The sequence below is a fragment of the Nocardia pneumoniae NBRC 100136 genome, from assembly GCF_000308755.1.
Taxonomy (GTDB): Bacteria; Actinomycetota; Actinomycetes; order Mycobacteriales; family Mycobacteriaceae; genus Nocardia; species Nocardia pneumoniae.
The window spans coordinates 171,054-228,223 of record NZ_BAGF01000084.1; the positions used below are offsets into that span (position 1 = coordinate 171,054).

At 67.8% G+C, this 57,170-nt stretch carries 54 protein-coding genes (2 of these 54 cut by a window edge); 34 read left to right on the top strand and 20 right to left on the bottom strand.

The window, feature by feature from the left end:
• On the bottom strand, positions 1 to 423 hold the start of the coding sequence (locus ON34_RS27610; RefSeq protein WP_040784865.1) for a DUF2786 domain-containing protein. The gene continues 423 nt to the left of window position 1, outside the view; only the first 423 of its 846 coding nucleotides appear in the window; its start codon is at positions 421 to 423; the stop codon falls past the left edge of the window.
• A 122-nt stretch (positions 424 to 545) separates the two neighbouring features.
• Between ON34_RS27610 and ON34_RS27615 the strand changes: the two genes are divergently transcribed.
• The 7 genes from ON34_RS27615 to ON34_RS27645 all read left to right on the top strand — a co-directional run bounded on the left by ON34_RS27615 (position 546) and on the right by ON34_RS27645 (position 7,868).
• On the top strand, positions 546 to 1,847 hold the full coding sequence (locus ON34_RS27615; RefSeq protein ID WP_040785010.1) for an ABC transporter substrate-binding protein: 1,302 nt from the start codon (positions 546 to 548) through the stop codon (positions 1,845 to 1,847).
• 45 nt (positions 1,848 to 1,892) lie between these two features.
• Positions 1,893 to 2,921, top strand: coding sequence for a carbohydrate ABC transporter permease (locus ON34_RS27620; protein WP_083889827.1), 1,029 nt, complete (start codon positions 1,893 to 1,895; stop codon positions 2,919 to 2,921).
• A 106-nt stretch (positions 2,922 to 3,027) separates the two neighbouring features.
• Positions 3,028 to 3,927 carry a carbohydrate ABC transporter permease gene (locus ON34_RS27625; RefSeq protein WP_174372081.1) on the top strand — a complete coding sequence of 300 codons (900 nt, stop codon included), beginning with the start codon at positions 3,028 to 3,030 and terminating at the stop codon, positions 3,925 to 3,927.
• 272 nt (positions 3,928 to 4,199) lie between these two features.
• The gene (locus ON34_RS27630) at positions 4,200 to 6,461 is read left to right on the top strand and encodes a transglycosylase domain-containing protein (RefSeq protein WP_083889828.1); all 2,262 of its coding nucleotides are present in this window, start codon (positions 4,200 to 4,202) and stop codon (positions 6,459 to 6,461) included.
• A gap of 248 nt (positions 6,462 to 6,709) precedes the next feature.
• Entirely contained in the window at positions 6,710 to 7,168 is a 459-nt protein-coding gene (locus ON34_RS27635; RefSeq protein WP_040784867.1) for a GyrI-like domain-containing protein, read from the top strand.
• Positions 7,169 to 7,177: 9 nt separating this feature from the next.
• On the top strand, positions 7,178 to 7,603 hold the full coding sequence (locus tag ON34_RS27640; protein ID WP_040784869.1) for a GyrI-like domain-containing protein: 426 nt from the start codon (positions 7,178 to 7,180) through the stop codon (positions 7,601 to 7,603).
• 64 nt (positions 7,604 to 7,667) lie between these two features.
• Positions 7,668 to 7,868 (top strand): type II toxin-antitoxin system RelE family toxin, encoded by a 201-nt coding sequence (locus ON34_RS27645; RefSeq protein WP_157172445.1) that lies wholly within the window; start codon positions 7,668 to 7,670, stop codon positions 7,866 to 7,868.
• A 61-nt stretch (positions 7,869 to 7,929) separates the two neighbouring features.
• Here the strand turns inward: ON34_RS27645 and ON34_RS27650 are convergent, their stop codons facing one another.
• From ON34_RS27650 to ON34_RS35005, 4 genes are all read right to left on the bottom strand, one after another.
• Positions 7,930 to 9,030 (bottom strand): inositol-3-phosphate synthase, encoded by a 1,101-nt coding sequence (locus ON34_RS27650; RefSeq protein WP_040784871.1) that lies wholly within the window; start codon positions 9,028 to 9,030, stop codon positions 7,930 to 7,932.
• Positions 9,023 to 9,580 (bottom strand): PadR family transcriptional regulator, encoded by a 558-nt coding sequence (locus ON34_RS27655; protein WP_040784872.1) that lies wholly within the window; start codon positions 9,578 to 9,580, stop codon positions 9,023 to 9,025. Before ON34_RS27655 ends, ON34_RS27650 begins: the two co-directional genes overlap by 8 nt.
• 112 nt (positions 9,581 to 9,692) lie before the next feature.
• Positions 9,693 to 10,490 carry a DUF1707 SHOCT-like domain-containing protein gene (locus tag ON34_RS27660; RefSeq protein WP_040784874.1) on the bottom strand — a complete coding sequence of 266 codons (798 nt, stop codon included), beginning with the start codon at positions 10,488 to 10,490 and terminating at the stop codon, positions 9,693 to 9,695.
• Positions 10,491 to 10,494: 4 nt separating this feature from the next.
• Positions 10,495 to 11,598, bottom strand: coding sequence for a DUF1707 SHOCT-like domain-containing protein (locus tag ON34_RS35005; RefSeq protein ID WP_051023195.1), 1,104 nt, complete (start codon positions 11,596 to 11,598; stop codon positions 10,495 to 10,497).
• A gap of 114 nt (positions 11,599 to 11,712) precedes the next feature.
• Here ON34_RS35005 and ON34_RS27670 point away from each other — a divergent pair, with 114 nt between their 5' ends.
• From ON34_RS27670 to ON34_RS27680, 3 genes are all read left to right on the top strand, one after another.
• Positions 11,713 to 12,132 (top strand): DUF5318 domain-containing protein, encoded by a 420-nt coding sequence (locus ON34_RS27670; RefSeq protein WP_169333903.1) that lies wholly within the window; start codon positions 11,713 to 11,715, stop codon positions 12,130 to 12,132.
• Positions 12,133 to 12,520: 388 nt separating this feature from the next.
• Positions 12,521 to 15,019, top strand: coding sequence for a transglycosylase domain-containing protein (locus ON34_RS27675; RefSeq protein WP_245548223.1), 2,499 nt, complete (start codon positions 12,521 to 12,523; stop codon positions 15,017 to 15,019).
• A gap of 11 nt (positions 15,020 to 15,030) precedes the next feature.
• Positions 15,031 to 16,764 carry a glycosyltransferase family 87 protein gene (locus ON34_RS27680; RefSeq protein WP_040784878.1) on the top strand — a complete coding sequence of 578 codons (1,734 nt, stop codon included), beginning with the start codon at positions 15,031 to 15,033 and terminating at the stop codon, positions 16,762 to 16,764.
• Between the two features lie 29 nt (positions 16,765 to 16,793).
• Here the strand turns inward: ON34_RS27680 and ON34_RS27685 are convergent, their stop codons facing one another.
• Positions 16,794 to 18,365, bottom strand: coding sequence for a TerD family protein (locus ON34_RS27685; protein ID WP_040784880.1), 1,572 nt, complete (start codon positions 18,363 to 18,365; stop codon positions 16,794 to 16,796).
• Positions 18,366 to 18,392: 27 nt separating this feature from the next.
• Entirely contained in the window at positions 18,393 to 19,787 is a 1,395-nt protein-coding gene (locus ON34_RS27690; protein ID WP_040784882.1) for a TerD family protein, read from the bottom strand.
• Positions 19,788 to 19,968: 181 nt separating this feature from the next.
• On the opposite strand from ON34_RS27690, the gene ON34_RS27695 reads away from it, so the two are divergent.
• The 5 genes from ON34_RS27695 to ON34_RS27715 all read left to right on the top strand — a co-directional run bounded on the left by ON34_RS27695 (position 19,969) and on the right by ON34_RS27715 (position 24,699).
• Positions 19,969 to 20,592 carry an AIM24 family protein gene (locus tag ON34_RS27695; protein ID WP_040785024.1) on the top strand — a complete coding sequence of 208 codons (624 nt, stop codon included), beginning with the start codon at positions 19,969 to 19,971 and terminating at the stop codon, positions 20,590 to 20,592.
• 8 nt (positions 20,593 to 20,600) lie between these two features.
• A complete protein-coding gene (locus ON34_RS27700) occupies positions 20,601 to 21,299 on the top strand; it encodes an AIM24 family protein (RefSeq protein WP_040784884.1) in 699 nt (232 codons plus the stop codon).
• A gap of 2 nt (positions 21,300 to 21,301) precedes the next feature.
• Positions 21,302 to 22,066 carry an AIM24 family protein gene (locus ON34_RS27705; protein WP_040784886.1) on the top strand — a complete coding sequence of 255 codons (765 nt, stop codon included), beginning with the start codon at positions 21,302 to 21,304 and terminating at the stop codon, positions 22,064 to 22,066.
• Positions 22,067 to 22,148: 82 nt separating this feature from the next.
• Positions 22,149 to 23,648, top strand: a complete 1,500-nt coding sequence (locus ON34_RS27710; RefSeq protein ID WP_040784888.1) for a hypothetical protein — start codon at positions 22,149 to 22,151, stop codon at positions 23,646 to 23,648.
• Positions 23,649 to 23,853: 205 nt separating this feature from the next.
• The gene (locus tag ON34_RS27715) at positions 23,854 to 24,699 is read left to right on the top strand and encodes a hypothetical protein (protein WP_040784890.1); all 846 of its coding nucleotides are present in this window, start codon (positions 23,854 to 23,856) and stop codon (positions 24,697 to 24,699) included.
• Between the two features lie 16 nt (positions 24,700 to 24,715).
• Here the strand turns inward: ON34_RS27715 and ON34_RS27720 are convergent, their stop codons facing one another.
• On the bottom strand, positions 24,716 to 25,513 hold the full coding sequence (locus ON34_RS27720) for an MBL fold metallo-hydrolase (protein WP_040784891.1): 798 nt from the start codon (positions 25,511 to 25,513) through the stop codon (positions 24,716 to 24,718).
• Positions 25,514 to 25,560: 47 nt separating this feature from the next.
• On the opposite strand from ON34_RS27720, the gene ON34_RS27725 reads away from it, so the two are divergent.
• Positions 25,561 to 25,947: a MerR family transcriptional regulator gene (locus ON34_RS27725; RefSeq protein WP_040784892.1), complete on the top strand. Its 387-nt coding sequence runs from the start codon at positions 25,561 to 25,563 to the stop codon at positions 25,945 to 25,947.
• 58 nt (positions 25,948 to 26,005) lie between these two features.
• Here the strand turns inward: ON34_RS27725 and ON34_RS27730 are convergent, their stop codons facing one another.
• The 5 genes from ON34_RS27730 to ON34_RS27750 all read right to left on the bottom strand — a co-directional run bounded on the left by ON34_RS27730 (position 26,006) and on the right by ON34_RS27750 (position 31,901).
• Positions 26,006 to 26,797, bottom strand: a complete 792-nt coding sequence (locus tag ON34_RS27730) for an HAD family hydrolase (RefSeq protein WP_051023198.1) — start codon at positions 26,795 to 26,797, stop codon at positions 26,006 to 26,008.
• Positions 26,798 to 26,859: 62 nt separating this feature from the next.
• Complete coding sequence (locus tag ON34_RS27735) at positions 26,860 to 27,972, bottom strand: cysteine protease StiP family protein (protein ID WP_085997155.1); 1,113 nt, start codon at positions 27,970 to 27,972, stop codon at positions 26,860 to 26,862.
• A gap of 20 nt (positions 27,973 to 27,992) precedes the next feature.
• Positions 27,993 to 29,462, bottom strand: coding sequence for a phosphoribosyltransferase domain-containing protein (locus ON34_RS27740; RefSeq protein WP_051023200.1), 1,470 nt, complete (start codon positions 29,460 to 29,462; stop codon positions 27,993 to 27,995).
• Positions 29,459 to 30,673, bottom strand: a complete 1,215-nt coding sequence (locus ON34_RS27745) for an HpcH/HpaI aldolase/citrate lyase family protein (RefSeq protein WP_083889831.1) — start codon at positions 30,671 to 30,673, stop codon at positions 29,459 to 29,461. Before ON34_RS27745 ends, ON34_RS27740 begins: the two co-directional genes overlap by 4 nt.
• Before the next feature lie 13 nt (positions 30,674 to 30,686).
• Entirely contained in the window at positions 30,687 to 31,901 is a 1,215-nt protein-coding gene (locus ON34_RS27750) for a hypothetical protein (RefSeq protein WP_040784894.1), read from the bottom strand.
• Between the two features lie 145 nt (positions 31,902 to 32,046).
• Here ON34_RS27750 and ON34_RS27755 point away from each other — a divergent pair, with 145 nt between their 5' ends.
• The 3 genes from ON34_RS27755 to ON34_RS27765 all read left to right on the top strand — a co-directional run bounded on the left by ON34_RS27755 (position 32,047) and on the right by ON34_RS27765 (position 34,603).
• On the top strand, positions 32,047 to 32,622 hold the full coding sequence (locus ON34_RS27755; protein WP_040784896.1) for a TerD family protein: 576 nt from the start codon (positions 32,047 to 32,049) through the stop codon (positions 32,620 to 32,622).
• A gap of 162 nt (positions 32,623 to 32,784) precedes the next feature.
• Positions 32,785 to 33,885: a DUF475 domain-containing protein gene (locus ON34_RS27760; protein ID WP_040784897.1), complete on the top strand. Its 1,101-nt coding sequence runs from the start codon at positions 32,785 to 32,787 to the stop codon at positions 33,883 to 33,885.
• A 94-nt stretch (positions 33,886 to 33,979) separates the two neighbouring features.
• On the top strand, positions 33,980 to 34,603 hold the full coding sequence (locus ON34_RS27765) for a TerD family protein (protein ID WP_040784899.1): 624 nt from the start codon (positions 33,980 to 33,982) through the stop codon (positions 34,601 to 34,603).
• A 2-nt stretch (positions 34,604 to 34,605) separates the two neighbouring features.
• On the opposite strand, the gene ON34_RS27770 is transcribed toward ON34_RS27765, so the two are convergent.
• Entirely contained in the window at positions 34,606 to 35,997 is a 1,392-nt protein-coding gene (locus ON34_RS27770; protein WP_051023240.1) for a glycosyltransferase family 87 protein, read from the bottom strand.
• Positions 35,998 to 36,166: 169 nt separating this feature from the next.
• Between ON34_RS27770 and rpsF the strand changes: the two genes are divergently transcribed.
• From rpsF to dnaB, 5 genes are all read left to right on the top strand, one after another.
• Positions 36,167 to 36,454 carry a 30S ribosomal protein S6 gene (gene rpsF / locus ON34_RS27775; RefSeq protein WP_039803204.1) on the top strand — a complete coding sequence of 96 codons (288 nt, stop codon included), beginning with the start codon at positions 36,167 to 36,169 and terminating at the stop codon, positions 36,452 to 36,454.
• 89 nt (positions 36,455 to 36,543) lie between these two features.
• Complete coding sequence (locus ON34_RS27780) at positions 36,544 to 37,074, top strand: single-stranded DNA-binding protein (RefSeq protein WP_040784902.1); 531 nt, start codon at positions 36,544 to 36,546, stop codon at positions 37,072 to 37,074.
• Positions 37,075 to 37,131: 57 nt separating this feature from the next.
• Entirely contained in the window at positions 37,132 to 37,383 is a 252-nt protein-coding gene (rpsR, locus tag ON34_RS27785; protein WP_040784904.1) for a 30S ribosomal protein S18, read from the top strand.
• A gap of 17 nt (positions 37,384 to 37,400) precedes the next feature.
• Positions 37,401 to 37,853, top strand: coding sequence for a 50S ribosomal protein L9 (rplI, locus tag ON34_RS27790; RefSeq protein WP_040784906.1), 453 nt, complete (start codon positions 37,401 to 37,403; stop codon positions 37,851 to 37,853).
• 615 nt (positions 37,854 to 38,468) lie between these two features.
• A complete protein-coding gene (dnaB, locus tag ON34_RS27795) occupies positions 38,469 to 39,851 on the top strand; it encodes a replicative DNA helicase (protein WP_083889832.1) in 1,383 nt (460 codons plus the stop codon).
• Between the two features lie 37 nt (positions 39,852 to 39,888).
• Here dnaB and ON34_RS27800 read toward each other — a convergent pair whose 3' ends face one another.
• Positions 39,889 to 41,124 carry a phthiocerol/phthiodiolone dimycocerosyl transferase family protein gene (locus ON34_RS27800; protein WP_051023203.1) on the bottom strand — a complete coding sequence of 412 codons (1,236 nt, stop codon included), beginning with the start codon at positions 41,122 to 41,124 and terminating at the stop codon, positions 39,889 to 39,891.
• A 234-nt stretch (positions 41,125 to 41,358) separates the two neighbouring features.
• On the opposite strand from ON34_RS27800, the gene ON34_RS27805 reads away from it, so the two are divergent.
• The 5 genes from ON34_RS27805 (at position 41,359) to ON34_RS27825 (ending at position 46,286) form a co-directional block, all read left to right on the top strand.
• Entirely contained in the window at positions 41,359 to 42,276 is a 918-nt protein-coding gene (locus ON34_RS27805; RefSeq protein ID WP_051023205.1) for a DMT family transporter, read from the top strand.
• A 77-nt stretch (positions 42,277 to 42,353) separates the two neighbouring features.
• The gene (locus ON34_RS27810; RefSeq protein WP_040784911.1) at positions 42,354 to 42,791 is read left to right on the top strand and encodes a nuclear transport factor 2 family protein; all 438 of its coding nucleotides are present in this window, start codon (positions 42,354 to 42,356) and stop codon (positions 42,789 to 42,791) included.
• Positions 42,792 to 42,804: 13 nt separating this feature from the next.
• Complete coding sequence (locus tag ON34_RS27815) at positions 42,805 to 43,470, top strand: class I SAM-dependent DNA methyltransferase (protein WP_040784912.1); 666 nt, start codon at positions 42,805 to 42,807, stop codon at positions 43,468 to 43,470.
• A 136-nt stretch (positions 43,471 to 43,606) separates the two neighbouring features.
• Entirely contained in the window at positions 43,607 to 44,944 is a 1,338-nt protein-coding gene (locus ON34_RS27820; RefSeq protein WP_040784913.1) for a WS/DGAT/MGAT family O-acyltransferase, read from the top strand.
• A gap of 217 nt (positions 44,945 to 45,161) precedes the next feature.
• Positions 45,162 to 46,286, top strand: coding sequence for an NAD(P)H-dependent flavin oxidoreductase (locus ON34_RS27825; RefSeq protein ID WP_040784914.1), 1,125 nt, complete (start codon positions 45,162 to 45,164; stop codon positions 46,284 to 46,286).
• Positions 46,287 to 46,597: 311 nt separating this feature from the next.
• On the opposite strand, the gene ON34_RS27830 is transcribed toward ON34_RS27825, so the two are convergent.
• Positions 46,598 to 47,374 (bottom strand): GntR family transcriptional regulator, encoded by a 777-nt coding sequence (locus ON34_RS27830; protein ID WP_040784915.1) that lies wholly within the window; start codon positions 47,372 to 47,374, stop codon positions 46,598 to 46,600.
• A 240-nt stretch (positions 47,375 to 47,614) separates the two neighbouring features.
• Here ON34_RS27830 and ON34_RS27835 point away from each other — a divergent pair, with 240 nt between their 5' ends.
• On the top strand, positions 47,615 to 48,955 hold the full coding sequence (locus ON34_RS27835; protein ID WP_051023241.1) for an ABC1 kinase family protein: 1,341 nt from the start codon (positions 47,615 to 47,617) through the stop codon (positions 48,953 to 48,955).
• A 4-nt stretch (positions 48,956 to 48,959) separates the two neighbouring features.
• Here the strand turns inward: ON34_RS27835 and ON34_RS27840 are convergent, their stop codons facing one another.
• A complete protein-coding gene (locus ON34_RS27840; protein ID WP_040784917.1) occupies positions 48,960 to 49,559 on the bottom strand; it encodes a DUF459 domain-containing protein in 600 nt (199 codons plus the stop codon).
• A gap of 152 nt (positions 49,560 to 49,711) precedes the next feature.
• Between ON34_RS27840 and ON34_RS27845 the strand changes: the two genes are divergently transcribed.
• Positions 49,712 to 50,497 carry a 2OG-Fe(II) oxygenase gene (locus ON34_RS27845; protein ID WP_051023207.1) on the top strand — a complete coding sequence of 262 codons (786 nt, stop codon included), beginning with the start codon at positions 49,712 to 49,714 and terminating at the stop codon, positions 50,495 to 50,497.
• On the top strand, positions 50,484 to 51,266 hold the full coding sequence (locus tag ON34_RS27850) for an SDR family NAD(P)-dependent oxidoreductase (RefSeq protein WP_245548224.1): 783 nt from the start codon (positions 50,484 to 50,486) through the stop codon (positions 51,264 to 51,266). Before ON34_RS27845 ends, ON34_RS27850 begins: the two co-directional genes overlap by 14 nt.
• Positions 51,267 to 51,270: 4 nt before the next feature.
• On the opposite strand, the gene ON34_RS27855 is transcribed toward ON34_RS27850, so the two are convergent.
• Entirely contained in the window at positions 51,271 to 52,128 is an 858-nt protein-coding gene (locus ON34_RS27855; RefSeq protein ID WP_245548225.1) for an SDR family NAD(P)-dependent oxidoreductase, read from the bottom strand.
• A gap of 20 nt (positions 52,129 to 52,148) precedes the next feature.
• Positions 52,149 to 53,048, bottom strand: a complete 900-nt coding sequence (locus ON34_RS27860; protein WP_040784919.1) for a polysaccharide deacetylase family protein — start codon at positions 53,046 to 53,048, stop codon at positions 52,149 to 52,151.
• Positions 53,049 to 53,511: 463 nt separating this feature from the next.
• On the opposite strand from ON34_RS27860, the gene ON34_RS27865 reads away from it, so the two are divergent.
• Positions 53,512 to 55,833 carry a lysylphosphatidylglycerol synthase transmembrane domain-containing protein gene (locus tag ON34_RS27865; RefSeq protein WP_051023242.1) on the top strand — a complete coding sequence of 774 codons (2,322 nt, stop codon included), beginning with the start codon at positions 53,512 to 53,514 and terminating at the stop codon, positions 55,831 to 55,833.
• 65 nt (positions 55,834 to 55,898) lie between these two features.
• Here ON34_RS27865 and ON34_RS27870 read toward each other — a convergent pair whose 3' ends face one another.
• Positions 55,899 to 56,585, bottom strand: a complete 687-nt coding sequence (locus tag ON34_RS27870) for a class I SAM-dependent methyltransferase (protein WP_063821747.1) — start codon at positions 56,583 to 56,585, stop codon at positions 55,899 to 55,901.
• Positions 56,586 to 56,683: 98 nt separating this feature from the next.
• Here ON34_RS27870 and ON34_RS33855 point away from each other — a divergent pair, with 98 nt between their 5' ends.
• Positions 56,684 to 57,170 carry the 5' portion of a TetR/AcrR family transcriptional regulator gene (locus ON34_RS33855; RefSeq protein WP_051023211.1) on the top strand. It continues 134 nt past the right edge of the window, so 487 of the gene's 621 nt are visible here — the first part of the coding sequence; its start codon is at positions 56,684 to 56,686; its stop codon lies off the right edge, out of view.

Sequence of the window (57,170 nt, forward strand, 5' to 3'; positions counted from 1 at the left end):
CCCCGACTTGATGTACTGATCGGACGCGCGCACCATCTGCACGAGCAGACTGGCGTAGAGCGCTTCGCAGGTATCGATATCGGAGTCGAACCCGTAGGCGTAGACCTGCGTCGAAGTCCGGGCGACGTCGCAGCGCACGTCGTTGGCCGCCGCGATGGCGACGAACAGCTGGACATAGGTGCGCAACCCGCGTTTGCCCGGCTCACCGATCGGGATGATCCGCTGCACCGGCGTGGTCCTCCGCTCCCGCCCGGCGATGTGTGCGCGCGCCACCGCGAGGTCGATGGACGACTTCGTGGCCAGCCGCTGCGCCGCAGCGAGGAACGCTTCGGCCTCGTGCTCGTTGTCGGTGGATTCGGCCTTGCGCAGCAGTCCACCGATGCGGGTGAGCATCCGATCGGGAATCGCGTTCGGCGAAGACATCGCGCCCCAGCCTAGTGGGCGACTTGCGGGCACTGTCCCGCACACCGGATCGACACCATGTATCTTGCCTTGTGCACCGGCAGGGTGTGCTGCCGCTCACGAACGATCCTGGAGTGTTTGCGATGGCTGTGAAGAAGGTGTCGGCCCTACGTTCGTCGCTCGTGCCGCGGGCAGCGATGGCGGCCGCGGCAGTCGCGCTGCTGACCGCGACGTTCACCAGCGCCTGCTCCAGCGACAACGGCGGCAGCCCGATCAGCCAGAACCTCACCGGACGCGGCCCGATCACCTACGTCGAGGGCAAGGACACCAGCGCGACCGGCGCGGTCAAGCAGTTGATCGAGCGCTGGAACGCCACGCACCCGGACGAACAGGTGACGTTCAAAGAGCAGTCGAACGACGCCTCCCAGCAGTACGACGACCTGGTCGAGCACATGCGCTCCAAGCAGTCCAACTACGACGTGGTCGCCCTGGACGTGCCGTGGACGGCCGAGTTCGCCGCCAAGGGCTGGATCCAGCCGCTCAAGGATTCCTTCGCCCTCGACACCACCGCGCTGCTCTCCCCGCCGGTCGCCAGCGCCACCTACAACAACACCCTCTACGCCGCGCCCCGCAACACCAACGGTGGCCTGCTGTTCTACCGCAAGGACCTGGTGCCCAACCCGCCCAAGACCTGGAACGAGATGCTGGCCCAGTGCCACATCGCACGCGAGCAGAACATCGGCTGCTACGCGGGCCAGTTCGCGCCCTATGAGGGCTTGACGGTGAACACGGCCGAGGTCATCAACGCCTACGGCGGCACCTTCGTCGGCGCCGACGGCAAGACCCCCACGGTGAACAGCCCGCAGTCGCGCGCCGGACTGAAGGTGCTGGTCGACGCGTACAACAACGGCGACATCCCGAAGGAAGCCATCACCTTCAAGGAGCCGGAGTCCAGCAACGCCTTCGCGCAGGGCAAGCTGCTGTTCCTGCGATCGTGGCCGTCCACCTTCGGTGACGTCGGCAGCGAGGCTTCCGCGGTGAAGGACAAGTTCTCGGTCGCTCCGCTGCCGGGCGAAGACGGCGTCGGCGCCTCCACTCTCGGCGGCTACAACGCGGCGATCAGCGCGTTCTCCAAGAACAAGGCCACCGCGCTGGACTTCCTGCGCTTCCTGATCAGCGAGGACGCCCAGCACATCGTCGCCTCCGGCGCGTTGCCCTCGGTGCGCGCGTCGATGTACGACGACCCGGCGCTGATCGCGAAGATGCCGTACCTGCCCGCGCTCAAGGACTCCATCGCCAGCGCGGTGCCGCGCCCGGTGACCCCGTTCTATCCCGCGGTGTCCAAGGCCATCCAGGACAACGCCTATGCTGCGTTGAACGGAACCAAGTCCGTCGATGACGCGATCACCGGTATGCAGAAGGGCATCGAGACCGCCGGATCGTAAGCGCTGATTGCAACGGACCCGACGAACCCGCAGGAGAGAGAAACGGTGTCGGATCCTTCGGGAGCGGCGACTATCGCGCCGAAAGACGACGATTTCGTTCCGGCCAGACGCGGCATCGCCGCGACGATAGCGCTGGAGCTGCGGCGTTCCGGAAAATCCTGGCTGTTCGTCACGCCGGTGCTGCTCGCGCTCGCGGTCGTCATCGGATATCCGGTGATCCGGGCGCTGTGGATGTCCTTCCAGAAGGACTCCGGCCTCGACCCGGCGACCGGCATGTTCGTCGAGGGCGGCAGTGCCGGGTTCTCGAACTACACGCACTGGCTGCTACAGCAGTGCCAGGTCGCCACCGGCGAGGTGGTGTCCTGCCCGACCGGCAACCTGGGCTCGCAATTCTGGCTGGCCGTCGGGGTCACGCTGTTCTTCACCGTGGTGACGGTCACGCTCGAGCTGACGCTCGGCCTCGGCATGGCCATGGTGATGGGCAAGACCTTCCGCGGCAGGGCGCTGCTGCGCGCGGCCGTGCTGATTCCGTGGGCCATCCCGACCGCCGTCACGGCACGGTTGTGGGAGTTCATGTTCCAGTACGACGGCGTGGTGAACCGGGTCCTCGGCACGCACATCCTGTGGACCTCCGACGCGTGGCCCGCGCGGTTCGCGGTGATCGCGGCCGACGTATGGAAGACCACGCCGTTCATGGCGCTGCTGCTGCTCGCCGGTCTGCAAGTGATCCCGGCCGACGTGTACGAGGCCGCGCGGGTCGACGGCGCGTCGGCTTGGCAGCGGTTCACCCAGATCACGCTCCCGCTGCTGAAGCCCGCCCTGCTGGTCGCGGTGCTGTTCCGCACCATGGACGCGCTGCGCATGTTCGACCTGCCCGCGATCATGACGCTGGGCAACCCGTCCACCCGCACGGTGTCGATCCTGGTGGTCGAGCAGGTTCGGCAAGGACCCAACAGCGCGGCCGCGTTGTCCACGATCACCTTCCTTTTGATCTTCGCGGTGGCGTTCGTGCTGGTGAAGGTCCTGGGCGCGAACGCGGTTCGCACCCAGGAAGAGCAGCGGAGGGCCGGATGAGACACACTCGCGAAGCTCTCGTCCGGCCCGACCGGGTGCGGGTGTCCCGCAGGAACACCGAGAGCCGGATGACATACGTGTCCCGCGCGACACGGGAGGCGCACTGATGTCCGTGCAGACGACGAAAAAGCCCGTCACCGAGGTGGAAAAGCCCGCCGCGCGGCAGGTTCCGTGGACCAAGCGGCTCGGTTCGGTGCGGTTGTACCTCGGCGCCGTGATCGTGCTGGTCTGGGGTCTCGCGCCGTTCTACTGGATGGCGGTCACCGCGTTCCGCGACCCCGACTACACCTTCGACAACACGCCGTGGCCGACGCACGTCACCTTGGAGAACTTCCGCAACGCGTTCGACACCAGCCGCGGCAACGACTTCGGCAAGGCCCTGGTGAACAGCGTCGTCATCGGCGCCGCCACCACGGTGATCGCGCTGGTGATCGGCGTGTTCGCCGCGTACGCGCTGGCCCGGCTCACCTTCCGGGGCAAGTACGTGGTGTCCGGACTGATCCTGAGCGCATCGATGTTCCCCGTCGTCGTGCTGGTGACCCCGCTGTTCCAGCTGTTCACCAGCCTCGGCTGGATCGGCGAGTACCAGGCGATGATCATCCCGAACATCTCGTTCGTGCTGCCGATGACGGTCTACATCCTCGCGTCCTTCTTCACCGAACTGCCCTGGGAGCTCGAGGAAGCGGCGCGGATCGACGGGGCGACCAAGATGCAGGCCTTCCGTCTGGTCATGCTGCCGCTCGCCGCGCCCGCCGTGTTCACCACCGCCATCCTGGCGTTCATCGCGGCGGTCAACGAATACCTGCTGGCCCGTTTGCTTTCCAGCGACAAGACCGAGCCCGTCACCGTCGCGATCGCCCGCTTCTCCGGCAACAACCCCTTGGTGCAGCCGTACGCCGCGATCATGGCCGCAGGCACCATCGTCACCATCCCGCTGGTCATCATGGTCCTGCTCTTCCAGCGCCGCATCATCTCCGGCCTCACCGCGGGCGGCGTGAAGAGCTGAGTTTTCGGCCGCGCGGGCGCGGCGTGTTCGCGGCATGCTCGGTCTCGCTGCGCTCGAAAACGAGAGTCGGGCCTATGTGGTTGCCTTCATGTGATAATCGCGGCAGCTGCGTGTCCGCCGATCCTCTCAGGGGCGCCGGACGGAAGATGTCGCACACGCGTCAGCCGCCTCGAAGCGGAAGCCGCTGTCGAGGCGCACGGTAAACTCGGTCCCTCAATACTCTTTTCCGATCGTGTTCGTGCAGGTGGGTTCGTCCGACACTCCGGGAGGAGATGATCGTGAGCTCGTTCCGCAAACCGCCAGGGCGCACGCGCGGCGCCAAGAGGAACCCCCGACCCGCACTGCATTCCTCGAGCGCGGGCCGGAACGGGCCGACGAAAGCACTGAACCAGACCGCGCGCGAGCGGAACACGGCTCGCCGGACGCAACGCCATCCCACGCCACCTCCGGTGCACGATCCGGATCGGCCGCCACGCAGTAGGGCCGAACGCGTCCGCCGCCTACTGCTCGCCCTGTTCATCCTGTTCGGCGTGGTGCCCGCGCTGCTTTCCGTTCTGGCGTACTGGAGCGCCGAGATACCGGACCCGACGGCGATGCAGGGCAACCAGATCGCCACCGTTCTCGCGGCCGACGGCAGCACCGTGATCGCGAAGGTCGTCCCGCCCGAAGGCAATCGGACACCGGTCCCGTTGTCGGAGGTGCCGCGGCCGGTGCGCGAGGCGGTGCTGTCGGCCGAGGATCGCAACTTCTACACCAATCCCGGTTACTCGACCTCCGGCTTCCTCCGCGCCGTCCGCGACAACCTGCTCGGGCGCGACAACGCGGGCGGCGGCTCCACGATCACCCAGCAGTATGTGAAGAACGCGTTCCTCGGCTCCGAGCGCACGGTCACACGCAAGCTGCGCGAGCTGGTCATCGCGGCGAAGATGGCCCGGCAGTGGAGCAAGGACGATATCCTGGCCGCCTATCTCAACACTATCTATTACGGCCGCGGGTCCTACGGGATCGCGTCGGCGGCCAAGGCCTACTTCGACAAGCAAGTGAGCCAGCTGACCCTCGCCGAGGGCGCGGTGCTGGCCGCGCTGGTCCGGACGCCGTCGCTCCTTGACCCGGAAACCCATCTGCCGGAACTGAAGGCGCGCTGGCGTTACGTGCTCGACGGCATGGTGGAGATGGGGGTGCTGGCGCCGGGCGATCGGGACGCGACGATGTTTCCGCCGATCATTCCCCTCTCCGACATCCCCGACGACATCGTGGCCCGCGGGCCGGAGGGTTTGATCCGCAACCAGGTGGTGCGCGAACTGCGCGCCTCCGGCATCAGCGAACGGGAATTGAACACCGGCGCACTTCAGATCACCACCACCATCGACGCGAAGGCACAGCAGGCGGCACTCGACGCGGTGCGTGATCGGCTCGATGGCCAGCCACCGGAACTGCGCGCGGCGGTGGTGTCGATCGATCCGCGCTCCGGCGCGGTGCGCGCCTATTTCGGCGGCCACGACGGCATCGGCTTCGACTTCGCGCAGGCGCCGTTGCAGACCGGTTCGGCGTTCAAGGTCTTCGCGGTGATCGCCGCGCAGCAGCAGAGCATCCCGCTGTCTCGTGTGCTGGACAGTTCCCCGGTGACCGACAACCGCACCCGGATCACCAACGTGGACGGCGAGTCCTGCGGAAAGTGCACCATGGCCGAGGCGCTGAAGCGCTCGCTGAACACCAGCTTCTACCGGTTGACCATGTCGATGTTCGATGGGCCCCAGTCCATCGCCGACGCGGCGCACGCGGCGGGCATCCCCGAGGAGATGCCCGGCGTGGCGGGCAAGACGCTGACCGAGGACGGCGGAAAGCCGCTCAACGGCATCGTTCTCGGCCAGTATCTGGTCCGGCCCATCGACATGGCCTCGGCGTACGCCACGATCGGCGCGTCGGGCGTCTACCACCAGCCGTACTTCGTGCAGCGGGTGGTGACCGGTGACGGTCGGGTGCTCCTCGATCGCGGCCCGGACCAGCGGGTCGGCAAACAGATGCCGCCGGGCCAGCAGCGCATCCCCCCGGCCATCGCGCAGAACACCGTTGCGGCGATGACTCCGATCGCGGCCTACTCCAACGGGCACGGGCTGAAGGACAACCGGCCCTCGGCCGCCAAGACCGGCACCACGCAACTCGGCGACAGCGACGCGAACAAGGACGCGTGGATGATCGGCTTCACCCCCTCGCTGTCCACGGCGGTGTGGATCGGCACCGAACGATCGCAGCCGATCCGGACCGCGCGCGGCGCCGACATCTACGGCTCCGGCCTGCCCGCCGACATCTGGAAACAGGTCATGGACGACGCGCTCGACGGCACCCCGATCGAGCAGTTCCCCGGTGCGCCGGCGCAGCCGAACCAGAGCAAGCCCTCCGGCGGGGCCTACGACATCTTGAATCCACCGCAGCAGTCGCCGCAGCGCGAGCCCGTCGTCATCATCCCGCCGACCACGCAGCCGCCCAGGGAAGTCGAGATTTTCCCGGGACTGAGCATTCCGGTTCCGGGATAGCGATGATGCTGTGACCTTCCGTGGCCCGGCGGAACGGATGACATGGCAGCATCGTTTGCCAGAGTGAGAGCGAACAGCGAGTGCGTCGGAGGCCGACGCCGAAACCGCGGAAACGATGCGGAAGGATAGGCGCTCGAGCGACGACAGCGCGACGCGAGCGACGTGCCCGGAGGCGGTAGCCTGCGTCTCCATGGAGGGCACCGGGAGCGACGCCAATTGAAGACAGACGAGACATAGGGGCTACGCCGGTGGATTTCAATGTCGTTGACCAACCCGAGACGCTGGTGGCGGGAACGGTGCTTCGCAGCCCCGCGCTCGCGGTCGAGGGGCCGCGCCGCGCGAAAGTCGAAGAGGCGTGGAAGCGCAACCTGGCCCGCAAGCTGCCCGGGCCGCCGACCACCGCGTACGTCGACCATGCGCCGGAGATCAATTCGTACCTGACCCACATCGTCGGCTACCGCTGTCACAGCCTCGCCGATCTGCTGCCCGGTGACGTGCTCGCCCGGGTGCCCGCCGGACGGTTCGCCCGGTTCATCGCCAGCGGCGACAATCTCGGCGACACCATCGTGAGCATTTGGCGCGCGGTGTGGGACGCGGAGGCAGCAGGCCGCCTCGTACGCGCCTATACCGGCGACTGGGAGCACTATCCCGACGCGCGCACGGTGGAAGTCTTCGTGGCATTGGCGGACGATCAGGTCGACGAGTAGGAACGGACAGTGGATTTCGAGATCGTCACATTGGAGCAGAGCATGGTCGCGGGCCTCACCGTGCCGCTCGCCGGGCGCGAGGTGACCGCGCGCGACCTCGACCTGGTCAACTTCACCTGGGACCGCTATCTGGCGCGGGAGAAGAACGTGCCAAGGGTGGCCGCCTACATCGGCCAGAACGACCATGCCGTCGCCGTACTCGGCTACGAACTCGCCGGGCTCGAGGAGTTGGACCCCGGCGACGTGCTCACCATCATCCCGCGCGGCCGCTACGCCAAGTTCGTCGTCGCCGACAAGCCCTACGACCTGCTGCGCACCGCATGGGCGCAGGTCGCGAAGGCGGAGAACGCGGGAACCATCACCCGCTCCCACACCGCCGAGATCGAGCGCTACACCGGCCCGGCCTCCGTCGAGGTCTACGTCTCGCTGGACTGATTTCACGCCGAGTTTCCTGGACTCTGCCCGCCGAGAACTGCGGGCGATCGAGCGTCAAGACGCGATGGGGATTCTCACCCCACTCACGGCGCTCGGCGACGACCCTTACGCTCCCGGCTTGGATGTGAAGAAGTTGTCCGGCCACGACGATCTATTTCGTCTGCGGGTAGGCAGGTTCAGGGTCGCCTATCGGGTGGACAACGGCGTGCTGGTGATCCTCGTGGTGAAGGTCGGCTGGCGAAAGGACGTCTACCGGGGCCTATAGTCCCCGGCAGGTCGGCCGAAGGCGTTTCACCTTCGGCCGACCTCATGACACAGCGCGTGAATTACTCCGCACCGATGATGAAGGCTTCGAGCTGGGCGCGCGCCACGTCGTCGGCGAGCTGCTTGGGCGGGGACTTCATGAGGTAGGCCGAGGCCGGGATGACCGGTCCGCCGATGCCGCGGTCCTTGGCGATCTTGGCCGCGCGCACCGCGTCGATGATGATGCCCGCCGAATTCGGCGAGTCCCACACCTCGAGCTTGTATTCCAGGTTCAGCGGCACGTCGCCGAAGGCGCGGCCTTCCAGGCGTACGTAGGCCCACTTGCGGTCGTCGAGCCAGCCGACGTGATCGGACGGGCCGATGTGCACGTCGTTGGCGCCGAGCTCCTTCTTGAGGTTGCTGGTGACGGCCTGGGTCTTGGAGATCTTCTTGGACTCCAGGCGCTCGCGCTCGAGCATGTTCTTGAAGTCCATGTTGCCGCCGACGTTGAGCTGCATGGTGCGGTCGAGCTGCACGCCGCGATCCTCGAACAGCTTGGCCATCACGCGGTGGGTGATGGTGGCGCCGACCTGGCTCTTGATGTCGTCGCCGACGATCGGCACACCGGCCTTGGTGAACTTCTCCGCCCACACCGGGTCGGAGGCGATGAACACCGGCAGGGCGTTCACGAAGGCGACACCGGCGTCGATGGCGCACTGCGCGTAGAACTTGTCGGCTTCCTCCGAGCCCACCGGCAGGTAGGACACCAGCACGTCGACGTTGTTGTCCTTCAGCACCTTCACCACGTCGACCGGTTCGGCCTCGGACAGCTCGATGGTCTCCGCGTAGTACTTGCCGATGCCGTCCAGGGTGGGACCGCGCTGCACGACCACGTCGCTCGGCGGCACGTCGGAGATCTTGATCGTGTTGTTCTCGCTGGCGAAGATCGCCTCGGCCAGGTCGAAGCCGACCTTCTTCGCGTCCACGTCGAACGCGGCGACGAACTTGACGTCGCGAACGTGGTACGGCCCGAACTTCACGTGCATCAGCCCGGGAACGGTCGAGGACTCGTCCGCGTCCTTGTAGTACTGCACGCCCTGGACCAGCGAGGAGGCGCAGTTGCCCACACCTACGATGGCGACGCGAACTTCTGTGGCGTTGTCAGCCTTTTTGTCGTCACTCATGGCCGATATTTCCCTCTTTCTGTGGTGCCGCCTTCGTCGATTGCTCCGCCGCAATCAACTCGTTGAGCCAGCGCACTTCGCGCTCGCTTGATTCGAGTCCGAGTTGATGGAGTTGCCGGGTGTAGCGATCCAACGACCCGCTGGCCCTCTTGATCGCCTCCCGGAGCCCCTCTCGGCGCTCCTCGACCTGACGCCGCCTGCCCTCCAGAATCCGCATCCGCGCCTCCGCGGGGGTGCGGCTGAAGAAGGCGAGGTGAACGCCGAAGCCGTCGTCGGTGTAGTTCTGCGGTCCGGTGTCGGCGAGCAATTCGTTGAACCGCTCCCGCCCGGCCGGAGTCAGTTGGTAAACCCGGCGCGCACGGCGTGTCGTCGCGCCCGCGGGGATCTCCTCGGCGATCAACCCGTCCGCCTGCATGCGGCGCAGCGTCGGATAGAGCGATCCGTAGGAGAAGGCCCGAAACGCCCCGAGCAGGCCGGTCAGCCGCTTGCGCAGCTCGTAGCCGTGCATGGGCGCTTCGAGGAGCAGCCCGAGAATCGCCAGTTCCAGCATCGGGCTTCACCCCCTGACTGTGTTCAGACCTAACCGATGGATGCGACTTTCCACTATATCGGACCGATACATCTGTGCACAGTCGTCACCGATCGGTGGACGACGTGCCAGGTCAGCGCGAGGGCGGATAGACCGCGAGCGGCTCGCCCGCGAAGGTGACCGTCACATATCCGGACGCGCCGCCCTTGCCCTTGACGTGGATGTCCATCACAGGGCCGAGGTCGACGGCGCTGTGCGACGAATATTCGACGACCACGTGGGTGATCACACCGTCCGGCAGCCGCACGGTCTCCGGCGCACCGGCCAGCAGCCGGGCGATGGCGGGCACATCGACGGTCGCGAGATCGAAGGTGCGCGTCCCGGATTTGCGCTCCGAGGTCGTCGAGGTGCGGAAGTCGCCGTCGTAGCGGTAGTCGCTGGTCTCGGCCGCATCGCCCGGCGTCTGCCGGTCCACGAGCACGTACTTCGGATACAGCGTCACCTCGTCGGCGGTCAGATCGCCGAATTCGGCCCGGTACTCCGCGAGGAAGTAGGCCAGACCCGCACCGGTGGTGAGGTCCGGAACGTTCTCCGAAGAGCCGGGCAGATCTATGCCACACCGGCTGATCCCGCCCACCAGCGCACCCGCGACCACGGCGGCGGCGACCGTCGAGACCGGCGCCAGCCAGCGCCGCGGACGACGCCGGTCCACCCGGACCACGGGTGCGTTCACCAGCTCGTCCGGGATCTGCAGGTCACCGATCAACGCGTCGAGCTCGCCGAACGACTTCGCGCGCATGGCCGTGGCGGTCCGCTCGGCGTGCTCGCTGTCGGTGAGCTGTCCGTCGGCCAGCGCGGCGTCGAGCAGTCCGCACACGTCGGCGCGGTCGGTGTCGCGGGCACGGATGCCGCTGTATCGAGTTGTCGCCATCGTCTTATCCCTTGAACGGCCAGACGCGGCGAACCTCGCCCGCCGGGGTCATCATGAAGTGGCCCGACTCCCTGACGGAGTTGCTCACGTAGACCTCGACGACGGGTTGCTTGCCGGATTCGGCGGAGACCCTGTCGTCGTTCACCCCCACCGCGAAATGCGAGATGACGCCGCCGGGGACTCGGGTGATGGTGGCCGCGTCGGCGAGCGCACGGCCGACCGCCTCCGCGTTCAACCCGCCCAGATCGACCGACGGCGTGTCGGCCTTACGCGTTTCGATCTCACGCGACTGCGCGAAGCCCCCGCGGTAGTAGTACTCGACCTTCCGGCTCGGCTGACCGGGCACCGCCCGCACGAGCGACGCGTACTCGTCGTACATGCGCAGTTCGTCGACCTGAAGGTCCCCGAATTTCCGCTGGTAGTTACGCAGGAACGTGGTGATGCCGTCGGTGGTGAGCAGACTCGGCGTCGGGACCACCAACGGCTGCACCGCCCCCAGGTCCGTCACGGACACCGCTTCGGTCGCGGCTCGCGGCTCGTCCGCCGCCCGGGTGACCGCGAGAAATCCGGCGCAGGCGGCCGTCACCGCGGCGACGGTGACGGCACCCAGGTACCACTGGCGGCGGCGCGAACGCGGTGGACGCGGCGGCGGGGCGACGTCGCCGGGCCGCTGCAAGTCCGCGACCAGATCCTCCAGGTCCCCCAGGGTGCGCGCTTGCGCGGCCAGTTCGGTGAGGGTCTCGTGTTCTTCTTCGGACAGCTGGCCGTCGGCGCGGGCGAGGTCGAGCAGCTCGCGAGTAGTGGCGCGATCGGCATCACGAGCCCTGGTGTGACCGGGATAACTTGTCCCGGATGCGGGGCGCCGCAACATCTTTCGCGTGATCGGCGGCCGGTCGGCGGCGAATTCCCCCGCACCGGCCGGGGTTTGCAGATCAGCGGTGAGCCTGGTCAATTCGCCGAGCGTCCGCGCGGCCGCTGCCTGCGCGATTCGGTCGTGGTACTCGTCGGCGCCGAGCTGCCCTTCGGCGTAGGCGGCATCCAGCAGGCTGGACGCGGCGGCGCGGTCGATGTCGCGCGCTCGTATGCGCCCGGATGCTGCGGTGGACACAGACGGATCGTAGTCGGGGCAGCGGCGCGACGCGCCGGTACGCGCACGGTTCGCCGACCGGGCAATCCGCACAGCCCGGGGCGGCCCGATGGCAACACCGCTACTCTGGTTCTCGTGCGAATTCAGCGGCAAGTGGTCGACTACGCCCTCCGGCGCCGGTCGCTGCTGGCTGACGTCTATGCGGGCCGGGTCGATGTCGCCGAGGTGTGTGATGCGAATCCTTATCTCTTGCGTGCGGCAAAGTTCCACGGTCGGGGGAGCGAGGTCACATGCCCCATCTGCCGGAAAGAACAGCTGACCCTCGTATCCTGGGTCTTCGGCGACGGCCTCGGGCCGGTCGCCGGATCGGCTCGCACACCCGAGGAGCTCATGCGCCTCGCCGAGACTCGCGAGGAGTTCTCGGTTCATGTCGTCGAGGTATGCCGGACCTGCAGCTGGAATCATCTGGTGCAGTCCTATGTGCTCGGTTCCGCGCCGGCACCGCCGCGCCGCCGCACCTCGACACGCGCGAACCGGCGCACCGCCGCCGAATGAAGTGCCCGGTCATCTGCCCGGCGGGTGACTCGCGGAGCCGACCTGCGGCCGCCGCGGTGACCACCGCTGATAGCCACCTGGACCGCTACGAGTTATGGAGATCTTGTCAGTGAATTCGCCCTACGACTCCCCCTACGGCGATGAACCACATGGCAGCCGTCCGCAACGCAGTTCACCTCCAGCTCCCAACCCGTACCAGAATCCCCGCCCAGTGCCCCCGCCCGGCGCCCGGCCGGTCCCTCCGCCCGGTGCGCGTCCCGGCGCCCCGTTCCCCGGCGAGCCGCGCGGCCCGCAGCCGCCGCGCCGTCCCGTACCCTCGCCACAGGGTCGCCCGGCCCAGCAGGGCCGCCCACCCCAGCCCGGGCGTCCGCCGCAGCCGAATCGCGGCATGCCCGATCGTGCCGCCTCCGGCCCGCAGGCAACCCAGAAGATCCAGCGCGGCTCGCTGAGCGAGTCGGTGGCCGAGCGCGAGCGGCGCGGGCCTGCCACCGGTCCCCGCCCGATCACCGGGCAGCGCCCCGCGGTCGATCGCAACGGCCGTCGCGTCCCCGGAGCCGGACCCAGCACCGGCGAGCGCAGGCAGACCGCGGGTGGCCCGCCTTCCGGCCCGCCCCCGCGCCGGGGCGGCGGCAGCGGCGGCTCCGACGGGCCGGGGAGGCGCCGGCCCGCGGCGCAGAAGAAATCGCCGTGGCGCATCGTCCGCCGGACCCTCTACGTCCTCGTCGCGCTGGCCATCCTGGTGCCGAGCGGCATCTTCCTGGCCGCGTACACCACGGTGTCGGTGCCGAAGCCGGGCGATCTGAAGACCAACCAGGTCGCCACCATCTTCGCCGCCGACGGCACCACGGTGGTCAGCAAAGTCGTTCCGCCCGAAGGCAACCGGACCGACGTCACCATCGAGCAGATTCCGCCGCACGTGCGCAACGCGGTGATGGCGGCCGAGGACCGGGATTTCTACACCAACCCCGGCTTCTCGATCTCCGGCTTCGCGCGCGCGGCCAGGGACAATGTCCTCGGCAAGGAAAGCGCCGGTGGTGGCTCGACGATCACCCAGCAGTACGTGAAGAACGCGCTGGTGGGTGACGAGCGCTCGCTGACCCGCAAGATGCGTGAGCTGGTCATCTCGGCCAAGATGGCGCGCCAGTGGAGCAAGGACGAGATCCTCGCCGCCTATCTCAACACCATCTACTTCGGTCGTGGCGCCTACGGCATCGATGCCGCTGCCAAGGCATATTTCGGCAAGCCGGTGCAGGATCTCACCGTCGCCGAGGGCGCGGTGCTCGCCGCCACCATTCAGCTGCCGTCCAGCCTGGACCCGGAGAAGAATCCGGAAGGTGCGAAGACCCGCTGGAACTACGTGCTCGACGGCATGGTCTCCGGCGGCAACCTGGCCGCGTCCGAGCGGCAGAACCTCCAGTACCCGCAGGTCGTCCCGCTGGCGTCCACCAAGGACAAGGAGGGCGACTCCGGACCGGAGGGCCTGATCAAGACGCAGGTGCTCAAGGAGCTCGCCGCGGCTGGCATCAGCGAGCAGCAGCTGAACACCGCCGGTCTGCAGATCACCACCACGATCGACCCGAAGGCGCAGCAGGCGGCGATCGACGCGGTGACCAAGAACATGGACGGCGAGCCGGAGAACTTGCGCACCGCCGTCGTCTCGGTGGATCCGCGCACCGGCGCGGTGCGCGCCTACTACGGCGGCAGCGACGGCCAGGGCTACGACTTCGCCAACGCGGGCTTGCAGACCGGTTCCTCGTTCAAGGTCATCGGCCTCGCGGCGAACCTGGAGCTGGGCATCCCGCTCTCGCAGATGTACGACAGCTCGCCGATCACCGTGAACGGCATCAAGATCACCAACGTCGAGGGCGAGCAGTGCGGCATGTGCACCATCGCCGAGGCGCTCAAGCGGTCGCTGAACACCAGCTTCTACCGCATGCAGCTGGACATGCAGAACGGTCCGCAGAAGATCGCCGCCATGGGCCACAAGCTCGGCATTCCGGAAACCATTCCGGGTGTGGGCAAGACGCTCACCGAGCCGGACGGCTCCGGCCCGAACAACGGCATCGTGCTCGGCCAGTACCAGGCGCGGCCGCTCGACATGGCGTCCGCCTACGCGACTTTGGCAGCCTCCGGCGTGTACCACGCGCCGCATTTCGTGTCGAAGGTGGTCACCGCCGACGGCCAGGTCCTGCTCGACCGCGGTGAGGTCGCCGGCGAGCAGCGCGTCTCGGCGGCGGTGGCCGACAACGTCACCGCGGCGATGAAGCCGATCGCCGGTTATTCGCGCAACCACGGCCTGGCGGGCGGCCGCGAATCGGCGGCCAAGACCGGTACCGCACAGCTGGGCGATACGGGCGAGAACAAGGACGCCTGGATGGTCGGTTACACCCCGTCGTTGTCCACCGCGGTCTGGGTCGGCACCGAGCAGGGCGATCCGCTGCGCAATGCCAGTGGCGGCATGATCTACGGCTCCGGCCTGCCGTCGGACATCTGGAAGGCCACGATGGACGGCGCCTTGAAGGGCACCACGAACGAGACCTTCCCGAAGCCCGCCCCGATCAAGGGCCAGGCCGGTGTCCCCGAATGGTCGGCGCCGTACACGCCGCCGTCGTCGGTCGATTCCCCGCTGTTGCCGCCGGTCGTCGTCGCGCCGACGCAGGTGGAGGTCTTCCCCGGCATCGTTATCCCGGTCCCCGGCGTCCAACCTGCCCCGCAGCAGCCGCGTTCCCAGCAGCAGCGTGAGCAGGACTCGGGGCCGCTGCCGGGCCAGCCGGTCGCACCCACCGACGGTTCGTCCCCCACGGCCACCGGCGCACCACGCGCGGGCAACAACGGGAACGGCAACGACGCGGGGACGACCGGAACAGCCCCGACCCGCGGCCGGTAGCCTCGGGTTCCGTGACCGATCAGCAGCTGGTGGTGCCACGGACGAACGGGAGGCCGCCGCTCTCCGACCGGGCCGGGGCCGGTGGGGCGTACTACGCCGCACCCGCCCCGCTCGCATCGGATCTCCGCTCGGCGGACGCGCGAGACCGGCCGAGCCGCACCGATTCGCTGACCGCCCAGCTGTCCACGGTGATCGGCGGGCCGGTCGGTGATCACGCCCTGATCGGGCGGGTGCGGTTCTGGACGCCGATGCGCGTGCTGCTGGCGTTCGCGGTCGTGTTCCTCGCACTCGGCTGGTTCGGCAAGGCGGGCTGCATTCAGCAGACCACCGGCGCGGACGGCGACCTGACCCTCGACTGGAACAACGGCCGCCAATACGTGGCCATGTGCTACTCGGACACCGTGCCGCTCTACGGCGCGGAGCGGCTGAACGAGGGCGCCTTCCCGTACAAGAAACATTGGATCGAGCAAACTCCCGACGGCGGCCGGGAGATCCGGTACATGGAATACCCGGTGCTCTCGGGCCTGTACCAGTATTTCGCGATGCGGATCGCCAAGAGCTGGGACGCCGCGCCGCTGCCCGGCGCGCTGCAAGTGGTGATCTACTTCAACGTCGTCGCGTTCGGGCTGGCGATGGCCTGGCTGGTCACCATCTGGGCGTCGGCGCTGCTGGCCGGTCGCCGGATCTGGGACGCGGCGCTGGTCGCCTGCTCGCCGTTGGTGATCGTGCACGCGTTCACCAATTTCGACGCGCTCGCAACCGCTTTCGCCGCGACCGGCCTGCTCGCCTGGGCCCGGCGCAAACCCGTGCTCGCCGGGATCCTGCTCGGTCTCGGCGGCGCCGCGAAGCTGTATCCGCTGCTGCTGCTCGGACCCATCGTGGTGCTGTGCCTGCGCACCGAGACGATGCAGCGGACCCCGCGCACCCACCTCGGCCTGCGACTGCGCGATGTGGACGGCTGGCCGACGTTCCTGGCGTGGGTACGTGAGACGCCCTACCGCATCCAATTCCTCAGCGCCCGCCCGCTCGGCGCCGCGTCCGTCACGGTGTCGGCGGCACTGGCCACCTGGCTGGCGGTGAATCTGCCGATCGCCGCGCTGTACCCGAACGGATGGCGAGAGTTCTTCCGGCTGAACACCACCCGGCACGCCGATCCGGACTCGATCTACAACGTGATCTCCTCGTTCACCGGCTGGCCCGGTTTCGACGGCGTACTCGACCACGGGGAGCAGCCGGTCATCCTGAACGCCGTCTCCCTGCTCGCGTTCGTCGTGGCCTGCGCGGTGATCGGCTATATCGGTCTCACCGCGCCGCGGCGCCCGCGGCTGGCACAGCTGTGCTTCCTGGTGGTCGCGGCCTTCCTGCTGACGAACAAGGTGTGGAGCCCGCAGTATTCGCTGTGGCTGGTGCCGTTGGCCGTGCTCGCGCTGCCGCATCGGCGCATCCTGCTGGCCTGGATGACCGTCGACGCACTGGTCTGGGTGCCGCGCATGTTCTACTACCTCGGCCTGGACCGCAAGGGACTGCCCGAGCAGTGGTTCACCGGCACGGTGCTGCTGCGTGACCTCGCGGTGGTAGGGCTGTGCGCGCTGATCGTGCGCCAGATCTACCGCCCGGAGGAGGACCTGGTCCGCTTCGACTACGTCGACGACCCGGCCGGTGGCATTGTCGACCGGACGCCGGACCCGCTCTTGCCGTGGCTACCCGAGCCGCTGCGGCCGCGGGTGGCCGTCGCGCGAGGCTGACCGCCCGGCCGATCAGCCTCGTCGAGCGCTCACCGGGTGCGCAGGAAGCGCGCCTGCTGCCCCGGCTCCTGCGGCAGCATATCCAAATCGAGCTGCCACGCACTGCCGGTCCACGGATCGAACAGCGGGGTGCCGCCCACGGTGGGCAGGTGCCTGCACAACTGCGACAGCGACGCCACGGTGGAGTCGGCGGAATCGGATTCGTTGGCGCCGACGATCACCGTGGACAGACCGATCAAGTCGCCGCGCGCGATCAGCGCACCGATCCGCTGTGCGTCCGAGCTCTGGTAGCCGTGCGGAAAATCCGCCGCCAGCAGGACCCGATGCTCGCTCGGCGGCGTGAAATCCCCCGTGCTGTAGGCCAATTCGGCCAGCTCGGCGGCGTCCACCAATGCCTGCAATCGTGCCGAGATGTCGGCGTGGTCGGTGACCGGCGGTCCGTTCAGCACCGGTGCGAGCAGGCCGGTGAAGCCGCTGAACGCGTCGGTCAGGTCGATGATGTCGACCAGCGCCCGCCGCTGCGGCGCGGTGGCGAGCAGTCGCGCGAGCAGCGCACCCACCACGGGCGCGACCGCGCGGGTCGACTCGGTATCGATCCACAGCGGCCGATTCAGCGGCACGGGAACGCAATACGGGATGCGCAGCGGGCCGCGATCGAGCGCGTAGAGCTCGCCGAGCCGGATGCCATCGCTCGGCGCGGGCGGCTTGTCCCAGGCGGGCGAATCCCAGGACGCCAGCGCGGGCGGTAGCACCAGGTCGGCTTCGGCGAGTTCGCGCATCAGCTGTTCGCCGTCGCGCTGATGGTTGTGCTCGGCGGTGGCGATCAGCTCGTCGCTGCGTTGCTGCGCGGCGCGGCGCGCCTCCTCGGCCGCCGGAGTATTCCTGGTCGCGGGATCGGAAACAGCGAGCGACAGCTCGTGATCCAAGCGCTTGGCCGCGTATTCGCGCGCCGACACCAGCGCGGCGGCCGACCGCGCGGCGTCCTCGAAGACCATCCACATCCGTTCCAGGCCGTGACCGACTTCCAGCGGCGCGCCGGTGGTCCGCGCATCGCCCGCCAAGGGATCGGCCACGGTATGCGCATCCGGCTGTGGGCCTGGAGCAGGCTGTGCGGGCTCACCGTCGACGTCGACGCCGTGCGCGGTGAGCAGCACGGCGAGTCCGCCCGCGTATCCCTGGCCGACGGCGCGCAGCTTCCACGCCGAGCCGCGCCGGTATACCTCGAGGCAGATCAGCGCCGTCTCACCCGCCGTCGGTGTTACCGTGAATTCCGCTGTCGCACTGTCATTCTCGGACAGCGTCGCGGTCACCGGCCCGATCCCGGCGCCGCTCGGCGGGGCGGCTGGGTCGGCACTCGCCACCAGCAACACCGCCTTGGCGTCCGGACGGACCTCGGCGAGCGTGATCGTCACCCCGTCGGCGGCCAGAGCGACGCCCGCCGCGCTGGGCTGGTTGTAGAAGACGAAATCGTCGCTGGAGAAAACCTTCAGGTTCTCGGCGACCACCAGCGCGGAAACATCGAGGGCAGCCTCGGCTTTCGCACTGAAACGAAGGACCTCACCGGTCAGCGGAATGTTCTGACCGGCCTTCAGTTGAATCACGGAACCGCCCTGCTGTTCGCCCGCCGATCAACCGTTGACGAGGAACCGGCCGAGCTGCGGCACCGCCTCACCCGGATGCTTGGCCTGGAAGCCCTCGCCGAGCGCCTGCAACTTCCAATCGGCGCCGACCCGGTACAGCTTGGACATCGCCATCGCGGTGAACGGCATGCCGCCCGCCAGGGTGTACCTGGCCAATTCGCCGTTGTTGGTGCCGTCGACCAAGCGGCAGAACGCATTCTGCACCTGCTCGAACGTGTGGCCCTTGTAGGAGGTCACGATGAACAGCAGCGTGGTCACGTGCGGCGGGACGCGGGTCAGGTCGACCAGGATCATCTCGTCGTCGCCTTCGCCCTCGCCGGTGAGGTTGTCGCCCTGGTGGCGGATCGAGCCGTCCTTGGAGGTCAGCTGGCCGTAGTAGGCGACGTCCACCGGGTTCATGTCGGCGAACATGATGACCGACGCGTCCAGGTCGATGTCGACCGTGCGGTTGCCGAACATGCCACGGCTGCGCACCGGATCCCAGCCGAGACCCATCTTGACGAAGGTCAGCGCGGCGCCTTCCTTGCGCAGCGTGACCCGCTGCCCCTTGACCAGGCTGACCGGCCGGTCCTTGGTCAAGCTCACCTCGCCCGCCGGTTGCTGCGGCTGCTGCGGCGGCGCGGGCTGAGCAGGCGGCGGGTAACCCGGACCGGGAGGCGGCGGCGGGTACCCCGGGCCGGGTGGGGGGTAACCCGGACCGCCCTGCGGCGGGTAGCCGGGGCCGGGCGGCGGCGGATACGAACCGGACGGCGCGTACTGCGGCGCCTGCTGCTGTGTCGGATATGCCGGGGTGGTCGGCGGCGGGTAGTTGGCGGGCTGCTGCGGAGGTGGCGGCGGGGCCTGCGCGGGCTGCGGAGCCTGCGCGGGCTGGGCGGGCGCGTCGTCGACGGTGACACCGTGGTCGGTGACCAGCGCGGCGAACCCACCGGCGTAACCCTGCCCCACCGCGCGCACCTTCCACGCGCCCTGGCGCCGGTAGAGCTCGAGCGCGATCACGATCGACTCGGTGTTCAGGCCGTCGATCTGATACTCGTACAAGCGATTACCCGTCCCATCCGACACGATCGCGGTCGGCGGAGCGAACTGTCCGAAGTTGCTGTTCGCGTCGTCCAGCGTGATCACCGCACGGATCTGGTCGATGTCGGCGGGCACCGCGTTCAACGACACCGCCAGCGACGCCGGCTGTCCGGCGGGGGCGGGCTGCAAATTCACGCCGGGGCCGGTCGGCTGGTTGAAGAAGACGAAGTCGGCGTCGGAACGGACCTTGCCCCGCTCGGTCACCAGTAGTGCCGACAGATCCGCCGGCGCCGTGAGCTGGATGGAAATCACCACGTCATTGGTGGCCAGCGGACCGTTCTGGCCCTTGGCGAGTGTTGCGGACAAGTTCGACCCTTCGCTTGTCGGTGCGTACGCCTGACACTCTACGAGAAACGCGCTCGGCACCGCTCGTACTGAACGGCCGCGCTACCCCGACACGCGTTGGCACATCGGTTAGGGTGACGGCACGCAGATGGAATACGGCAACTACACCGTGTTCCCGATCCAGACAGCAGGCAAACACTCCATGGCGCAACTGTTCGAGCAATCGAAGAAGGTGATCGAGGCACACCTCGCCGGAACCAGCCTGCGGGCGATTTCCGGCTCGATGATCGCCTACGAAGGAAATGTGCAGTTCAAGTCGGCCGGTTTCGGTGGGGGCGACGGCGTGCTCGCCGGGCTCAAGCGGCGGGCGACCGGCGAGAAGCTCTCGCTGATGGAGTGCTCCGGCAACGGCCGGGTTTTCTTCGCGGTCAACGGCCAGCATGTCACCGTGGTCGACGTGAACAACGAGACGCTGCAAGTGGAGTCGCAACAACTGCTCGCCTTCGCCGGAAACCTGCGCACCGACGTGCGTTTCGCCGGTGTGCGCGGCGCGTCCACCGGTCAGGGCCTGTTCACCACCACCGTCTCCGGACAGGGGCAGGTCGCATTGCTCTCGGCGGGCGGGCCGCTCATTCACCTCGAGGTATCGCCGCAGTATCCGCTGGTGGTGGACCCTGACGCGTTCGTCGCCGCGCGCGGCAACCTCAACCAGTCGTTCGTCACCGACGTGTCCTGGCGCAGTTTCGTCGGCCAGGACGCCGGCGAAGCGTTCTCGCTGCGCTGGGATGGGCATGGCGTGGTGTCGATCCAGCCCGCGGAACGGTAGGGGCAGCGATGTTCGAGAAAGTCAACGGCAAGGTCGTCAAGGTCGACGTCGGAATGGCGGGCGGCGTGGTCGCCCGCAACGGCGCGATGCTGTTCTACACCGGCGACGTTTCCTTTGCGCCGCATGCCATTCCGGGTGGTCAGGGGATGGGCGGCATGGGTGGCGTCATGGGGCTGGCCGGACGCATGATGGCGGGCGAGCACGAGCGCACCATGCTGGCGCAGGGCACCGGCGAGGTGCATTACGGGTTCGCGGGCCTGGAAGTGCAGGTGGTGCACATGCAGCCGGGCGCGACACTGCGCGTCGAGGCTTCGCGACTGCTGGCCAACACCGCCGGGTTGCAGAGTTCGGTGGTGTCGGTGATGAGTTCGAGCGGCGGAGGCGGTGGCGGCGGCCTGATGGGCGCGCTGCGCGGCGCCGCGTCGGGTGCGTTGACCGGTCAAGGCATGTTCACCACCCAGTTGTCCGGGCACGGCGCTGCGGTGTTGCTCGCGCACGGCGGATTCCTGGAACTGCAAGTGGGCGGTCCGCATCCGATCGTGGTCGACCCGCAGGCGTTCGTCGCCGCCTACGGCAACGTGCAGACCGAGCTGAAGACGGCGCTGAGCTGGCGGGACGCGGTCGGCCGCGGTTCCGGCGAGGCGATGCAGTTGCACTGCGTCGGGCAGGGCGTCGTCTATGTGCAGGCCTCCGAAGAGAAGTTGTGAGCATGTCCCAGATCCTCAATCCCATGAATCTCGGTGAGAGCGACAACATCCCGGGAAACAACTACGCCTACTGCATCGACCTGAACAAGCCGTGGTTCATGCGCAAGGGCGCGATGATCGCCTACTACGGCGACATGCGGTTCCAGATGCTCACGCACGGTCTGCACGGCGGTCTGCTGCACATGGTGTCGCAGCAGTTCTCCGCGCCGCTGTTCACCGGCGACTATGTCGTCGCGGAGGGGCACGGCAAGCTGATCATCGGCGACCGCGGCTACGACATCAATTCCTATGACCTGGAGGACAACGGCAACCTGACCATCCGGGCGGCGAACCTGCTGGCGTTCGAGCCGGGTCTGTCGCTGAACCAGTCCATCGTGCCGGGGTTCCTCACCCTCATCGGCACCGGCAAGTTCCTCGCCTCGTCCAACGGACCGGTCATATTCGCCGAGCCGCCGCTGCGGGTGGATCCTGAATCGCTGGTGGGGTGGGCGGATTGCCCCTCGCCGAGTCACCACTACGACCAGCGGTGGGTCACCGACTTCCTGGCCGCGGGCGCGGCGGCCTTCGGCGTCAACTCCGGTGAGGAGCGCCAATTCGACTTCACGGGCGCGGGAACCGTGCTGATCCAGTCCAGCGAGAAGGTGCTCAGCGACTCGATGCTGGTGCGCACCATCGAAGGACAGCTCCAGAGCGGCATCACCGTCGGCGGCCTGCAACGGCTGCAAGGTGTGATCGCACAGCAGCTGGCGGGTCAGCAGCAGTACTGAGCATCGTGATCACTCGCACGGGGGATCCGCCCACGCTCGCGCGGGGGATTCGCGACGCTCGGAACGCGGCTACCGTTCACCCGTGTTTCACATTCTCTCCTCTCGGCTCCTGCGGGTAGCGCTGCCTGCGGCAGCCCTCGCCGCGGCCGCGATACCCGCCGCGGCGGTGCCGATTCCTTCGGTTCCCGCCGGACCCGATGTCCCACGATTTCTCGGCGCACCCGCGATCGGCGACCCGGTCACCGGCATCGCCCCGGTCCCGCAGCACCCGCACCTGGCGCCGAACGGCAACTCGGGCGTCCACAACGACGGCTGGATGAGCGATAGCTATACCCGCCCCGGACCGCTCGGCCGGACGCCGCGGACCGATTCGCTGCTGCTCGGCAGTGAGTGCGGCTCGCTGGCGTTCGATCGTGCCGGTCGCATCGTCACGACCTGCCTCGGCCTCACCCCTGGCCTCTATCTCATCGACCCCACGACGATGACCGTGCTGGGCAAACATCCGCTGCCCGGCAAGAGCCCGATCGATACGCTGCAACCCGGCGCGTTCGACAACTTCGTCGGCGGCGGGTACTTCTATCTCGACGACGCGGACCGCGCGGTAGTGGGCACCAGCACCGGACACCTTCAGGTCTTCGCGGAAACTCCTGCCGCCGACGGCTTTTCGCTGGTGCGCGACTACGACCTGACCGGCGTGCTGCGCCCGGGCGAGACGCTGAACTCCGCACTGCCGGACTCGAACGGGTTGATCTGGTTCGTGGCCAAGACGAACGGCGTCGTCGGCACACTCGACCCGGATACCGGTGCGGCGCAGGTCGTCCGGCTCGGCGCGGGCACGGAGAACCAGATCGAGAATTCGTTCGCGGTCGGAACGGCCGGAGATGTCTACATCGCCACCAACCGTCAGCTCCTGCGTTTCGACGCGGCTCCGGATGGCGCACCACAGATCACCTGGCAGATCTCCTACGCCAACAGCAACCAGCGCAAGCCGGGCCAGGTGGACGACGGAACCGGCACCACACCGACCATCCTCCCCGACGGCTATGTCGCCATTACCGACAATGCCGACCCGATGAACGTCGTCGTCTACCGCACGGCGCCCTCGGTCGCCGAACGGCAGGTCTGCGCGGTACCGGTCTTCGAACCCGGCCGCGGAGCCACGGAGAACTCTTTGATCGGTGCGGGCCGCTCACTCATCGTCGAGAACAACTATGGCTATGCGCATCCCGACGCGACCGCGTCCGGCAAGACCACCACGCCGGGTTTCGCTCGCGTCGACATCGATGCCGACGGCAGCGGCTGCCATCTGACCTGGACGAACTCGGTCGAAGCCGCGCCGACCGTGGTGCCGAAACTGTCGCTGGCCACGGGGCTGATCTACACCTACACGAAGGGCACCGAGCCGAGCGATCCCTGGTACTGGACCGCTCTCGACTACCGCACCGGTGCGACGGTGTGGAAACAGCTGTCCGGCACCGGCCCAGGATTCAACAACAATTACGCCGGGATCGCGATCGGACCCGATGGAGCGGCATACCTCGGCACGCTCGGCGGGTTGGTGTCGATGCGCGACGGCGGCTGAGCCCGGCAAGCATCCGCGTGGCTCGACGTACGGCGGAAGCGGCTGGACACGACGCCCTCCGGAACGGGTTGCCGAGTATCGCGCCACCGCGCACGGGTAGCCGTGTCGGAGCGAATACTGTACGGACAGCAAAGAATTCGCGTCCGTACGGTGAAATCGTCTCGATGCTCGCCGACCCAGGGCGTCGACGGCGGAGAATCGGTGGATGGCTGACTTGGCGCTCTCGCCGCAGCGTCGCACGGCGCTGACGAACCTGGTCCAAGACGAATCCACGTTCGCGACCGCGTATCCGCGCGTCGCGGACTACTGGTCCACCGCGGGCCGGTTGCCCGGCACCGGCGACGACATCGCCGACGCCACCTTCGACCTCCACCTGCTGCACTACATGACCGGCGGCGCGAGCACCAACCCGTACTGGGACATCGTCGCCGCCGCGGTCTCGCCGGGGCCGCCGGAGCGTGCCGCGCGCCGCGAGGTCAACGGTGGAAACCCGAAAGGCAGCGCTCGTCTCGCCTATGCCCAAATTCTGCTGCAAGCCGCCTACGCGTATGCCATTCCGTCTCCTGCGACGCTGCGGTGGGTCGCCGACGTCACGGAGGGCAGGCCGGTCGTGGAGGTCGGGTCGGGTCGCGGCTACTGGGCGCATCAGCTCACCCGGATCGGTGTGCCGACAACCGCTTTCGACTCGCATCCGCCCGACCTCGTGACCAATACGGCATTCCCCGCCGCCCCGGGACAGCTGGCGACGTGGCACCCCACCGCGACACCGCCCGCGTCGACGGCGGACCTGGCCGCCGCCCACGCCGACGACGTCCTGCTCCTGTGCTGGCCGCCCGGCTGGGAAGACCCCATGGCCTCGACCACACTCACCGCCTATCAGGAGGCGGGCGGCCGCACGCTCGTCTACATCGGCGAGCCACGAGGCGGACGCACCGCCGACACCGCGTTCTTCGACATCCTGGACGCCGACTGGACCCGGCTCGACCAGGACCCCGACTACGTCTCCTGGTGGAACCTCGCCGACACCGCCCAGTGCTGGCAGCGGCGATGACCGAACGCGCGGCCGGTCAGCTCGCGCGCTGGAATTCCCAGGGGTCGTGCGCGCTGATCAGCGTGACGTCGTCGGCGTGATCGCGGTGTAGTTCGCGCAGCCGCGCCTGGGTGCCCATCCGCAGGTCGTGGTGGACCTCGGAGGTGGTCTGCACGATGTCGAGCACCGGGTGCGGCTGCGGGGCCGGATCGAGCTCGCGGTGGTAGTAGTAGGCGTCGCCGCAGTGCAGCAGCCAGCGCTCACCGTCGCGGACGGCGACGCCGGTATGGCCCGCGGTGTGGCCGCCCAGCGGAATCAGCTGGAAGTCTTCCGGCAAGTCCTTCGGCTGAATCGCATGGAAGCCGAACCACTTTCCGGTGGCATCCGACGGGTAGGTCACCCACTGCGGGTCGTGCGCCCAGTGCGCGGGACGGTAGCGGAAACTCGGCGCTTCGGCGCGGGCGGCCTCCAGTTCAGCGGCCAGCACGTGGACCCGCGCGTGCGGAAAGTCGGGCAGCCCGCCGCAGTGATCCACGTCGAGGTGGGTCAGGATGATGTGCCGCACGTCGCCGGGGTCGTAGCCGAGACGCCGCACCTGCCGGATGGCGGTCTCGTCCTCGGACAGGACCGGCTGCGCCATCGCGACCCAGTCCGCGCCCAGGGTGCCCGCCGGGTCGCGGACATCGTCCAGCCCGAGGCCCGTCTCGATCAGGACCAGCCCGTCGGATTCGGTCTCGACCAGCAGGCAGTGGTTGACGGCGTGGGCGGGCGGGAGTCCGTCGTAGGTGGCCTCGATCTGCCGCACCGATCCGCAATTGAGGTGATGAACTGTCATGCGAGCTAGTCTGTGACTTGAAGCGCGGTTCAAGTCAAGGAGTCAGGATGACCGATCTGCTCGATATCGCCGAAGTAGCCGACCACACCGGCCTCGCCCCCTCCGCCCTGCGCTTCTACGAGAAACGCGGACTGATCGCCGCGACCGGCCGCAACGGCCTGCGCCGCGCCTACCACCCCGATATCCTCGGCCGCTTGGCCCTGATCACCTGCGCCCGCGGCGCCGGTTTCACCCTCGCCGAAATCGCCCGCTTCCTCCGCGCCTCCCCCACCGACGCCGAACTCCGCACCCGCATGGCCGAGAAGGCGAACCAACTCGACGAAGACATCGCCCGCCTCATCCGCATGCGCGACAGCCTCCGCCACGCCTCTACCTGCACCCACGACCCCCTGGTCGAATGCCCCGACTTCAAGTCGACCTTCGAACCGGCGTGATACTCCACCGGCCCGGTTCGCTCCTGTACTGCCGCGACCGCAGCAGGGGTGCGAACGCTTATGCGTCACAGTGGTCAGGGGCCGCTTTGATGAACCAGTTGATGATTTCCTCGCCCGCGAGGATGCCTTCGGCGCGGGTGACGGTGAGGTTGGGGTGGGTCCAGTTGAGTTGTTCCAGTTCGCCGTGGCGGGGGCGGATGGCGGAGTCGGCGGCGCGGAGCATTTCGGCGTCGAGGGCGCCGTCGCCCGCGGCCAGGGTCCTCGCGTCATCGGCGAGTTCGCCGCTTTCCCAGAGGCGTTTGCGGACTTCGTCGACCGCGCGGCTCTTGCAGACGGCGAGCGGCATGGTGTAGATCTTGCGGCCCTGCTGGGACGCCGACCAGCCACGGGGACGGCACCAGGCGTCCCATTCGGCGAGGAATTCTTCGGGCACGGCCTTCGGTTTCACCACCAGATAGCAGAACAGGTGGTCGGCCACCCGGAATTTGGTCACCCATGAATCATCGATGCGGGCGTGCAGTTCCCTGGTCACCTCCGACAGGGTGGCGCCGCCCGCGCGCACCTTGGCGTCGATGTCGATGCGCCAGCTCAGGTCGGGCACACCGTCGACCAGAATGTTCCCCCCATTGCTGGTGATCGCGTATCGCCACGGCGCCCCGGGTAGTCGGATGCGCCCGAACTGCTTGATGGTGCGGGTGGTGGTGGGAATGACGGCGGCGGGTTGGGTGAGGGACTGCATCCGCAGCGCCGCGGTTGTGGTCATGAACGACAGCGGAGCGCCTTCCAGATGCTCCACACAGACCGTGGCCACGTCGGCTGTGGTGCTGAAGGCGTTACGCGAGTAGATCATCGTCCGGTCCAGGTCGGTCGCGATCAGCGCACGTCTTCGCTGCGCTCTCCGAGATAGGTTCACTACTGCACGTCCTTGATCAGTCCCATACACGAATATGCCAGGTCGTCGACGACTTCCACGGGAACCCCGCGTGCGGCGGCGAGCAACCGGATATGCGCGTGCTCTGGCGCGTCCGCCTCGCGGACCAGCACCCGCCACGGGACGCGCCGCAACAGCACCCGGGTGGTCTCGCCGACGCCGGGCTTCACGAAGTTGACGCTGCCGATGCCGTACCGCTCCCTGACCTTCTCCACCGACGCCCAGCCGGTCCAGGTGGGCGTGCGGTCGCTCGCGCGGATCGCGGCCACCTCGGCCGCCACCCGATCGCGGACCGCGTCGAAGGCGCCGCTCACGGTGTCCAGCAGCCGTCCGGACACATCGTCACCGGCCAGCTCCCGGTAGAACTTGGCGCCGTGGAAATCGCCAGGGCCGATCAGCGTGTCGTTCAGCACGGTGCGCGAGATCAGACCGGACACCGTCGAATTCAGGCAGGCCGAGGCGATCAGGAAGTCGTCGCGGGTGCCGTAGGTGCGCACGCAGTGCCCCGGATCGGCCAGCACCGCCAGCTCGTCGTTGAACCGTGCACCCCCGGCCGCACGGTAGGCGTCCAGCGCCTCGGTCAGCTCGCGGGTGATCGCCCCCTTGCCGGTCCATCCGTCCACGAACACGACGGAGTCCGGGTCGTGGTGCTCGGCCAGGTAGTCCAGCGCCACCGCATCGATGCCGCGATCCCGCACGATGGACACCGCGTAGTGCGGCGCCGCGAGGGTCGGCCGCCGCGCACGCAGCCAGCGGCGCATCAGGATGCCGACCGGCGTGCCCGCCCGGGCCAGCGACACCAGCACGATATCCTCGCCGCGTTCGGCGACGACCAGTTCCGACACGGTCGCGACGGCGAGCGCCAGCCGCTCGGCGCTGGCCGTGAGCACTTCGTCGAACAGCGCCCGGTATCGCGCGTCCGGTTGGTATTCGATCGGCAGCGATTCCGCGTAATGCGCCCGCCCGGCTTGGATCTTCCGTTCCCGCTCGGCGACGTCGCGCTCCAGATCGACGTCGGACAGGTCCTTGAGCAACCAGGAAACCTCGTCCGCCGCGTAGGAGCCGAACTCCGGACCGTGCAGCGGAAAGGGCAACGCAGCCACCCTCGTGCTCGTCATAGCCGACTCGCCTTCGGTGACTCGGCGCGTTCCGCGTGGAGTAGCCGCGGGTCGGCTTCCCGCAGCACCGCGAGCAGCACGTCGGCGCCGGAAGCGGTCAGCACATCGATCAACCCGCCGTCGGCCCGCAGCTGTGCGGTGTCGGCGGGCGAGTCGACCACGACGACGAGCACCGGATCGGACGCGGGAGCGTCGCCTTCCGCGCCGCTGTCGACGCCGTCATCGGTGATCGTGACGTCCTCGCCGCGCCCCGAAGCCGCGCTCGCGACCAGTTCTCCGAGCCCGGCCATATCCGCCTCGAAAAGGTCCAGCGAATCACCGGGCCAGTGCGCGTTGTACAGGTAGCGCGGCGCGGTGTCTCCCGGTTCCGGCGCGACGAACCGGAACCCGCGTCGCAAGGGATATCCCGGTTCGTCCAGCACATACGCGGGCGATCGCGTGGTGGTTTGGAAGCGCGTGGGCCTACCGGCTTCGGCGAGCAGCGCCGCCAGCCGCAGCGGGAGATACATCAGCTCCTCGTGACCGAGCACGATCGCGGGCCGACCAGCGAAATCAGTGTCGAGCCGCGCGGTCAGCACCTCGGCCGCGGTCAGGAGCGCCTCTTCGAACGCTTCGGTTTCCGAGGCGAGTATCCCGTGCCTGCCGCCCTCCGGCACCGAAGCAGGCCAGGGCAGTTCCATCCGCCGGAACGAGCCGGGACGACCGGCGGTCGGGTTGAGCCGGGGCTCGGGGAGGGCGCCGACCGCGTCGACCAGTCCGTCCGGCAGCGTCGCGCGGCCGGTGGCGAGACAGACCGTGTCGATGCGCGCACCGAGTTCTGCCGCGGCCGCGTCGAATTCGGCGCGGTCGGCCCCGCCGCGCAGGTCGACCAGCGACGCCAGCACGTAGTGCGCCCGCGGCGAGAAGGCGTGCAGCGCGCGCACCGCGTCGATCGCCGTTGCTCCGGTGGAGATTTCGTCGTCGACCAGCACCAGCGGCAGGTCGTTGACGAAGATGTCGGCGGGCGCCGGTTGCAGCAGATGCGAGGTCGCGTGCGAATGTCCCTCCTCGAACCCGGCGAGCGTCCGCGCGTGCGGCACCTCGCGCCGGGTCGAGTGGAGATAGCAGCTCGCGCCGATCCGCGCCGCCACGCAGTGGCCGAGTCCGGTCGCGGTCTCGGCGAACCCGAGTACCACCGCTTCGCGCTCGCCGAGCACCTCGCGCACCAGATCACCCAGGCGGTCACCCGCCCCGAGCACCACCCGAGGATCGGTCGGGAGATGCTTGCCGAGCACGGTGGACACCAGCAGGTGCGCCCGGCGCGGATTGTTGTGGCGGACCCCCGGCTGGATCAGCGCGGTGATCGGCAGCCGGACCGAGCGGAGGCGGTCCGCGTCACGCTCGGCATCGTGATGCAGTTCGATACCGAGAAACCTTGTCGCCCAGGGTATTTCGTTGTGTCCGAACTCGATAGCCGTCTGGCTCATACGGTGACCAACGCCGTCAATAGATCCACGAACGACACTCCCTTGTTCGCGACGCCGAACACCCTGGCGCGCAACAGCGTCTGCCGCGCCCAACTGCGATGCGGCCGCATCTCGTTCATCTTGTTCCGGTAGCCCGAGGCGGCTACGCCACCGACATCGGCACGCAGAATGTCCAGCGCGTCCGAGTACTCCTCGTGCGTGACCACCGACAACGCGTGCACCGCGGCCACATGCGACGGATGGATCACCGTCTTGCCCTGAATGCCGTTGGCGCGGTCCAACGTGATCTCCCGCAGAAGTCCGTCCAGATCCCGGCTGACCAGGTACTGCCGGAACGGCACGGCATCGGACTCCTCGAACGGCGCGGTGCGCAGCAGCGGCCGGAACATCCGCTCGTGGTCGGCGAAGTACTCCCACACCGGCCCGGTGATCACGAAACCCGTTCCGTCCGCGCGCCCCAGATAGTTCACGATGTCGGCGATGACGTCGGCGACCACCCGCACGTCGTAGATGGTCAGGTCACGATCGCGCCGGATGCCGAAGGTCGAGCACATGTCCGTCGCGCCGACCCGCACCGCCAGCACCCGGTCCCGATGCGCGGCCAGCAGCGCCGCGATCTGCGTGAGCTCGTAGTCGCGGGTCTCCCGGTGCACCAGGCACGGCGACTCCAGCACCGGCATCCCGTACAGCGGCCGGTCCACCCGCTGGGCGGCCACGTTCAGTGCGTTGAGGTACTTCGGTCCGGAAACGCTGTCGAACTTCGGGAACACGAACCCGGTCAGCGTCCGCGCCCCAGGGCCGAGCTGCTCGACGATCTCGGTGATCGTGTCCGCGTCCCGCACCCGCACGAACAGCAGCGGGTTGGCGTCGTGGCTGGCCGCCAGCAGATCGAGCGCGGCGACGGTCTGCTGTTTGGCGTACTCCACCTCGTCGTCGGCGACCGCGTCCTCGAGATCGATCACCATCGAACAAACCCCGCGCTCGGCCCGCTTACTGATCGTCAGCGCGAGATCGGGCCTGGTCGCGGGCGCGTACAGCGTCGCACCGAGCCCGAACGCGAGTAATTCCCGGTCCGTGCGGTCGCTGGCGAACGGTTCGGGCTGCCGGTGAAAAAGACGCCTCGCCTCTGGGCCGTGCAACTGCCGGAAGTGGCGCAGCGGCATTCGCTTCCGCAGGGAAACCTCCTGCTGGACGGCGATGCCTGCGGTCATCGTTGCCCCATCCTCATTCTCGTCGTGGTCCTGCTTGTTTTCTCATTCGATCCACTATCCCGGCTATGAATTCGGTGACGGCATCCAATTCCGCCACATAGGCCAAGTAGTCGGGGTGACGCCCCGCCAGTGTGTCGCTGATTCGGTCGATCCGTGCCGCCTGCGCGTCGAGCGCCGATCCCCATTCGGCGACGAGCCCGCGGCTCACCGCGAGCATCTGCGCATCCCGCAGCCGGAATCGTACGGCCTTGGCGTGTTCTTGCGGGTCGGCCCGTATCGCGCGCAGCAAGGTGAGCCGCTTGGTGACGGCATCGATCTGCTGCTCGGCCTCGGCGAGGAACCCGCGCGCGGATGTGGTCAGTTCAAGTGCAAACTCCGGGTTGTTTTCCGCCGCTGCCGCACGCGCTCTGCCCAGAGCCGCGTCTGCGGCCTCGATGGCTCGCCGACTTTCCCGCTCATTGTCAGCCAGATCCGCCGAACTCGCAGCGTTGAACTCGCGCAGCAGCGCCGAGTACGCTGGCGCGACCCCTTCGGCCCTGGTCCGGACGGCGGCCAGGCGAGTGGTCACCGAGGTGATCGCGGTCCGCGCCGCGGCGGCCCGAGATGGCGCCTGCGCCAACGCTTCCGCCAACTCCTTGGTGGCGCTCTCCAGCCGGTTCGCGGCCTCGCGCAGGGAGCCGGGCGCGTCGGATCCGATGGCTTCCAGTGTGACCAGCGCCTCATCCACCGCGGCCGCGCGTTCCCGCACCGAGGGATAGTTCGTGAACTCGGATTCGGCGGCCCGCCCGCGCACGCCCGCCGCGGCGAGCTTCACCTGCCGCACCAGCCGCGGCACCGCGGCGAGCACGGCGACCGCCTCGTCGAGCCCGCGCCGGTTGCCGTGATAGAACTCGTCGACGGCACGGGCCGCGTCGGTCAACTGCCGCACCGCGGCATCGACCCGCTGCTGCCCCTGCGGTATCGGCGCGCCGCCGCGCTGCGCGCCGTCCAACTCCTCACTCAGCGCCAGGTAGATTTCGACCGCGCCATAGCACCTGTCGCGCACCGGTTCCCACCGTGCGCCCATCGCCCGCTCCGGGAAAATCCGCTCGGCGGCGTGCACCGCCGCGTCGGCCGCGCTCTGCCGCCGATCCATATCGAGAAACGCCGAGGCCAGCGCCGTGCGGGCATGCTCGATCCATTCGTCGTTCCCCGACGACCGGAACCAGCCACGCCTTCGGTCTGCCACGCCCCGATGGTAGGAGATCTTCCTGTTCGCCGAGGGTTACGCGGGTTCCTACGAAAGTTCGCCGAAACCTACTACTGTCGTATGGCGTCCCCGGCGATTCGGACATGCTGGGAACCAATGACGGACTATTGAAAGGGAATCCCGCATGGGTGTCAGTTTGTCCAAGGGCGGCAATGTCTCGCTGACCAAGGCGGCGCCTAACCTGACCGCTGTTTCGGTCGGCCTGGGGTGGGATGTGCGGACCACCACCGGCACCGACTTCGACCTCGACGCGAGCGCCATCGCGACCGGCGCGGACAAGAAGGTCGTGTCCGATCAGCACTTCGTCTTCTTCAACAACCTGCGTTCCCCCGAAGGCACCATCGAGCACGCGGGTGACAACCGCACCGGCGAGGGCGAGGGCGACGACGAGGTCATCAACGTCGACCTGGCGAACACCCCGCCCAGCATCGAGAGCATCTTCTTCCCGGTCTCCATCTACGACGCCGATTCCCGCTCCCAGTCGTTCGGCCAGGTCCGCAACGCCTACATTCGCGTCGTCGACCGCAGCAACGGCGAGGAACTCGCCCGCTACGACCTCACCGAGGACGCGTCGACCGAAACCGCCATGATCTTCGGCGAGCTGTACCGCAACGGCGCGGAGTGGAAGTTCCGGGCGATCGGCCAGGGCTACGCCTCCGGCCTGGCCGGCATCGCCCGCGACTACGGCGTTAACGTCTAAGGAATTCTTCGCTGTTCGCAGGGGGCCCGGCGACGGGCCCCCTGCTCATGCGACCCAGGCATGCCGGTGCGCCTAGGGAACAGCGTTGGACAACCGGCGATCCAGCGGCCACGCTGGTAGCAACCGTCGCCGACTCGTTTTCACTTCACGAAAGGTCCCAGCGTGGTCCTGCGCATATTCGGCATGTCCCTCGTCGTCACGGTGCTCTCGCTCGTGGTGGCGCTCGTGTACGGCGGCCCGACCGCCCTGGCACTCGCCGCGATCCTCGGCATCCTCGAGGTTTCGCTGTCGTTCGACAATGCCGTGATCAACGCCACCGTCCTCGAACGAATGAGCGCGTTCTGGCAAAGGATCTTCCTCACCATCGGCGTGCTGATCGCCGTCTTCGGCATGCGCCTGGTCTTCCCGCTGGCGATCGTCTGGATCACCGCGGGCCTGAACCCGGTCCAGGCGTTCGACCTGGCGCTCAACCCGCCACCGAACGACGCGCTGACCTTCCCGGACGGCAGCCCCAGCTACGAGAAGCTGCTCACCGACGCGCACCCGCAGATCGCGGCGTTCGGCGGCATGTTCCTGGCGCTGCTGTTCCTCAACTTCATCTTCGAGGAGCGCGAGATCACCTGGCTGGGCTGGCTGGAGCGGCCGCTGGCCAGAGCGGGCAAGCTCGACATGCTCTCGGTGGTGGTCGCCGGTATCGGCCTGATCCTGACCGCGGAGTTCATCGCGACCGAGCACGAGCGCGCCACCGTCCTGGCCGCCGGCCTGCTCGGCATGGTCACCTACATCGCGGTCGACGGGCTCGGTTCGATGTTCCACACCGAGGAGCTGGAGCACAGCGGTCCGTCCGAACTGGCCAAGGCCACCGGTAAAGCGGGCTTCTTCCTGTTCCTGTACCTGGAGGTGCTGGACGCGTCGTTCTCCTTCGACGGCGTGATCGGCGCGTTCGCCATCACCTCCGACCCGATCATCATCGCGCTGGGCCTCGGCCTGATCGGCGCCATGTTCGTCCGGTCGATCACGGTGTACCTGGTGCGCAAGGGCACCCTCTCGGAATACGTCTACCTGGAGCACGGCGCGCACTGGGCAATCGGCGCGCTGGCGGTGATCCTGCTCGTCTCGATCGGCGTGCACATCAACGAGATCGTCACCGGTCTGATCGGTGTCGCGTTCATCGGCGCGGCCTTCCTCAGCAGCATCATCCGCAACGGCCGCGAGGACGAGGAAGAACTCGACAGCGAACGGGAACCCACGCCGGTAGGCTGATTCCCGGCATGCAGCCGAAGACCCGTTGCGGCAGCGGCCCCATCCCCAGGGATGGCCGCTGCCGCTCTCGTTTGCACAGAGGGGGGAGCGCGCCATGGCGATCGAAGCCAACCCTGGCGGCGTCAACCTGTCCAAGGTGACCCTGTCGAAGGCGACACCGAGCATCAACCTGACCAAGCCGGGCGAACAGCAGGGCACCATGCGGGTGAACCTGAACTGGTCGAGCGGTCCCAGGGGATTCTTCCGGCGCTCCAAGCCGGTCGACCTGGACCTCGGCTGCCTCTACGAGCTGGCCAACGGCGCCAAAGGTGTCGTGCAGGCGATCGGGCACAACTTCGGCGCACTGGACGTCGAGCCCTACATCAAACTGGACGGCGACGATCGCAGCGGCTCGGCCTCCAGCGGCGAGAACCTGCACATCAACCTGGCCAGGCCCGAGCTGTTCCGGCGCATCCTGATCTTCGCCTTCATCTACGAGGGCGTGCCGAACTGGGCCGCCGCCGACGGCGTGGTGACGCTCTACCCCACGACAGGTCCGCAGATCGAGATGCGGCTCGACTCCCCCGTGGACGGTGCCCGCTCCTGTGCCATCGCCCTGCTGCAGAACCAGGGCACCGGGATCACCGTGCACCGGGAGGTGCACTACGTCAACGGCGCCCAGCGCGAGATCGACCAGGCCTACCACTGGGGGATGCAGTGGCACAACGCGCGCAAGTAGGACTAGGGCACCGGAACGAGATCACGCGGGTCGGACCGCGGCGTCGACCGCGACACTGATCGGTACCCGCGCGGCAGCGCCCACAGGAACACGAAGAACAACACCACCAGCAGGCTCGCGCGTCCCCACACCCCGAATTGGACGATGTTCTCCATCAGCTCGACCGAGGTGCCCGAACCCATCGAGTAGAAGTAACGGAACACCCCGATACCGATGGCCGCGTCGGCGAGGAGGTAGCCTCCGATCAGCCACCACGGCACCTCGAGCAGCACCAGGAACGGCACCAGCCACAAGGTGTACTGCGGCGAATGCACCTTGTGGAACAGCAGGAAGCCACACAGCATCGCACCGCTGACGCCGACCCACGGGAACACGCCGGTACTCAGGTACCGCTTCCAGCCGAGCCACATGGCCAGCGCGAACGCCACGAGCACCAGCGCGGGCGAGACGACCGAGACCAGCTCCTGGAACGCGGCCTCGCCGCGCGCGTCCGGACCGAACATCGGCCGAAGTCCCCAGTACCAGATCGAATTCGTGGTGATGTCGGCCTGACGGAGCTGCTGGAACGTGATCGATGCCCGCCAGCCCTCGTAACCCGTCAACGCGAACGGCAGGTTGACCGCGACGACGGTTCCGATGGCCGCGGCCGCGGTGAGCAGCGCACCGCGCACGTCCACACCGCGATCGCGCTCGTCGGCGTCGCGTTCCACGCCGCCGGTCAGCACATATGCCACCAGCGGCAGCACGAAGATCCCCGGGTACAGCTTGAGGCAGAACCCGAGCCCGAGTAACACGGCTGCCGCGATGCCCCTGGTGCGCACGGAAAAGCGGGTCAGCGTCGTCACCACGTAGACGGCCGCAACGGCCATGCACACAACGGGGAGTTCCCAGTTGTGGAAGGCATAGAGCACCAGCGGCGGACCGGCCGCCCACAGCAGAGCCGCACCCCCGGCCAATCGGGCCAACATCCACGCGGTGAGCAGCGCGAAGGGCGCGAGCAGCAGGGCGGAGTTGCGCAGGAACTCCGCGTCGTTGTCCGCGCCGACCGCACCGAGCCACATCAGTACGCCGCTGAGCACCGGATACTCCACTGCCCCGCCGACCAGCGCGCCGTCATCGGTGATGCCGCCGGACACGTAGGGAAAGACGTGCTCGTTGATATCCCTGCCGAGCCAGAGGAATTGGATATCCGAGTAGCAGACGTCCGAATCCTTGATGACGTCGAACACCGCGCTGCGACCGTCCCCGTTGAACGGGTCCCCCGCACAGCGCGCCTTGTTCGCATACGCCAAGGCGAGGGTGAGGCCGCACAGCAGCACGACCACCGCGGCCAGCGCCGCAGGGCGTCGCACACGGCCTGCGGGCAGGTCGCGGGCGGCGAGTCCGGTCGGCATGACCACCACCCTAAGCGGGCCCGCCCGACCATGCCGGTGTACCCCGAGGAACTGATCGATTTCGCTGCTCAACGGCCGCTCATGTAGCCTTGTCGGGTTGCTGACGCAACGACCCTCCTGCCACGGACCGTCCGTGGCCGTTTCCTAGTCCACAGGAGGTGATTGGTCCGTGCGTCATTACGAAGTGATGGTCATCCTCGATCCGAGCCTGGACGAGCGCACTGTTGGTCCGTCGCTGGACAACCTGCTCAGTGTCGTTCGCACCGAGGGCGGCAAGATCGACAAGGTCGACATCTGGGGCCGCCGCCGGCTCGCCTACGAGATCGCCAAGCACGCCGAGGGCATCTACGCCGTGGTCGACCTGACCGCCGAGCCCGCCACCGTGAGCGAACTCGACCGCCAGCTCGGTCTCAACGAGTCGGTGCTGCGCACCAAGGTTCTGCGCCACGACAAGTAGTCCGGCAACCCTCGTTTGCGTCAGAGCCTGTGCCTAGGCTCTAGCGCAACAGCGAGACGCGGACTGCACACCGAGCAGGAGGAACCACCATGGCAGGCGACACGGTCATCACCGTCATCGGAAATCTGACGGCCGACCCGGAGCTTCGATTCACACCGGCGGGACAGGCGGTGGCGAATTTCACCGTCGCGTCGACCCCCCGGGTATTCGACCGTAATTCGAACGAATGGAAAGACGGCGAAGCGCTGTTCCTGCGCTGCAATATCTGGCGCGAAGCCGCGGAGAATGTCGCCGAAAGCCTGACCAGAGGTTCCCGTGTCATCGTGAGCGGACGGCTCAAGCAGCGCTCCTACGAAACCCGCGAGGGCGAGAAGCGCACGGTCGTCGAGCTCGAGGTCGATGAGGTCGGTCCCTCGCTGCGCTACGCCACCGCGAAGGTCAACAAGACCAGCCGCGGCGGCGGTGGCGGCGGCTTCGGGTCCGGCGGCGGTGGCGGCTACGCCTCCTCCGGTGGTGGCGGTGGGCGTTCCGGCGGTGCCGAGGACGACCCTTGGGGCAGTGCGCCCGCGGCCGGCTCCTTCGGGAGCGGCGGCCGCATGGATGACGAACCGCCGTTCTGACAACGGCTACATCGGCCCGCCTTATTCGGGCCATCATTGATTACGGAGTACAAGACCATGCCTAAAGCGCCCGCGCGCGAAAAGGTGCTCAAGAAGAAGGCTTGCTCGTTCTGCAAGGAGAGCAAGTCCGGAACCGTCACGATCGATTACAAGGACACGGCGTTGCTGCGCAAGTACGTCAGCGACCGCGGCAAGATCCGCGCTCGCCGCGTCACCGGCAACTGTGTGCAGCACCAGCGCGATATCGCGGTTGCGGTCAAGAACTCGCGTGAGGTGGCTCTGCTGCCTTACGTGTCGACGGCTCGCTGAGAAAGGGAGGCACGCAAATGAAGTTGATTCTGACTGCTGATGTGGACAACCTCGGTGCCCCCGGCGACACCGTGGAGGTCAAGGACGGTTACGGCCGCAACTACCTGCTGCCGCGCGGCCTGGCGATCGTGGCCAGCCGTGGCGCGCAGAAGCAGGTCGAGGGCATTCGCCGGGCACAGGAAGCTCGCCGGGTCCGCGACCTGGACCACGCCAACGAGCTGAAGCAGGCCATCGAGGGCCTGGAGTCGGTCTCGCTGTCGGTGAAGACCGCGGGCACCGGCAAGCTGTTCGGGTCGGTGACCCAGTCGGACGTCGCGGCCGCGATCAAGGCTGCGGGTGGTCCCGTCGTCGACAAGCGCAGCATCGAACTGCCGAAGGCGCACATCAAGACGACCGGCAAGCACGGCGTCGTGGTGCACCTGCACCCGGACGTGGTGGCGAAGTTCGACCTGACGGTCACGGCCGCCTGATTCGGGCATCCGTCGAGGACCACTCCCGTGGCGACACGGGAGTGGTCCTGATTGCGCTGCGCTCGCTAAATAGCTAATTGTTTGCCGAATGGCCGGAGCGTCATTCGGGGCATTTGGGCTGCTCATCACCTTGCGATAGGACACCTGTTTTTCCAGCCTGTGGATTACCGGCCGAACCAACCGCCCGCGCTGTGATCCAGATCATATTCACCTCACGTGCTGTTAACCCAACACGCCCGGCTGTTCAACTTGGCCGACACGCCGTAACTTCATTAATCCACACGGTGGAAAATGCGGAAATCGCTGTCTATCTGCGTATTCGGCCGCACCCACCTGTGTTTTCCCCAAGTTGTACACAGGGGGTGCACACCGTTGGGTGAACTCTCCCCAAGTTATCCACAGCTGTGTGCACAGTCCGGTTTGGCGGGTGCGCGCCGGGTCGCCTAGGTTCGTCGCATCGCCGTGTGCGCATCCCCCGAACGGCGTGCACGGGCGGGTGCCGCAGCGGTAGCTGGACCCCTGGTCAGCGGCGGTGACGAACCTGTCGGTGCCCAGGGGTAGAACGAGTCGACAGGGTGGAACCCGGTCGTGGGGTAGAGAGGACGGTCGAGTCTGGTGACAGCCACCGATGACCGCGGGCACACGGGTTTCCCGCCCGAACCCCCCGGCGAAGACTTCGGCCGCCAACCGCCACACGATATGGCGGCCGAGCAGTCGGTGCTCGGCGGCATGCTGCTGAGCAAGGACGCCATCGCCGATGTGGTCGAGGTACTCCGCCCCGGCGATTTCTACCGTCCCGCCCACCAGGCCATCTACGACACGATCCTCGATCTCTACGGGCGTGGTGAACCCGCCGACCCGGTCACCGTCGCCGCAGGGCTGGACCGCCGCGGTGAACTGAAGCGCATCGGCGGTGCGCCGTATCTGGTCACGCTCACCCAGACCGTGCCGACGGCCGCCAACGCCGGCTACTACGCCGAAATCGTCGCGGAGAAAGCCATTCTGCGCCGCTTGGTCGAGGCGGGCACCCGCATCGTGCAGTACGGCTACGCCGGCGCCGACGGGCAGGATGTCGCCGAGGTCGTCGACCGCGCCCAAGCCGAGGTCTACGAGGTCACCGAACGCCGCACCAGCGAAGACTTCCTCCCGCTCGAGGAGTTGCTCCAGCCGACGATGGACGAGATCGACTCCATCGCCAGCCGCGGCGGCATCTCCCTCGGCGTCCCCACCGGCTTCACCGAACTCGACGAGATCACCAACGGCCTGCACCCAGGACAGATGATCATCGTCGCGGCCAGGCCCGGCGTGGGCAAATCAACTTTGGGAATGGATTTCATGCGCAGTTGCTCGATCAAGCATGGCTTGGCGAGCGTTATCTTCTCGTTGGAGATGAGCCGCACCGAGATCGTCATGCGGCTGTTGTCCGCCGAAGCGAAAATCAAACTCGGTGATATGCGGTCCGGGCGAATGAGTGACGACGACTGGACCAAACTGGCGCGGCGGATGAGTGAGATCAGCGAAGCGCCGCTGTTCGTGGATGATTCGCCGAATCTGACCATGATGGAGATTCGCGCGAAGGCACGGCGGCTCAAGCAGCGCCACGATCTCAAACTCGTTGTGGTCGACTACCTCCAGCTGATGACCTCTGGAAAAAAGGTAGAGTCGCGCCAGCAAGAAGTCTCGGATTTCTCTCGGAATTTGAAGCTGCTAGCAAAGGAACTGGAAGTTCCGGTAGTCGCGATCAGCCAGCTCAACCGCGGTCCCGAACAGCGAACCGATAAGCGCCCTATGGTCTCTGACCTGCGCGAAAGTGGCAGTCTGGAACAGGATGCCGACATGGTCATTCTTTTGCATCGCCCGGATGCTTTCGAACGGGATGACCCGCGTGGCGGTGAGGCCGACCTGATTCTCGGCAAGCATCGTAACGGGCCGACCGCAACGATTACCGTTGCACACCAACTGCATTTGTCTCGGTTCGTGGATATGGCTCGCGGCTGATCCGCTGTGGCGGCGGCTGGGCAGCGTGTGCCGACTGTCAGGCGAGTGCGGAGCGGAGGTACGTTTCCAGTACTTCGATGCGGTGGCGTTGGAGGTCGGTGAATTCCGGTGGATGGTGGATTTCTACGCTCAGGCGGCCTGCGAAGGTGCTGATGACGCAGGTGCCGCCGCCTGGTTGCTGGGGGCGGCGGCCGGTCAGGTCCGGTTTCGCGAGCATGGTGGAGTGGAAGTCGTCGATGCGCAGGGCGTCTTGGTGGGGCAGCTGGGGGATGGTGCCCCAGTTCGTCGCGATCACCACGCCGGGCAGCGCCGGTGGGGGTGCGGCGGCCATGTCGGGGATGTTCAAGGGCGTGCGTTGCACGATGCCCGCGGACAGGCCCGCGTGCAGGGCTTCGCTGATGCCACGAGCCAACTCGACCAGTGTCACGTCGGCTTCGGGGGACAGGTAGTTGGCGAAGCCGAGAACGTTCGTGCCCTCGGTGGCGCCGACTTCGGGGCTCATCCTGGTCCGTAGGTCGACGGAGTACAGGTAGAGCAGTCCGGTCAGGGGTAGTTCGCGAACCTCGGCCTCGGTCCGCAGCAATGCCGCCGACACCAGGCCGTGCACCGTGACGTTCTCGCGATGACCGAGTTCGACCAGCACCGCGGTCTCGTCTCGAGTGAGCTGGCAACGGGTCGTATGCAGTACCGGGTACTCGTCGTCGCGCGGCTGCGAAACCGGTGGCGGAGAAGTCGATTCGCCCGGGGGTGGCGCTCCTGGCAGCGTCATCTTCTCGATGCCCCGCGCCGCGAGCAGCTGCTCCACCGGCTCGGGAAACGCGTGCACGGGCAGGTCGAGCGGGCGCCCGGCGAGCGCGTCCCGGTACCCGGCCCACAGCGCGCCGACCACCGCGAAAGCGTGATAGGCGTCGGCGACGCTGTGGTGGATCATGAGCGTCACGCTGGCGGTATCGCCCGCGCGCACCACGCACAAAGCACAAAGGCCGAGGCGCTGATCGAATTTCGCGCCTGCGAGCGGATTGTCGGGGTCCGCGTCGGCGACGAAGACCTCCGGGGTGGCATCCGAGACAGCGAACACATGCCCGCCCCCTTCGGCCACCTCGATGCGGGCGCGCAGGATCGGATGCGCGCGGGCGACGGCCTCGAAGGCGGCTGTCAAAGCCGTCAGGTCCAATGGGCCCGATACCCGTGCCGAATACCCGATGAAGACCTCGCCCGCGGCGAACATCTCTTCGCTCGGGGCCAGCCTGCGGATCACGTCGACCACGATCATGCATTCCCTTCGCTCCCGGCGAGACTAGCTCGAATCCGGTTGCCTCGCCGCTCATTCGGGAAAATCGGACGAAGTGGACAGTCCGACCAGCGAGAAACCGGCCTTGTCACAGTCGAGAACTGGATCTGTCGGATGATCGGATCATCTGTTTAAGCTTCGAGTGGTCGAAAGCGAGCGGAGCATGTCACGAACCGACCCGATCCTGATTCCTCGGCGCCGATCGGCGGTCGCGCGATGACGCGACGCGGGTGGGCGTTGTTCCTGGCGATGGGCGTGATCTGGGGTGTGCCCTACGCGATGATCCGGATCGCGGTGGAGGATCTCGACCCGATCGTGGTCGCGTTCGGGCGCACGCTGATCGGCGGCCTGCTGCTGTTGCCGATCGCGCTGTACCGCGACGCGTTGACTCCAGCGCTGCGGCGATGGCGGCCGCTGCTGCTCTACACCCTGGTGGAGATCACCGGCCCGTGGTTCCTGATCGGGTACGCGGAGACCACGCTGAACAGTTCGACCGTCGGTTTGCTGATCGCCGCGGTTCCGCTGATCGCCGTGGTGATCGTGACCAAGCTCGGCCACGACCGGTTCGACGCGCGCCGGGTGACCGGCCTGCTCGTCGGATTCGCCGGTGTAGCAGCACTCGTCGGCCTGGATATCGACCTGGCGAATCCGGCGGCTATCGGCGCGATCGGCCTGACGACCATCGGATACGCGGTCGGCCCGATCATCATCAACCGCGCGCTCGCCGACCTGCCTCCGCTGGGTGTGGTCACCGGCTCGCTGGTGCTGGCCGCGGCGATCTACGCCCCGCTGGCGGGCTGGCGGTGGCCGTCGCGTATCACGGCCGATTCGGCGTGGTCTGTGCTCGGCCTGGCGGTGATCTGCACGGCCGCGGCGTTCCTGTTCTTCTTCGCGCTGATCTCCGAAGTCGGTCCCGCGCGCGCCACGGTGATCACCTACATCAACCCGGCGGTGGCGATCCTGCTCGGCGTCACGGCGCTCGGCGAGCCGCTGACCGCGGGCATGGCGATCGGCTTCCCGCTGGTCATCCTCGGCTCGATTCTCGGCACCGCGCGCAGCCGCGCCCAGCCGGCTCCCGAGGATCCGCCCGTAGCCACCATTCCCGAGGCGGCTGCCCCATTACCCGAGAGGTAATCGCTCCGCGGCGGGAACCGACCGAGAATGAGAACGCGTCGCACGGTCCCGCGGCGCCGCTTCGAAAGGACCCGTCGTTGTCAGTCACGGAACCGACCACCCGTGCGGTGGTCGAAGAGCTGTTGCGCCGAATCGGTTCCGGTGATCCGGAGTCGGTCGCCGAGCTGTACGCCGAGCACGCGGATTGGCGGCTGAATTGGCCGCAGGCCGAACACGGCCGGGCGGCGACACCCTGGATCCGGCACCGGTCGACCCGTGCCGACGCGGCAGCGCATTTCCGCTCGATCGCCGAACACCATGTGCCCGAGGAGGCCGCGACCAGCGTGGACCGTGTGCTCGTCGACGGTGCCGATGCCGTGGTGCTCGGGGAGATCCGCCAGACCGCTCGCCCCACCGGCCGCGCGTACAGCGCTCGCTTCGCGCTGCATCTCACGGTGCGGGACGGTCTGATCACGCGTCACCACGTCTACGAGGACAGTCTGGCCGTAGCTCATGCCTTCGATCCGATCGCCTAATACGCTGCTGGGAATGCCCGACTCGACCGCAGACTTCGCTGGCGAATTCGCCGATGTGACCGCTACACGCAACGCCTACGACGACGTTGCCGACCTCTACGCCGACCTGTTCCGACACCAGCTCGATGCCCAGCCGCTGGACCGGGCGATGCTCGCCGTGTTCGCGGAGTTGGTGGCGGACAACGGTTCCGGGCCGGTCGCGGATCTCGGCTGCGGCCCCGGGCGGATCACCGGGCATCTGGCGGCCCTCGGCGCGCGGGTGTTCGGCATCGACCTCTCGCCGCGAATGGTCGCGATCGCGCGGGCGGAATTTCCACACCTGTCGTTCGACCAAGGTTCCTTGGAGCAGCTACCGATCGGCGACGGAGAGCTCGGCGGCATCGTCGCCTGGTATTCCATGATCCACCTCCCGCCCGATCGCGTGCCGCAGGTGTTGGGCGAGTTTTCTCGGGTACTCGCGGACAAAGGCCACCTGTTGCTGGCGTTCCAGACAGCCGATGTGTCCGATGCGGTACAAGCCTTCGACCACAAGGTGACTCGCGCCTATCGGTGGGCGCCGAAACAGCTCGCGCGTCTGCTCACCGATGCCGGGTTCACCATGATCGCCCGCATGGTCCGTGAGCCGGAGCCAGACGAACGGTTCGGGCAGGCATGCCTGCTGGCCACGAAGGTTCGGTGATTCACCGAACACGACCCCTCCGCTGCGGGTAAGTTGATCGTGTCGCGGCGGTTTTCATGGGCTGCGCGGGCCCGCCGACAACGTGGTCGATCGCACATCACCAACTTTCACCACTGTCGTCAGGGGGCGACTCGTCATGGAATTCATCGCGCCGGTCGATGCGGTCTTTCTGCTCGCCGAATCCCGCGAACAGCCGATGCACGTCGGATCGCTGCAGCTGTTCGAGCCGCCGGAAGAGGCGGGCCCAGATTTCGCCGCGCAGGTTCATGAAAAGCTCTTACGTTGCACCGATATCGATCCCACCTTCCGCAAGCATCCCGCAACGGTGCTCGGCACACCGCAGTTGGCGTGGACGTACGCCGAGGACGTCGAGCTCGATTATCACGTGCGGCGGCTGGCGGTGCCCGGCCCCGGACGAATGGACCAACTCGTCGAGCTGGCATCCGGGCTGCACGGCAGCCTGCTCGACCGGCATCGCCCGCTGTGGGAGATCCATCTGATCGAGGGCCTGGCCGACGGACGGTTCGCGCTGTATTCGAAGATGCACCACGCGTTGATCGATGGCGTTTCGGCACAACGCCTTTTGCGACGCACGTTGACCAGCGACCCGTCCTCCACGGCGGCGCCGGTGCCGTGGCATCTGCCCAGGGCACGACGTAGGGCCGAGCCATCCGGTGTGCGCGCCGCGACGCGAAACCTCTTCTCCGCCGCCATATCCGGCGTTTCGCTGCTGCGTGCCGCCCGGGAAGCCCTGCTGCGGCAGCAGCCTTTCGCGGCGCCGCGCACGATGTTCAATGTGCCGATCGGCGGCGCGCGCCGTTCGGTGGTGCGGTCCTGGCCGTTGGAGCGGTTGCAGCAGGTGAAGAAGGCGACCGGTTCGACGCTCAACGATGTGGTGCTGGCCATGTCGGCGGGCGCGCTGCGCCGCTATCTGCTCGAACGGAACGCTTTGCCGGACAAGCCGTTGATCGCGATGGTGCCGGTGTCGCTGCGTTCGGAGGACGACAACGAGACCAACGGGGTGAAGGTCGGTGCGGCCCTGTGCAATCTCGCCACCGATCTCGCCGATCCGCTGGAGCGGCTGCGCGTGGTCAGCGCGTCGATGCACGACAGCAAAGAGGTCTACCGCGCGCTGTCGTGCAATCAGACGATGGCGCTGTCGGCGTTGATGCTCAGTCCGCTGGCCCTCAATCTCGTGCCCGCGCTGATCCCGTGGACCAATCCGACGTTCAACATCGTCATCTCCAACGTGCCGGGTCCGCGTGAACCCATGTACTGGAACGGGGCGCGTCTCGATGCGGGTTACCCGCTGTCGATCCCGTTCGACGGGCAGGCGGTGAACATCACGCTGACCTCCAACGCGGGCAACCTCGATTTCGGCCTGGTGGGCTGCCGCCGCAGCGTGCCGCAGCTGCACCGGCTGCTCGATCACCTGGAGGACTCGCTGGCCGAACTCGAGCTGGCCGCGGACTGACGCGGCGGGACTCCCCCCGAAAACTAGAACGTGTTACTGTCGATGCATGGTGGGCGGGCCTGTCGATGACGCCGCGGCCGCTTCATGGCGATATTCGCGGTTTGCGGCGGCATCGACGCGCTGGCTGCCTGCCGGACCGCGCGACAATTATGTAACTCGTTCTATGACATCTGCGCCGCGCCGTTCGCGGCGGAGCAGTTAGGGAGACCAGCACGCCATGCGTACCGAAATCTGCGAACGGCTCGGGATCGAATTCCCCATCTTCGCCTTCACCCACTGCCGCGACGTGGCGGCCGCGGTCAGCAACGCCGGTGGGCTCGGCGTGCTGGGTGCGGTCGGCTTCACCGCCGAGCAGTTGGAGGTCGAGCTGGCTTGGCTCGACGAGCACGTGCAGGGCGTCTACGGCGTCGACCTGGTGATTCCGTCCAAGTACGAGGGCAAGGGAATCGACGGCCTCACCCCCGAGCAGCTGGAAGCGAAACTGGCCGAGCTGGTCCCGCAGGGTCATCGCGACTTCGCCGAGAAGATCCTCGCCGACCACGGCGTGCCCAAGCTGCCCGACGGCGAGCACCACAACCAGCTGCTCGGCTGGACCGCCACCACCGCGGGCCCGCAGGTGGAGGTGATCCTGCGGCATCCGAAGGCGAAGCTGGTCGCCAACGCGCTCGGCACCCCGCCCGAGGACGTGATCAAGCAGGTGCAGGACTCCGGCCGGTTGATCGGCGCGCTGTGCGGCTCGGTCAAGCACGCGCTCAACCACAAGAAGGCGGGTCTGGATTTCGTGGTCTGCCAGGGCACCGAGGGCGGCGGCCACTGCGGTGAGGTCTCCTCGCTGGTGCTGTGGCCGCAGGTGATCGACGCGGTCGGCGACCTGCCGGTGCTCGCCGCGGGCGGCATCGGGAACGGCCGCCAGGTCGCCGCGGCCATGGCGATGGGCGCCGCGGGCGCGTGGACCGGCTCGGTGTGGCTGACCGTCGAGGAGGCCAACGTGCCGCCCGCGCAGATGCAGACCTACCTCGACGCCACCAGCCACGACACCGTGCGGTCGCGCGCCTGGACCGGCAAGCCCGCCCGTATGCTGCGCAACGACTGGACCGAGGCGTGGGAGCGGGCCGACACCCCCGATCCGCTGCCGATGCCGCTGCAGATGATGGTGGCCCTGGACGGCGTGAAGCGTGGCCACCGATACCCCGAGGCCGCCAAGGACGTCAACTTCAACCCGGTCGGGCAGATCGTCGGCATGATGAACCGGGTGGAGCGCTCCGCCGACGTGGTGAACCGGCTGATCGAGGAGTACGTGGAGGCGTGCGAACGTCTCAACAAGATCAACGGCGGCCTCTGAGTCGTCGGAGAGCTCTCGGCGGAGCGGAGCGGATCGGGCGACGTTCGCAGCGTGGCTGCGCGGCCGCCCGATCGGTCCGACGGCAGGACCCGCCTGCGGACACGTCGACCGGCGGGTCCGCGCCGGAATCTGGCGCTCGGCCGGTCGCCGGGGGCCGACTGCCGATGGGGCAGTTACAAGCCGACTGCCTCAGACAGACTTGGCTCATTTCCGGCCTGCATGCCGCCACGGAATACGCCGTATCGAGTATCGCCTCGGCGCGTGAACCATTCGCGTCCGAGACGGACTGTGCAGTGTACGAACGACAGCGGCTATGCCGTGGCGGCGCGCATTTCGTCGACACCCGATTCGACCCCGCCCACCAGTTCCTCGAACCGCGCGATGACCTTCTCGTGGTACATGCCGAACAGATCCTCGAACAGCGCCAGCTGCGCCTCGCTCGGCCCGGAGCCGGAATCCCACACCGCGGCAAGCGCCCGCCAGACCAGTACGTGCAAGTCGGGCGCGCCCGCGAAGTACGCCTCGACCGCCTCGGGGACCTCGAGCACCATCTCGCCGATCGAGTTCAGGATCGCGCGCTGCATGGTGAGACCGAGCGCGGTCAGCATCCTGCGCACCAGCGCGACTTCGATGGTCAGAAGCTGCCGCAGGTCCGGAACGTCCTGCCGGGCAATCGTTTCGAGTTCGTCGATCGAGGCCTTCCACTCGGCCGTGTCGATCTCCTGCTCACCACTGGTGAAGGCGAGCAGCGCCTCGAACACCAGGTTGCGCTCCACGTCCACGATGTCGCGGAACATCTCGATCGCGATGTCGGGCATGGGAATCGAGAAGCGGAACAGCTGGCGGTACACATCGACGCCGCCGCACTCCCGGACGTCCCGAATGGTGAATCCCTTGCCGCGCCGAGCTTCGACGAAACCGTACGACTCCAGCCGACCCAGCGTCAGCTGCGCCGTCGCGCGGTTCATGTCGAATTCCTCGGCGACCTGACGCACCGACGGCATGAGATCCCCCGGTTGATATTCACCCGCGGCAACCCGGCGCGCCAGCTCGTCGGCAACGTCGGCGACCACCGTCTGGGATCCCATCGAAGTCACCTTTCGACTACTTTCGAATACGTCCCAGACAGTCTAGGCCCTACTGTGCGGTACTGCACCTGTGTCACACTTGTCCGCGCAACTGTGAGGTGAGTCATGACCATCCGGCCCATCGGTGAACGCCCCGAGGAGCGCTTCACAGGCAAGCGATCTCGGCTCTTCGCGTCGCGATCCTCCGATAAACCTCCAGTTCACAGCGCAATTCGCGGTGCCAAGCTCGCGGCGCTCCCGGTGGCGTTCGCCGGACGACATGCCGCGGGCGCGGGTAAACGCGCATTCGGAAAATCGGCTGAAGAAGTCAATCGCGACATCCAGCTCCGCACCGCGCAGCACATTTTCGAAGTGCTCGGCGAGCTGAAAGGCTGCGCGGCGAAACTCGGGCAACTGCTGGCCATCTACGAGCTGGCGCTGCCGCAGGAGCTCGCCGAGCCGTACCGGATCGCGCTCAGCAGGCTGCAGGACGCCGCGCCCGCCATGCTGCCGCACACCGTGCACGCCGCGATGGCGGCCAGCATGGGCGAGCAGTGGCGGTCGCGATTCCGCGAGTTCGACGACCGGCGCGCCGCCGCGGCCTCGCTCGGACAGGTGCATCGCGCGGTCTGGCACGACGGCAGGCAGGTCGCGGTCAAGGTGATGTATCCCGGCGGCAGGCAGGCGGTGGCGGGCGATCTGGAGCAGCTGCGCCGGACCTCCTATCTCGCAGCGGTATTCATGCCCGGCGCGGACGTCAAGTCGGTGACCGAGGCAATCTGCGCATCGATCACCGACGAACTGGACTATGCGGCCGAGGCGGACCACCAAAGGGTTTTCGCCGCCGCCTATGCCGACGACCCGGAGTTCCACGTGCCGAACGTTGTCGCGCAACACGGTGACGTGCTGATCAGCGAATGGATCGCGGGCACGCCGGTGCAGCGGATCATTGCCTCCGGGTCGCGGGCCGAGCGAGACCGGGTCGGCATGCTCATGGTCCGCTTCGTCACCTCGGGCTGGGGTCGGCACGGCCTGCTGTACGCCGATCCGCATCCGGGGAACTTCCGGGTGCTGCCCGACGGCCGGCTCGGCGTGGTGGATTTCGGCGCCTGCTGCGCTTGGCCGCCCGCGGGTTTCGCCGAGCTGACCCTCGATTACTGCAAGGCGATCTTCACCGGCGGTCCCGAGGACCTGGCGGCCGCCACACGCAGGCACGGATTCGTGCAAACCGGGCGGGTCTTCGACAGCGCGGCGCTCTACGCCGCGATCAGTCCGTGTGGCGAGCCGCTGCGGCACTCGACCTATCGGCTGACCACGCGCTGGTTGCGCCGTCAGGTGCTGCGCACCACGAACCCCCGCTTGTCGAACGTGCTCCGGCAGACGACCATGCCTGCCTACTGCACTCCCTTCGCCCGCTCGTTCCTCACTCTGGTCGGCGTGCTCGGCCAGTTGGAGACCGAGGGCAGCTACCGCGACGAAATCCTGCGCTGGCTGCCGGAATTGGCCGAGGCATTCAGCTCCGACGAGGAGCGCGCCGGTGCTGCACGGCCGGTGGATCTGGACGCGGCGCGCAGGCGGCGGTCCGCGGCGTCCTCGCGCTGATCGGTCAGCGGGACAACCACTCCCGCCACGGCGGCGCGATCAGGGCGGCGATCTCGTCGTAGCCCGCCGCCCCCGGATGCGCGCCGTCGCCCGACCGGACCTCGGCGGCCCACACCGCGTTGTCGCACAGCGGCTGATGCACGCCCACGTAGGGCACGCCCGACGCCGCACAGGTCTGTGCGAACCGCGCGTCGAGGGCAGCGGTGCGGGCATTGTGTTCGGCGTCCGCGATCGGCGGCGGCGCGACCACCAGCACCGGCCAGCGTCGCTCGGCGGCCTGCCCGAGCAGACGTTCCAGATTGGCCACCGACTGCGCGGGCGGCACTCGTGGACCGCCGTTCTCGTCCATGGCGTCGTTGACGCCGAACGACAGGACCACTCTGGCGTCCACGCCCTCGGGCAGCCGCGGGGCACACTCGATCAGCCAGCGGTCCAGGATCTCGGTGGAGGTCTGCCTGCGCACGCCCAGGTTGTACGCGGTCAGCGGCACCCCCTCCGCGTGCGCCGCGGCTGCGAGCCGCCCTGCCCAGCCCAGGCAGCGTTCGTCGCCGACACCGGCGACGAAGGAGTCCCCGACGAAACACACACGCAGATCACGACTCATCCCGCCGATCCTGGCAGGGCCGAGACTCGGCCGTGCAACGGGTGCGGGCAATATGCGGCTGCCTCGCCTTCGCTCGGCCCGGCGCGGGCTGAGGACGGACTCCGTCCGGCTGCGCCCCTTATGATCGCGGATGGTCAGACCGGGAGGGAGTGATGGTGACAACCGAGTCGGGGCTCGCGGTTCCGCAGTGGTTCGCGCAGTTGTTCGCCCATCGGCGCTGGGTCCGGCGCAGCCAACCGTTTCCGCACGTGTACGCCCGCGATGTCTTCGTTCCGGAGTTCTATCAGCGATTGACCGGCGAACTGGACCGGGTTCGCCGCGAGCGTCCTGAGCTGTTCGGTTCGGTCGCCGACGGCTACAGCGCGGACGGCATTCGCCTGGCCGACCTGCGCGATGGGCCGCTGGCGATATTCAGCTCGCGGGAGTGGCACGACTTGGTCGCCCGGGTCGGCGGCGTCGAGGCGACCGGCGATGTCGAGGGATCGGTGCACCATCACGGTCCCGGCAGTCCGTTCGGCTGGCCGCACAACGACTTCAACCCGGCTTGGTTCCAGGGACCGCCTCCTGGTCCCGGCGAGGTACGGCTGCCCGACGGGACGGTGGACACCAAGACCGGGGCACGCGCGCCTGGCGTCGTCGCCCGGGAAACCGTGCGTGCCGTAGCGGTGCTGTTCTATCTGGGCAATCCGGGGTGGGAGCCCGGCGACGGCGGCGAGACCGCGCTATACGACCACGTTGCCGACGACGCCACGCTCCCTTCGGTGACCCTCGTTCCGCCGCTGGACAATTCGCTGATCCTGTTCGAGGTCACGCCGCGTAGCTGGCACACCTTCGCGGGCAACAACGCCAACGACCGCAACAGCGTGGTGATGTGGGTGCATCGCACCAAGGCGGATGCCGAACGGCGCTGGGGAGGAGACAAGATTGTCCACTGGTGAACGCCGCGTCTGCCTGCTCACCGGCGCGAGCGGTACGCTCGGCGACGCCTTCTGCCGCGCCTACTACCGCGACTACGACATCGTCGCCGTGTGCCGCACGCGGACGCCCGCCGCGCCGTCCCAACTGGAGTGGTATGTCGATCCGCTGGCGCCGGACGCAGTGGTGCCGGAGAACGATTCGCGCATTTTCGTGGTTCGGTCGGATCTGACGCAGCAGGGTGAGGTGGAGCGGGTCGTCGACCTGGCGCTGGCCCGGTTCGGGCACGTCGACCTGCTGGTGAACAACGCGGCGCACATGCGGTCGCACCCGCGCGGCATCGTCGACGGAGACGCGGCACTGGAAGACTTCGATCGCCATTTCGCACTGAATGTGGCTGTGCCGCTGCGTCTTTCGGCGCGCGTGGCGCAGCGCTGCTGGTTGCACGCCGGTGCGGAGAACCGCGCCCGCAACCGCAACATCGTCAACGTCTCGAGCATCTCCGGATCGGAGGTGTACCCGGGACAGACACTGTATTCGGCGTCGAAAGCCGCGTTGAATCAACTGACTCGCAATATCGCCGCCGAGTTCGCCGAGTTCGGTGTGCGCGCCAACGCCATCGCGCCCAACAGTTTTCCCGCGCTCGTGCCCACCGAGCAGGTCGCTCGGGCGATCGTCGAGCTCGACGCGAGCGACCGGTCTGGTGCGGTGTACGGCGTGGGCGTCGGGCTGGACCAGGTGGACGAGCCGGAGGGCGTCGACTCCCTCCGGCTCGCCGACGCCGAACCGTGAGCCGCTATTCCGTGGTCGCGATGCCGGTGGCCTGCTCGGACAGCGTCCACAATCGCTGTGCGAGATCGGCGTCGATCGCCTGCTTGTTGCTCGGCGGCTCCAGCTTGAAGCGGTGGAAGTACTGCCCGTTGATCGCCTCGCCGTCGGCGGTGGTGGCCAGGTGCACCAGGGGCTCGGCGCCCTTGTCGGGGCGGATGAAGAACGGGCGCGACAGCGGGGACCGGATGAACCAGCCGAGACCGAGCGGGGCGTTGTCGTAGACGTGGGTGGCGACCGCCCCGGGGTGGAAGGCCGCGGTGGTGAGGCCGGTGCCCGCGGTGCGGCGGGCCAGTTCCCTGGTGAACAGGATGTTCGCCAGCTTCGACGCGCCGTACGCGCCGAGTTGGTTGAACGAACCGGTCGGCGCGTTGACCGTGTCCAGGTCCAGCTTGGCCATCCGGTAGGTCATGCTCGAGGTGTTGACCACCCTGGCCCGCGACTGGGTCAGGCGCTCCAGCAGGAGGTTGGTCAGCAGGAACGACGCCAGGTGGTTGACTTGGAAGGTCAGCTCGTTGCCGTCGTCGGTGACGGTGCGCTTGGGCCAGGCGCCGCCCGCGTTGTTGGCCAGCACATCGATGCGCTGATACCGGTCGAGCAGCTGATCGGCCAGCTTGCGCACGTCGTCGAGCCGGGCGAAGTCGGCGACGAACGGCTGCGCGCCCACGCTCGCCGCCACCTCCGCGGTGCGTTCCGGCGAACGGCCCACCACCGCGACGGTGGCGCCGCGGTCCGCGAGCCGCTGCGCCGCCGCGGCGCCGATGCCGGAGCTCGCGCCGGTCACCACCACCGTCTTTCCGGTCAGATCCTTGTCCTGCACTGCCATTCCCGCCTCCCGAGCATCGGCTATGTGACCCGATCGTCTTCGGATCGCGCCGATTCGGCAAGTGCCGACGCGCCCGCGTAGTGCTCGGCAATTTCGTCGCTAGTTGTCAGCCACACCCCGGGATGCGTCGCCACGTACTCGAGCGCTTGGTCGAGGTATTTGATCCGGAACGCCTGACCGATCACGAACGGGTGCAGGGCGAGCGCCATCACGCGGCCGCTGTCGGCCGACTCGGCGTAGAGCTGGTCGAGTTGATCACGAACGATCCGCACGAATTCGGGACCGCTGGTGGCCTTGCCGAGGAACAAGGTGTTGTCGTTGAGCTCCACGGAGTAGGGGACGCTGAGCACGCCGGGCACGGACAGGCGATACGGCTGATCGTCGTTGGTCCAGTCCAGCACATAGTCGAGGCCGAGTTCGGCGAGCAGTCGCGGCGTCTGGAAGGTCTCGGTGAGCGCCGGGCCCATCCAGCCGCGCGGCCTGCGGCCGGTCGCTCGTTCGATGGTCGCGACGACGTCGGCGAGATAGGCGCGCTCCTCGTCCACCGACATGTCCGCCTGGAAGATCGAGTTGTTCTTCCCGTGCGCCAGCCATGCCCAGTCACGCCGCAGCCCTGCGGCGATGATCTGCGGATTGCGGGCGGCGACATCGGAGTTGAGCAGCGCGCTGGCCCGGACGCCGTGCCGGTCGAGCACCTCGATCACCCGCCAGATGCCGACTCGCGGCCCGTAATCGCGCCAGCCGTAGTTCAGCGGATCGGGCGCCAGCCCGGCGGTGCCGGGAAAGATGCTCGTGCTGGGCCGGTCCACCTGGTAGTGCTCGACGTTGAGACCGACATAGAACGCCACCCTGGCCCCGCCGGGCCAGTGCAGCGGCGCGCGCTCGACGATCGGGCTGTAGTCGAAGAGTTCGTTGTCCATGCCCACATGCTCGAACTTGACACCAATGTGAAGATCAACCCCGGATGCGAGTGATGTAGGGCACAGTGGGTTGCGGAACATCACCCCACCACCGGATATCAAGAACATCGCCACGTGCGCTGGGCAGTATCGTGCAGCGAACACAACAACTCATAACAACTGAGAACGCAACAACTGATCTCGTACGCACATGGGTAACTCGCCGGGCACGCCCAGAACTCGAGCGGCACCCAACGCAGGACCTGAACGCACATCCTGCGCCCCCGACTAGTACGGCCTCGAGACCCGGAGAGGCGGAGGAGCACAGCACATGGGTAACTCGTCGGGTACGCCCAGAACTCGAGCGGCACCCAGCGCAGGATCGGTACGCGAGTCCCGTGTCACCCGACTGGTGCGGCCCGCGTACTCGGAGAAGCGGAGGAGCGGGCGCGAGATCCCGGTCACGGGGAGCCTGCTACAGCCGATGGTGCGGCGGACGAGCGACATCGTCCGGGTGGTCCTCGCGATGCTGGGGGTGGCGATCGTCGTCGCGGCATCGCTGATCACCCGGCCGGAATGGCTGGCGCTGGAGCGTTCGGTATCCAACATCGTCGGCTTCCTGAATCCCGCCCAGTCGAATCTGGTGTATCTGGTCTACGGCATGGCGATCCTGGCCTTGCCGTTCGCGATCCTGATCGAGCTGATCATCGGCAGGCAGTGGAAGCTACTGGCGGGCTATGCCGCGGCGGGAGTGGTCGCCGGACTGCTGCTGTCCATCACCGGCACGGGGCTGTCCGCGCCGAAATGGCACCTCCAGGTGCCGGACCGGTTGGACACGTTCCTGTCCCAGTTCCTGGACGATCCGCGCTGGATCGCGATGATCGCCGCGGTGCTCACCGTGTCCAGTCCCTGGCTGCCCGTTCGGCCGCGTCGCTGGCTGTGGTTCCTGCTGCTCGCCTTCGCGCCGATCCATCTGGTGGTCAGCACCGTGGTCCCGGCGCGGGCGATGTTCGGGCTCGCGGTCGGCTGGCTGGTCGGCGCGGTGATCGTGCTCGTGGTCGGCACGCCCGCGCTCGAGGTTCCGCTCGACGCCGCCGTCCGGGTGCTCGCCAGGCGCGGCCACGCCGTCACCGGGTTCACCGTGGTGCATCCGGCCGGTCGCGGGCCGCTGGTGCTGGCCGCCGCCGTCGAGGGCCCCGAGCGCGAGCTGATCGTCGAGATGTTCGGCAAGAACCAGCGCAGCTTCGGCGCGCTGCGGCAGGTGTGGCGCTGGCTCACCTTCCGCAGCAGCGAGACCGCGGCCATGCACGGTTCCATGCACCGCGCGGTCGAGCATCGCGCGCTGATGGCGATCGCCGTCGGTGACCTCGGTCTGGCCAGCTGCACTCCGGTCGCGGTCGCCGCGCTCTCCCGCGGCTGGATGCTGTTCGCGCACACTCAGCCGCGGGGTAAGCCGATCACCGAGGCGACCGACGAGGTGCTGCCCGGTCTGTGGCAGGCACTCGACACCCTGCACGGGAAGCAGATCTCGCACGGGGATCTGCGACCGATCGACATCCGCGTCATCGACGGAGCGACAAGTTTCGGCGGCTTCGGCAACGCCGAGTTCGGGGCGTCGGACGCGCAGTTGCAGTCGGATATCGCCCAATTGCTGGTGACCACCACCGCGGTCTTCGGCAAGGAGCCCGCGGTGCGCGCGGCCATCGGCGCGCTCGGTGAGCCGAGGGTGCTCGCCGCGGCGAGCCGGTTGACCAAGTCGGCCATACCCACCGGGATTCGCAAGTCGGTCCCGGACTGGAAACGCGCGCTGTCCGAGGCCAAGGAGGAGGTGCGCAAGCAGACCGGGCAGGACCGGATCGAAGCCGAGCAGATCACCCGGTTCTCCCGCAACCAGATCATCCAGCTGGTGCTGCTGATCGGGCTGGTGTATGTCGCGTATCCGTTCATCAGCGCGGTGCCGACCTTCTTCACCCAGCTGCGAACGGCCAACTGGTGGTGGGCGCTGCTCGGACTCGCGGTCTCGGCGCTGACCTACATCGGCGCGGCGGCGGCGCTGTGGGCCTGTGCGTCCGGTGCGGTGAGCTTCCGGAATCTGGTGATCATGCAGATCGCCAACACCTTCGCCGCGACGACGACGCCCGCGCGCGTGGGCGGGCTCGCGCTGAGCGTGCGCTTCTTGCAGAAGGGCGGCATCGGTGCGGTCCGTGCGACCGCGGCGGTGGCGCTCCAGCAGGCCGTGCAAGTGATCACGCACGTGAGCCTGCTGGTCGCGTTCAGCATCGTGGCGGGCACGTCGGCGGATCTCTCGCACTTCGTCCCCGATGCCACGGTGCTGTATCTGCTCGCCGGTGTGGGCGTGGGCATCGTCGGCACCTTCATGTTCGTGCCGAAGCTGCGCCGGTGGCTGAACAACGCGGTCCGGCCGCAATTGCAGGAAGTCCTGGGCGAGCTCGCCGATCTGGCCCGCGACCCCAAGCGGTCCGCGGTGATCGTGCTCGGCTGCGCGGCGATCACCCTCGGCCTCGCGGGCGCGCTGTGGGCAAGTGTGGGGGCGTTCGGCGGCGGCACGACGTTCGTCACCGTCACCATCGTCACCATGATCGGCGGCACGCTGGCCTCGGCCGCGCCGACTCCGGGCGGTGTCGGTGCGGTCGAGGCCGCGCTGATCGGCGGTCTGGCCGCGTTCGGACTGCCCGCGAACATCGCGGTGCCCTCGGTGCTGCTGTACCGCGTGATCACCTGCTGGCTGCCGGTGTTCTGCGGCTGGGCCACCATGCGGTGGATGACCGCGAAGGACCTGATCTGAGCGGCTGACTCTGCCTTCGCCCAGCCCGGAGCAGGCTGTGGACAGAGTCCGTCCGGCACCGCCCTTTATGGCTTGGTGGCCAGCAGCACGCCGGTCGAGGGTCGCACCGCGACGAACTGCACGTCCTGGAATCCGCTGGCGCGCAGCATATCTCGATACCGGCGGATATCGACGCTCGCCACGGGATCGTCGGCGTCGTGTGCGGCATCGTGCGTACGATGCGCGGCGAAACGCGCCATGACGCGCACGACCGCGGAAAGGACCGGGCCGGTCGGGTCGGTGTCGGCGAGCAACAGCCTGCCACCGGGTCGCAGCACCCGGAACATCTCGTCGAGGGCGCTGGAGCGATGCGCCGCGGGGATGTGGTGCATGGCGAAAGTCGAGGTCACCAGGTCCGCGGATGCGTCGGGCAGCGGAAGTGATTGCGCCGTACCGAGTTCGAATCGGCAGTTCGTCAGGTAGCGGGCGCGCGCGGTCGCATAGTCGATCATCCGAGGCGACGGATCCACGCCGGTGACCTGCCCGGCGGTGCGAGCCAGTACGCGAACCAGATCGCCTGGGCCGCAACCGATATCGACGACGTCCGCGCCGGGGAGCGGCCGGGCCAGCTCGGCCAGGCGCTCGTTCAGGCGGCCGCCGCGGCCGAGCAGGAACGCGGCCTTGAACGCCCGGTAGCGGCGCGGCTGGGTGAGCAGCACGCCGATGTCGTCGTCGTGCTGAGGGATGGCAGACTTGGGTTCGTTTCGGGTCATATGTTCAGGATCGGTGGACGTCACGGTGCCGACCAGGGGCAATGTGGCGGAAACCATCCGCAACCGGACACCTACGGAAGATTCGTTCAGGAGGCATCGTGCCGGATCGACAGGACACCGCGGACAGCGCAGATCGCCGGGTCCGGCGCACCAGGAACCTGCTGCACCGGGCGCTGATCGAGCTCATGCTCGAACGCGGCTACGACCGGATCACCGTCCGGGACATCTTGGACCGCGCCGATGTCGGGCGCTCGACGTTCTACGCGCACTACCGCGACAAGGACGATCTGCTCCTGCGCAGCAGCACCGATTACCTGCGCGCCGCCATGGCGGCGGCGGAGACGGACACCGGCGCCGACGAACCGCTCGCGCCGGTTCGCACCCTGTTCCGGCTGGCCGCCGACAACCCCGAGGTATATCGGGCGCTGCTCGGCCGCAAGAGCGGCACCGTGCTGTTGCGGACGACCAGGGTGATGGTCGGACAGATCCTTGCCGAGCGGCTGGAGGACCGGCTGGCGATGCCGGAGGACGAATTCACCACCACCGTGACATTCCTGTCCTGGGGCGTGGTCGGCATGCTCGGCA

Coding starts and splice junctions, on each gene's coding strand:
- ON34_RS27840 (WP_040784917.1), bottom strand. CDS start 49,559: ATGAGTCGTGATCTGCGTGTGTGTTTCGTCGGGGACTCCTTCGTCGCC.
- ON34_RS27695 (WP_040785024.1), top strand. CDS start 19,969: ATGGCGCAACTGTTCGAGCAATCGAAGAAGGTGATCGAGGCACACCTC.
- rpsR (WP_040784904.1), top strand. CDS start 37,132: ATGCCTAAAGCGCCCGCGCGCGAAAAGGTGCTCAAGAAGAAGGCTTGC.
- ON34_RS27765 (WP_040784899.1), top strand. CDS start 33,980: ATGGCGATCGAAGCCAACCCTGGCGGCGTCAACCTGTCCAAGGTGACC.
- ON34_RS27830 (WP_040784915.1), bottom strand. CDS start 47,374: ATGGGATCCCAGACGGTGGTCGCCGACGTTGCCGACGAGCTGGCGCGC.
- ON34_RS27660 (WP_040784874.1), bottom strand. CDS start 10,490: ATGGCGACAACTCGATACAGCGGCATCCGTGCCCGCGACACCGACCGC.
- ON34_RS27855 (WP_245548225.1), bottom strand. CDS start 52,128: ATGGCAGTGCAGGACAAGGATCTGACCGGAAAGACGGTGGTGGTGACC.
- ON34_RS27720 (WP_040784891.1), bottom strand. CDS start 25,513: ATGACAGTTCATCACCTCAATTGCGGATCGGTGCGGCAGATCGAGGCC.
- ON34_RS27780 (WP_040784902.1), top strand. CDS start 36,544: ATGGCAGGCGACACGGTCATCACCGTCATCGGAAATCTGACGGCCGAC.
- ON34_RS27800 (WP_051023203.1), bottom strand. CDS start 41,124: ATGATCGTGGTCGACGTGATCCGCAGGCTGGCCCCGAGCGAAGAGATG.
- ON34_RS27820 (WP_040784913.1), top strand. CDS start 43,607: ATGGAATTCATCGCGCCGGTCGATGCGGTCTTTCTGCTCGCCGAATCC.
- ON34_RS27730 (WP_051023198.1), bottom strand. CDS start 26,797: ATGATCTACTCGCGTAACGCCTTCAGCACCACAGCCGACGTGGCCACG.
- ON34_RS27825 (WP_040784914.1), top strand. CDS start 45,162: ATGCGTACCGAAATCTGCGAACGGCTCGGGATCGAATTCCCCATCTTC.
- ON34_RS27625 (WP_174372081.1), top strand. CDS start 3,028: ATGTCCGTGCAGACGACGAAAAAGCCCGTCACCGAGGTGGAAAAGCCC.
- ON34_RS27715 (WP_040784890.1), top strand. CDS start 23,854: ATGGCTGACTTGGCGCTCTCGCCGCAGCGTCGCACGGCGCTGACGAAC.
- ON34_RS27700 (WP_040784884.1), top strand. CDS start 20,601: ATGTTCGAGAAAGTCAACGGCAAGGTCGTCAAGGTCGACGTCGGAATG.
- ON34_RS27805 (WP_051023205.1), top strand. CDS start 41,359: ATGACGCGACGCGGGTGGGCGTTGTTCCTGGCGATGGGCGTGATCTGG.
- ON34_RS27655 (WP_040784872.1), bottom strand. CDS start 9,580: ATGCTGGAACTGGCGATTCTCGGGCTGCTCCTCGAAGCGCCCATGCAC.
- ON34_RS27815 (WP_040784912.1), top strand. CDS start 42,805: ATGCCCGACTCGACCGCAGACTTCGCTGGCGAATTCGCCGATGTGACC.
- ON34_RS27770 (WP_051023240.1), bottom strand. CDS start 35,997: ATGCCGACCGGACTCGCCGCCCGCGACCTGCCCGCAGGCCGTGTGCGA.
- ON34_RS27865 (WP_051023242.1), top strand. CDS start 53,512: ATGGTGCGGCGGACGAGCGACATCGTCCGGGTGGTCCTCGCGATGCTG.
- ON34_RS27650 (WP_040784871.1), bottom strand. CDS start 9,030: ATGAGTGACGACAAAAAGGCTGACAACGCCACAGAAGTTCGCGTCGCC.
- ON34_RS27845 (WP_051023207.1), top strand. CDS start 49,712: ATGGTGACAACCGAGTCGGGGCTCGCGGTTCCGCAGTGGTTCGCGCAG.
- rplI (WP_040784906.1), top strand. CDS start 37,401: ATGAAGTTGATTCTGACTGCTGATGTGGACAACCTCGGTGCCCCCGGC.
- ON34_RS27630 (WP_083889828.1), top strand. CDS start 4,200: ATGATCGTGAGCTCGTTCCGCAAACCGCCAGGGCGCACGCGCGGCGCC.
- ON34_RS27860 (WP_040784919.1), bottom strand. CDS start 53,048: ATGGACAACGAACTCTTCGACTACAGCCCGATCGTCGAGCGCGCGCCG.
- ON34_RS27705 (WP_040784886.1), top strand. CDS start 21,302: ATGTCCCAGATCCTCAATCCCATGAATCTCGGTGAGAGCGACAACATC.
- ON34_RS27745 (WP_083889831.1), bottom strand. CDS start 30,673: ATGACCGCAGGCATCGCCGTCCAGCAGGAGGTTTCCCTGCGGAAGCGA.
- ON34_RS27675 (WP_245548223.1), top strand. CDS start 12,521: ATGCCCGATCGTGCCGCCTCCGGCCCGCAGGCAACCCAGAAGATCCAG.
- ON34_RS27740 (WP_051023200.1), bottom strand. CDS start 29,462: ATGAGCCAGACGGCTATCGAGTTCGGACACAACGAAATACCCTGGGCG.
- ON34_RS27725 (WP_040784892.1), top strand. CDS start 25,561: ATGACCGATCTGCTCGATATCGCCGAAGTAGCCGACCACACCGGCCTC.
- ON34_RS27870 (WP_063821747.1), bottom strand. CDS start 56,585: ATGACCCGAAACGAACCCAAGTCTGCCATCCCTCAGCACGACGACGAC.
- ON34_RS27755 (WP_040784896.1), top strand. CDS start 32,047: ATGGGTGTCAGTTTGTCCAAGGGCGGCAATGTCTCGCTGACCAAGGCG.
- ON34_RS27645 (WP_157172445.1), top strand. CDS start 7,668: ATGGGGATTCTCACCCCACTCACGGCGCTCGGCGACGACCCTTACGCT.
- ON34_RS27615 (WP_040785010.1), top strand. CDS start 546: ATGGCTGTGAAGAAGGTGTCGGCCCTACGTTCGTCGCTCGTGCCGCGG.